Raw genomic sequence first — 57,671 nt, 5'->3', positions numbered from 1 at the left:
ATAACACTTTTTCAACATTATTTGTTGGTCAAAATCTTATCAAATTATTAGAGGTTGATTCTACCAATAACTTTATAAAGGACTTGGTGTCAAATTCCGAGCCATTAACCGAAGGAACTGTTATTATGACAGATCATCAATATGCCGGTAGAGGGCAACAAAGCAATGTTTGGCATACCGAGCCCGGATTGAACCTCACTTTTAGCATTTTTCTCAAACCTTCTTTTCTGGTAATTTCGAAACAATTTCTGCTCAATATGGCCCTAAGCATTGGTATTCGAAATGCACTGCAGGTTTTTGTAAAGGAAGGGATCAAAATCAAATGGCCGAATGATATCTACCATAATGACCGGAAATTGGGTGGTGTGCTTATAGAGAATATCCTTGCAGGAAGTACTTATAAAGCCAGTATTATCGGAATAGGAATCAATGTAAACCAGTTTATCTTCGCGCCGCAGCTTCAGGATCGCGCAACTTCTATGAAGCGAATTTTACAAGCGGATGTTAATTTATTAGCGGTATTAGCGGAAATTTGTAGTCAAATTGAAAAGCAGTATCTCCGTTTGAAGTCAGGAAATTACAATGAACTGATGAAGGATTATGTCAGCGGACTGTATAAATTCGATACGCTTTCAAGCTACCGACAAAATGGCGAGGTTATTGAAGGCAGAATCATTGAAGTGACCGAAACAGGTTTACTGGTATTACTGATCAATGGAGAAAAAAAAGAGTACAATTTTAAAGAAATAGAGTTTTTAAATCACACAACATGAAAAAAATTAGTCTGATCATTGCGTTCGTGCTATTTACGGTAATCGGAGCCTCTGCTCAAATAGAGCGACCGGTCACCTGGTCTTATGCCGCAAAGAAAATAAGTAAAACAGAAGCTGTAGTGTATATGAAAGCCACAATGGAAGAAGGCTGGCATATTTACTCTCAAAACCTGAAACCAGGCGGACCGAATCCTACAGTTTTCAAGTTTGCAGCCTCTAAAGATTATAGCCCAATAGGAAAAACAACCGAACCAAAACCCACCACGTATTTTGATCAGAACTTCAAAATGAATGTGAGTTACTTTGGAAATCAAGTGATATTTCAACAAAAAGTAAAACTAAATAAAGCAGCAGTTACCGTAAAAGGGACAGTCGAATTTATGGTGTGTAATGATGAAAAATGTTTGCCTCCTGAAGAAGTAAACTTCAGCATTCCGGTGAAATAAACAAGGTAAAACAAGACTAAAGATAGCGGTGAGATTTTTCTCATCGCTTTTTTTATGCCCATTCATTCAGAGAGTTATCCTCCCAACGTAAAATTATAGCCCATCCGGCCATATTGAAAGCCTTAAATAAAAAATAATAACTAATTTCACGCCCTTATCATAAAGAGAATTGCGGTTTAGATAGAATTTACCTATTTATAGTGAGCCTTTAAGTAAAAAACACAACGAATGAAGAGATTATTTTTGATGCTGAGCTTGATGCTGCTGTTTACAGTTGCCCTGAGTTCAGATGGCTTTGCCTCCCTACAAACACCTGATACTACTGCGACCGAAGAAGAACTTGTTTTTACAGAAGTTGGCTCTTCTCAAGATAGCATCGCAAATAACATCGTAAAAGATACGGTAAAGAAAGACACGGTCGCTGCGGCAACGGTAGTCGCCAAAGACAGCACAACCACAACAACAACCGCTCCTGTCATTCCTGCAGAAGCCAATAAGACCCTTTGGGAAACATTTATCGCCGGTCTGTTAGGAGGATTTATCGCTTTTCTAATGCCTTGTATTTTTCCAATGGTACCCCTTACGGTCAGCTACTTTATCAAAAGAGCAGGCAGTAAGCAGGCTGGAATTGGTCAGGCTTTGATCTATGGAATTTCTATTATTGTCATTTATGTAGCTTTAGGTTTGTTGATTACCCTGCTTTTTGGCTCGGCAAAACTTAATGAGCTGAGCTCCAGCGGTTATTTTAACTTCTTTTTCTTTATCTTATTAGTAGTTTTCGCTATCTCTTTCTTTGGAGCTTTTGAGATTACTTTACCAAGCTCTTTGGTGAATAAAATTGATGCGAAGGCCGACAATAGCAAAGGTTTAGGAGGAATATTCTTTATGGCAGCCTCTCTGGCGCTGGTATCTTTTTCTTGTACCGGACCAATTATAGGAACTATTTTGGTTCAGGCGAGCTCTAAAGGTGATATCCTTGCACCGGCAATCGGGATGTTTGGTTTCGCATTGGCGCTGGCATTACCTTTCACTTTATCAGCGATTTTCCCGGGATTTTTAAGCTCTATGCCTAAATCTGGTGGTTGGTTGAATAGTGTAAAAGTTTGTTTGGGCTTCCTGGAACTGGCACTGGCCTTGAAATTCCTTTCTGCTGCCGACCTGGTTTGGCATTGGGAATGGTTCGATCGCGAGTTGTTCCTGGCCTTATGGATCATCATCTTTATCCTGATGGGGATCTACCTGTTGGGTAAGATCAAGTTCTCCCATGATAGCGATGTGCCTTATGTTTCTGTGCCTAGATTGTTCTTTGCCATCCTCTCCCTTTCGTTTGCCGTTTATCTGGTTCCTGGACTATGGGGGGCACCTGTGAATATTCTAAGTGGTATTGCGCCACCAATGAATACTCAGGATTTTATTTTGAGTGGTAATGGCGCTGGATCAGCAACATCAGCTTCCAATAGTTTCCCTGCAACTGTAAAATACAATGAAACACTAAAACCTCCAGTAGGATTCAACGCATTCTTTGATCTTGACGAAGGTGTTGCTTATGCAAAAAGTGTAAATAAACCTGTCCTTCTTGATTTTACAGGTCACGCATGTGTAAATTGCCGTAAGATGGAAGATAAGATCTGGATTGATAAAGAAGTAGGAAGGATCATCAAAGACGAATATGTGTTGATCCAGTTATACGTGGATGAAAGAAACATTAAAATGCCAAAAGATAAAGTGCATTATTCGGAAATCTTAAGGACTACAACTGATGACCTGGGTAGATGGAATGGTGATTTTCAGGCCAGTAAATATGGTTCGAATTCACAGCCTTACTACGTATTGGCAGGTCATGACCTAAACCCTCTGGTAAAACCACAAGGGGCAATTTTTGACGCAAAGGAGTACGCTGCATATTTACAAAGTGGTTTAGATAAATTTAAAAACGCTGAAAAACCAAATGAATAAAATTAAAAATATAGGAGTATTAACTTCCGGTGGTGATGCCCCGGGAATGAATGCTGCCATTAGGGCAGTGGTGAGAGCGGCAATCTATTATGATTTGAAAGTTACCGGAATATTAAGGGGCTATGAGGGTCTGATTCATGGCGATTTCTTCGATATGGACCGTAAATCTGTTGCCAATATTATTCAACGCGGTGGCACAATTTTAAAAACAGCCAGAAGTGATGCCTTCCGTACCAAAGAAGGTAGAGATGAAGCTTTCCAGCAATTAAAAGCACATGAAATTGATGCCCTGATTGTCATCGGTGGTGATGGTACATTTACTGGTGCGAATCTACTGACTACAGAATACAATTTCCCGGTGGTTGGCTTACCAGGAACGATAGACAATGACCTGGAAGGAACAGATTTTACCATAGGATATGATACTGCCATCAATACAGTGATCAATGCAGTTGATAAGATCCGCGATACGGCAGAATCTCATGACCGTCTGTTTATCGTAGAAGTAATGGGACGTGACTCCGGACTGATTGCATTAAGAAGCGGAATTGGCGTTGGTGCTGAAGCCATCATGATCCCTGAAGCCAATATGGGTGTAGAGGGCTTGGTGACGAGACTAGCCTCCGGTAGAAAAGATAAATCTTCGAAAATCATTATCGTTGCTGAAGGAGATGAAGTAGGTGGTGCTTTCAATGTGGGAGAGGTTTTGAAAGAGAAATTCCCTCATTACGACATCAGAGTTTCTGTACTCGGACATATCCAGCGTGGGGGTAAACCAAGCTGTATGGATAGGGTATTGGCCAGCAGCCTGGGAGTAGCTGCTGTAGAAGGACTGATCGCTGGTCAGTCTGGCGTGATGGTTGGACAGGTGAACAGAGAGATTATTTTCACTCCATTCGACCATGCCATTAAACATATTGACGCAAAAGAGATCACACCTGCATGGTTAAAGCTGGTGGAAATCCTATCCTTATAAGATTTTGGCCTTATAGCGCAAAAATATCAAACGGCCCTCTAATTTGGAGGGCCGTTTTTATGGAAGGGAAATCTTTATTCTAACATGACCGCAGTTCCGGTAGCTGCAACCAGCAGCATACTGCCTCCGCTACCCACAGTTTCATAATCCAGATCTACCCCAATAATCGCGTTTGCTCCTAATGCTGCTGCATACTGTTGCATTTCATTAATAGCGGTGTCTTTTGCTTCTCTTAGCACCTGCTCGTAAGAGCCCGATCTTCCACCCACCACGTCGCGAATGCTGGCAAATAAATCTTTGAAAATGTTGGCGCCGATAATTGTTTCGCCACTCACCAGGCCGATGTATTTGATTACTTTTCTGCCTTCTATCGAATTTGTTGTCGTAACTAGCATAATTGGTTTTTTAGATTTGATAATTCTTGATGATGATTTGATGTGAATTTGAAAGAGTTGTTACATCTCCCAACTTAAAAGACAAAGCATAGTATTCCCTGCACAAGACTTTTATGGCCTCCTGAATTCAATTTTTTTTCTTTTTTTATCAGTCTGAACCTTGGTTTAAATCCGGGGTTGACCTTAACCAGGTTCTGCTTTATTCCGATTGAGCAATACGATATATTCCTGTTCTAAGTTTCGGAAGGCTTTTTTGCTGATTCTCTGCTCGGGTTCCAGCTTCATTTGTGCTTTATACTGTTCCCTGATTAACTCAAATCGCTCTTTTAGCTTCAGCTCATTGTCTTGTTTCTTTTCTTTGATTTCCCTGAGCATAGGGTCATCATAGCTGCCATTGAGGTTTCCCAGATAAAGGGTATCTGAAACAGAATCGTGGTTTGCAGCACTTAAAAACAGGTAAACTTCCATAGGTTGTGTGAGTTGTTCAGGCTCAAGTGCCAGGAAGGCAATCCCTGCTTCTCTTTTTGAAAAGTTCAGTTCGGTCTTTTTTCTTCCAGTCTTTGGGAAACAAACTGCTATTTGTAAACAATCGTCATATTGTGCGTTCTGTCCTTCATATTGTAATGGATTCCAGCTGATTTGAAGTCCTCCCTCCAGTTTTTCCATGCGGAGCTCTTTGGGCCTTGCTAAACTACCTTTGCTCAGCTGAACCTTAGCATAATCAATGCTGATATTAGGGTATTCGCCTTTCAAAGCGTTTTTCTTTATGTATGAAACTGCAAGGTTGTGCTGGTTTCTAATGGTTCCAGATGCCTCCAGTTTAAAACCATTGTTTAAATAGTCCCCTAAATTCCGCAGAAAACGGGTGGTCACGGCCATTGCCTGATGATTCGCTTGTTGCTTTAAACTAGGATTCCCTGGTTTGCCAATGCTACGTTGGACGTATTGCCCTTTTAACATATAAGATACCGTATTGCCGAGCTTTCCGGTCGGCCATCCATGAGGGCCATTTGATACTGCCATAATTTCTGTTTTTAAATGATTATCTGATCTAAGTTGCAGATTATAAAATTATTAAGCAACTGTTTGCCGGTCATGATCGGCCTGAAAAGGAAGGGTGAAATAGCGCAAAATATGAGGGTTCGGTTAGGGTTGGTATAATGGTATAGGTCTTAAAAACAGCACAATATTCAGGTATAAAAATATTTGAAATATGTAGGTTCTGACTCAAATGATCTGCTGTATTTCGAAAAACGTATACCGGAGTTTTCTGATTGAAGTTCAGTATAATAGAAGAAACAAGCGAGTTAGGTGCTGCCTTGGGAGGGCCTAAAGCTGGAAAAGGCCCCGGCAACCTAGCTCTAAGCCCCCCCTGAAACCCATATAATCCAAAACGCTGTGCGATAGCTATTCAGGTTTTCTAAATTTTTATGAGCCTTATCTCCTTGAACCACAATTTTAAACTGTTATACGGAAGATCCGCAAGGCGGCAATAATTAAAAATAATGCATCTTGCTTATCAATAGGATTTTACTTACTTTTGCACTCCCGCAAGCGCGTTGCTCCGGGAACTATGTTGAATACATAAACTATATAAGAAATGGCAACTAAAATCAGATTGCAAAGATTCGGTAAAAAAGGTAAACCTTTTTTCCACGTAGTGGTAGCGGATTCCCGTTCACCAAGAGATGGTAAATTCATTGAGCGTTTAGGTTCATACAACCCAAACACCAATCCTGCAACCATCGAAATCAATTTCGAAAAAACTTTAGACTGGGTTAACAAAGGTGCTGAGCCTACGGATACTTGTCGTGCTATCCTTTCTTACAAAGGTGTTTTATACAAAAAACATTTGCAAGGTGGTGTTAAAAAAGGTGCTTTAACTGAAGAACAAGCAGAAGCTAAATTTGCAGCTTGGTTAGTTGGTAAAGACGGTCAAATTGAAGGCAAAAAAGAAAACTTAACTAAATCTAAAGAAGAAGTTAAGAAAGCTGCATTAGCTGCTGAAGCTAAGAAAAATGCAGATCGTGCAGCTGCTTTAGCAATCAAAAATGCTCCTGTAGCAGAAGAAGTTGTTGAAGAAGAAGTAGCAACTGAAGAAGTAGCTGAGGAAACTCCTGCAACTGAAGAAGCTCCTGCAACTGAAGAAAACAAAGAAGAACAAGCATAATATTTTTGTTATTCTGAATGATAGCGAAGAATCTTCCTCGGGAATGTATTCTTCGCTATTTTCATTTAGTCCTAATTTTGGACACAAAGAAAATTGCAATTAAGGAAAGAGTGGAAACACTAAGGATACGATTATGAAAATTGAAGAAGCATTTTACATTGGTTACATCACCAAGACAAAAGGATTAAAAGGAGAGGTACAGGTATTTTTTGAATATGATGAACCCGAGTTGCTGGAACTGGATGTGATCTTTGCCGACTTTAATGGAAAATTAGTGCCTTATTTTGTTTCTTCTTATAAATTGCAAACCAATAATACGGCGAATATTTATTTCGATGATATCGACCATATCGATAAAGCTCAGCCTTTATTGAGGAAAAAGATCTATTTACCGCTGAATAAGATGCCAGACCGTTCTAATGATGAGTTTCATTATGACGACCTAAAGGGATACCTCGTTTTTGATGAAAATCATGGAGAACTTGGCGAAATTACCGAAGTGAATGAATACCCACAACAATTTGTGGCCACAGTAATCTACCAGGAAAAAGAGATCATGTTCCCGCTGAATGACGATATGATTTTAGAGATTGATGAAGAAGACAGTATCCTTCGTGTACACCTTCCTGATGGTTTGTTAGACATTTACCTGGAAAATTAAATTACCTTTGCCGCATGCGTTTTGACATCATATCTGTATTACCCGCTTTATTGGACAGTCCCTTTGCCCACTCTATTTTACAACGTGCGCAAACCAAAGGAATTGCCGAAATTGTAGTTCACAACCTCAGAGATTATTCTACCAATAAACAAAAAAGTGTAGATGATTATCCTTATGGGGGTGGGAGCGGAATGGTAATGTCTATTCCGCCTTTTGCACGCTGTATTGAAGCGTTAAAAGCGGAAAGAACTTATGATGAAATCATTTTTATGAGCCCGGATGGCGTTACTTTTAACCAAACCATCGCCAATGAGCTCTCAGGAAAAGAAAACATCATGATATTATGTGGTCATTATAAAGGTATCGATCAGCGCATAAGAGATTTATATGTGACCAGGGAGATTTCCATTGGTGATTATGTGTTGTCGGGAGGAGAGCTTCCTGCAGCTGTTCTTGTAGACGCGATTGTGAGGTTGATCCCGGGAGTCCTCAATGATGAAACTTCGGCTTTATCAGATAGTTTTCAGGGAGAATTATTGGATGCTCCGGTGTATACGCGCCCAGCGGATTGGAACGGACATAAGGTGCCGGATATCTTGTTGAGTGGCCATGAGCAAAAAATCAATGAATGGCGCCATGAGCAGGCGGTATTACGTACCCAACAGCGCAGACCTGACCTGTTGACCGACTAGTCTCCTCTTCAAGAGGTGCTTAGTCCTTATTCAATAAGGCAATAATTTGATCCTTATCTTTTATTTGATCTTTTAAAGCTGCATTCAATTCTTTGCAGCTCTTTAAAGCCTGCTTTAATGCGTTCTGCGGTTCCGCAATTGGCTCATTGCTGTTTTGCTCCGCTGAGTCCTGATGAGTGGCGCTGCCCTCATGAAAAAACATCCTTGCCGGGACTTCCAATAGCTCGGCCATCGCGTTGATATCTCTGTACTTAATCGATCCCGTAATCAGACTCAACTTTAGTCCATCGAAAGTCCAACCCATTTGTGCTGCGAGCCAGCTGAAGGGTCGTTTCTTTTCCTTTAAAATCGCATCAACCGTAAACTTTAAATCCATAAAAAAATAGGAATATTTGATGTTTTTACTAAAAATAATAAGTATTTTAGTCTTAGTAAATTATGTTTGTTAATGTCATAATTTTGACAAACATACACTTTAATTATTATTTTCACTAAAAAGATATGACTGAACCGACTAAAAAGTACAAAATCAACGATTATCTCTATCAACTCAATGTTAGAAACTACAGAAAGGCCATTCAAACCCTTCCTAAAATTTTGGGTATTTCATTAAATACTTTCCAAAATTATCGTAATATTTTAGGAAATGATACACAGGATATTCCTTATGAAAAAGTCGTGATGATGGAGCAACTTTTTGATATGGAGCCTGGTAGCTTACGTACCACACCCATTCGACAGCACAGCCTTAAAGAACTGTTCGAACCAAAGGAAAGCAATGAGGATTCGGTTTCATCCAGCTGAACTGTTCGACCCCAACTGAAGAAGCGCATGGTATTCCTTTTAAGAGATTAATCCTGCTAAATAGAAAAAAATTATGGATAGTCGACTCTTATTTATATTATTGCAACATGAGAATTATTTACGCTTAAGTAAATTTTACATTTAGTCAGGGAAAGTCGATTTAATAGTTAACCGAAAAACCAAAAATAATGGAAGAACCAAGGAAGTACAAAATTGAAGAAGAGATGAATAAGTTGAACCTTAAGAATTATAAAGCTGCAAGCAGATTGATTCCTAAACACTTAAACATCGCTTTTAATACCTTTCACAATTATAGAAAATTGCCCCTGAGCGGGAAAGCTGACATTCCCTATGGAACAGTCGTTTTGCTGGAGGGCGTATTTGGATTGGAGCGTGGAGAACTCGCGAACTATCCTTTAGAAATCAAAAGCCTCGCGACACTGGTTTCTGAAGAGTCCTATCCTGAGGAAGAAGTTTGAATTTAAAGATGTAAAATTACTGGTAGTCAAATCTCTAAAAAAAAAATTTTAGCCAAAAAACGGCTTTACAGTAGGTTTAATTGTGGAAATGCCTAAGAATGAAATGTGGAAATATCAAAGAATGTGGAAAAAAACAGAAATCGCTTTCATTTATAAAAAATAATTCCTAATATTGCAGTCCGATTTTAAACAACAAAAAGTCGGCTTAATAGCTTAAAATCATGGATTTAGTAAAATTTGTTGAAGAGCAGGTCATCGCAAAAAATGAGTTTCCTGCATTCAAATCAGGAGATACAGTGAGTGTTCACTATAAAATTCGCGAAGGTAATAAAGAACGTGTTCAAATTTACCAAGGTGTAGTATTACAACGTAATAGTGTAGGTGCTAATGAAACGTTTACTGTTCGTAAAATGTCTAATGGTGTTGGTGTGGAACGTATATTCCCTATCAACTCGCCTAATATCGCTAAAATAGAGGTTAACAGCCACGGTAAAGTTCGCAGAGCGAAATTATTCTATCTACGTGAATTAACTGGTAAAGCAGCTCGTATCAAATCTAGAAGAGTTTAATCTCTCTAGTCAAAAACATAATGGCCTTCCCGATCCCAATCGGGGAGGTTTTTTTGTTTTCCTCTTCAATGAGGATCTTTTCTGTGAATTTTGCAGCTATATGTACTTGTATTTAATCTCCTCCTGGAAATTAAATACAGCGCGTGAATAGGCATATTTGCAGACTAGGAATAAATCTGCTGACCTTAAGGACGGTGATCTATGGCTATGGAATGCCAGAGAAATGAGCAAATCGATCAGATTACTCAATCGCATCATAGCGCCTTAGATTTTTCAGAAATCTCCATTTTTCATGTGTATTTAAATGAAGGTCCTGCAGGCATTGATAGCCTCGACTTTGTCGTTTAAATGTGCTCTAGCTGCCCTCCACTGGCATCAATTAACTCAATTGATCTTTTCCCTATATTGAACTTTAAAGCCCTTTAAAGGCTGCTAATGACTTGTTTTTGTTCCGAAAGGAAATCGGAATAGGCTCAATGAAATTCTATTCCTGCTGTATTAAAATAAACTTGCTTTTAAGCTCATGGATATCAATCTGATGACTGGAAGCCTGATGATTGATTTTTAGAGTTTCTCTCCATTCATAAAACAAAAACGGCGTCCTGTATTACAGAACGCCGCTTATAATCATGTCAAAATTACTTAGCTCAATTCCGCTAATACAGTAATTCCGCCTTTTACCACCTGGTCAAGTTCAAGGTTAACTTTAGTCCCAACTGGTAAGAATATATCTACTCTGGAGCCGAATTTAATAAAACCGAACTCTTCTGTTTGTTTCACCTGATCTCCTTCTTTTACATACCATACGATACGTCTGGCAAGGGCCCCAGCAATTTGTCTGAACAATACCGGTGTACCATTTGCATGTTCCACCACCACTGTCGTACGTTCATTTTCAGTAGAAGACTTTGGGTTCCATGCCGCAAGATATTTACCTGGATGGTATTTAAAGAACTTCACTACACCAGAAATAGGATTTCTGTTGATGTGTACGTTGATTGGCGACATAAAAATAGACACCTGAAGTCTTTTATCTTTAAAGTATTCACCTTCTTCTGTTTCTTCAATCACCACAACTTTACCATCCGCCGGACAAATCACTTTATTGTCTGCAGTTACAAACTGTCTGCTTGGATTCCTAAAAAACTGTAATACGGTAACGAATAGGGCAAATGATAATATATATACGAACCAGGTTAACCAGGTAATGTCTGCGAATTTATAATCGATAAAAGCGTTCAATACAAAGATGAACAGCAATGATAGGGCAATGGTAGTGTAACCTTCTTTATGTATGGTCATTGTTGACTGGAGTATTAGTTTCTGCAAAAGTGATAAAAAAATATAACATTAAGGTAAAGGGAGCCTAAACAGTTTTAACCTTATAGATGTGGTTAAGGTTTCTTCCGAAGCCATTATAATCCAGGCCGTAGCCTACAACGAACTCATTGGCAATCTCGAAGCCTACATATTCAAGCTCTTCAATTTGTACTTTTAAAGCTTCTGGTTTCAGTAAAAGCGAGCATACACTCACAGATGCTGGTTCCTGCTTATAGAGTTCTTTCAGGATATAGCTTAGGGTTAAACCGGTATCTACTATGTCTTCTACCAGAACAATATCACGACCTTTCAGGTTTTCCGGTAAACCGAATACCTCTTTAATTTCACCAGTACTTTCGGTATCCTTATAGGAAGAAACGCGGATAAAGGACATTTCACATGGAACGGTAATCTCTTTTACCAGATCTGCCATGAATAAAAAGCTTCCATTCAAAACTCCAATAAAAAGCGGGCATCGGTTTTCATAATCTACATTCATTTGTATCCCAATGAGGCGGGTACGTTTCAGAATGTTATCATTTTCCAACAGGATCTCGAACTCCTTATCTAGCACTTTAATCGTATTCATATCTTTTTCTTTGGAGCTTTAGCCGTTTTCTTTGGATTGCTCCATTTGTTTTTCTAATTCCTTTTCTTTCTTCTTCTGCTCTCTTTTTTCCTGTCTCAGCTGTTTCTTAGTTTTCTGCAAGCTATCTGTTTTGATGGCAGGTTTGGAGGTGCTGTCTTTTTTGTTGCCACCAAAGAGCCGGTCGAATAAGCTTTTGGCTTCATCATGGGTCTCTATCGCAGGCAGAGGATCGTCATTATCGAAGGCCGATGTATCTACAGCAGTGGTATCAGGCAATAAATACTGTCTTAATGCTGGTCGCAGTTGCACATTATAAAAGCCATAAGCGCTGCTATCCCTTGGCGTCAGGCCACGATTGGCCATGATATTTCCAATGTATTTAAAGTAAGGATAAAGGTAATCTTTCAGTCCGCCATCTCCTTTAAACTTAAATAAAGCAATCTTCGGACGTGGAACAATATTGGCCAGGAAAATCCCTTCACCGATATTCAGATCTGAAGGTCTTTTTCCAAAATAATACCTGGTGGCTTCTCCGATTCCGTAAACATTTTGTCCCATTTCAATGATGTTGAAATAGACTTCCAGCATTCGGTTTTTACTGATCAGGCGGTTATTTTCGATCAGCCATACAATCAGAATTTCTTCTGCTTTTCTGGCCAGCGTTTTTTGTCTGCTGAGAAAGATGTTCTTCACCAGTTGCATAGAAATGGTACTGCCTCCTCTAACAAATTTCTTCTCCTTGAAATTCACGGCAAGCGACTTACGGAAGGATTCCTGTACGAAGCCCTTATGGGTAAAGAAAGAAGGGTCTTCGGAAGTAAGGATCGCATTTTTGAAATTACTGGATACTTGCGAAAGTGGCGTATAATTTGGGTTTGATGGACCAATCATGATGTCGCGCATAGGCTTACCACGCTCGTAAGGAGTGTAAATGAAGTCGCTATTGATTTTTTGAAGATTGGTTTTGCCCCATTTTAGAATTTTAAAATTGACAGGCGTTAATCCGGAATTAAATTTCACACTATCTGGCATGGAGCTGTCCAGGTAAAAATTCAAGTCATATTTGACTTTTCCACTCACCTTCAATCCGTCTAATGATTCGAATAATCCCTCTGGGAAGGCATTTAGCATTTCCTGGACATCCTGTTCCGGCGCCTGGATTTTCAGTTCATAAATTTTATTTGGCGACAGCGTATATTTCAGGTAAGGATGAATGGTTGCATTTTTTAGAAATACGGTAGAGGTACTGTCTAATGCGATGTAGTTTGGTCCAATGCGCATATCGGCATCAATCTTTGCATCTGCGATTACAATATCATTGGAGGCTACTTTTGGATGGTTCAACAGGAGATTTTTCACTGCCCATGAGCCTTTGATTTTGAAATCATCTCCACTGTAATCTGCACTTTTCATTTCTGTTTTCACAGTATCAAAGCTAAACCTGGTTTTGAATCTGTTCTCCAGGTAGGGAAGGTCTACCTTTTTCTGATCTGCAAAAAGCATCACATTCAACTGCTTCTTTCCAGGATATACGGAACCGTTGACATGCCAGGTGGCGTAATTATCGTTCACTTTTATCGTCGATTGTAAATCTCCGTCGTTAATCGTGGCTGTGGTGGTTAAAAAACTTAGCCTTGCCGTATCATTGTCGTTGATCCGGAGCATCAGGTCTTTCAATTCCATATGATCTGGAATTTTATATAAGACCTGGTTCAAAAGGTTATGTGCGAGATCAGCAAGGTCAGATTTTTTTGTACTTACAGTATCTTTCTTTTTGCGTTTCAATAAGAAATCCAGATTGCTTACTGAATCTTTAAAGACCACATTTAAATCTCCTTTATTCAGGATCATTTCCGATAACTTTACATTTCCAAAGATCAGTGGAAACAGCTTTACCCCAACGGTAAAATCATTGATGGTAGCCAGTGTGTCGCGGTCCTTTGGGACCACAGAGATATTGGTGAGGTGGACAGTACTCAGTCCGCTGAATCCGTAACTCCCAACTTTTAGGTCCAGACCATAGTCTTTATCGGCTTTAGCAATGGCTTTCGCCATCATTTTTTGTAACAGAGCTTCCCTTTTACTATAGGCAATACCGCCCAGAATAACAGAGATCAATACAAAAATTCCAAACACCCAGGCACCAATTTTTATATACTTTTTAGGGATGTTAATTTTAGGAAGTTGCATACAGTAAAATAGATATAATTGCTAAACGTTAAACGCAAATGTTTATTTCGTGTTAAAATTACACTTAAAAAGCCTAAAGTCAATTAATTGTGGCCGTCTTTTGTTAATTTTGGCTAATGATAATTAGTCCAGAACAAGTTCTAGCCGCTCTGAGAAATGTTGAAGACCCTGATCTTAAAAAAGATCTGGTGACTTTGAACATGATCAAGGATTTGAAAATAGAAGATAAGAAAGTGAGTTTCACATTGGAACTGACTACTCCTGCATGTCCGATGAAAGATATGCTTAAAAACGCATGTTTAAATGCAGTCAAACATTTTGTAAGTGCTGAAGCTGAAGTAGAGATCAACATCACTTCAAGAGTCACCAAACCAATGGATACGACGCAACTGAAAGCAATCCGTAATATTTTGCTGGTTTCCTCCGGAAAAGGTGGAGTTGGAAAATCAACGGTGGCGAGTAACCTTGCTGTGGCTCTGGCTGCTGGTGGTGCTAAAGTTGGATTGATTGATGCGGATATTTATGGGCCCTCAGTTCCTACGATGTTTGACCTGGTAGGTGCAAAGCCTAGTGCCAGAGAAACAGAAGATGGAAAAACACTGATTCTTCCTATCGAAAAATACGGCATCAAACTATTGTCTTTGGGATTTTTTGCAGATCCGGATCAGCCCGTACCATGGAGAGGACCAATGGCTTCCAATGCCATCAAACAATTGTTTAATGATGCGGATTGGGGTGAACTGGATTACCTCGTGGTAGACCTTCCTCCGGGAACAGGCGATATCCATATTACCATAACGCAGAGCTTCCCTATTGCAGGAGCAGTTATTGTAACGACTCCTCAACAAGTAGCACTTGCGGATACGAGAAAAGGACTGGCCATGTTTAAAATGCCAAGTATTAATATCCCAGTGTTAGGTGTAGTCGAAAATATGGCTTATTTTACACCGGAAGAATTACCAAAAAATAAATATTATATCTTCGGTAAAGATGGCGGTAAAGAACTGGCAAAATCATTTGATGTACCTTTCTTAGGAGAAATACCAATTGTTCAGGGCATTACAACTGCCGGCGATCAAGGGGCTCCGATAGCATTAGAGCAGTCCAGTAAGATGTCAGCGGTCTTTGCAGAAATTGCAGGAAGGGTAGCACAGCAAGTGGCTATTAACAATGCGCAGACTGTTAATTGCTAAAAAATTACTATTTTTATACTTTAAAAAATTAATAAAATGGATTTAACACAACAAGTAGAGCAGGCATTAGACACGATCAGACCATATTTAATTGCTGATGGTGGGGATGTGGCTATAGAAGAGATTACGGCGGATAATGTAGTTAAATTGAAATTATTAGGGAACTGTGGATCCTGCAAAATGAGCTTCATGACCATGAAAGCAGGCATCGAACAAGCCATTATGAAAGCAGTACCGCAAATTACTGCTGTAGTGGCAGTTAATCTTGCAGAGCCTGTTTAACCGTTTTAACACTATTTAACTAGCCGTTATAATTAATACAGCTATTTTTGTATATGAAGTATTCACTCACCTTATTATTGCTTCTTTTTATAGGTACGGCTTTCGCACAGGAAAGTCCGGGAAGTAAAAAGTTGATTCAGTTTAGCGGGATTATCACCGACGTAGACAGTAATACAGTGGTGCCTTATGTAACGGTGACCAATTTAACAAATAAAGGCCAGCGGTATGCTGCGAATTATAAAGGATATTTTTCCTTTATCGCGCATCCCGGTGATACCATTCTATATTCTGCGGTAGGTTATAGGGATTTGCTTCAGGCAATCCCTACACAAATCGACGATAGCAAGTATACCGCGATGGTGAAACTAAAAGCAGAGATTGTGAATCTGCCTACAGTCCGGGTTTATCCATGGGCTACTGTAGAAGATTTTACCAGAGATTTTATGGCCATGAAGATTGCTGATGATGATTTCGCTATCGCCATGAGGAATCTTTCTCAGGAAAGTATCAGTGAAAGGATACAAAGCCTGCCCAGAGATGCTTCAGAGATCTCAGGAATCAACTTCAGATTGAATCACGATAGGGCCTTAAACAAGAATATGGTGCAAACCAACCCGCTTTTAAACCCATTTGCATGGGGTAAGTTGATGCAATCCATATTCAAAGGTGATAAAAGCAGGAGCGAAGGAAATTAACGCCTTCTGCTCTGCTGTGGGAAACGCATTTTATAATCGACTCTTACATTCCCTTTAGAAATCGCATCCAGCTTGCTTTTCAGCATTCTCTTACGCAATAAGCTTAAAGTTTCTGTAAATAGTTTGCCTTCAATATGGTCGTACTCATGCTGAATTACGCGGGCAAGGATGCCATCAAATTCTCTTTCCTGTAAATCCCAGTTCTCATCATAGTACCTGATGCGGATGTTTGGTTTACGCCATACATCTTCTCTGATGTCAGGGATGCTCAGACAGCCTTCATTGAAAGCCCATGGCTCGCCTGTTTCTTCCAGGATTTCTGCATTGATAAAAGCACTTTTGAAGCCTTCTTTCTCCTCTTCATCCACTCCCGTATCTAAAATAAATAATCTGATCGGTAAGCCAATCTGAGGGGCTGCTAAACCAATTCCATGAGCATTATACATGGTTTCAAACATGTTGCTGATCAATTGTTTTAAATCCGGATAAGTCTCGTCTATAGGAGCGCCAACTTTCTTAAGTACCGGATCGCCGTATGCTACAATGGGTAATTTCATAATGCAAAAATACAAATATTACGCTAAAGGGTAAAAGGTTAAGGCGCTAAGATTACTTTCATCTAAGATTTCATGGGTAATATTGGCCATATCGCTGGTCGTTACAGCCTCAATTCTCTTAAATACGGTCTGTAAATCATCGATCTTGTTGTAGTCGATCAGGCTTTTTGCCATCGAAATGATCAGACCAATTCTGTTTTCTTCGCCTAAAGCAATCTGTCCGATGAACTTATGTTTTGCTTTTTGAAGTTGTACCTCTGTGAGCGGATGATCTTTCAGTTTCTTAAATTCTTTGAAGATCAGGGATAAGGCCTTATCTACTTTTTCTTTATCTGTACCGAAATATAAGGTAAAGATACCGGTGTCACTTAGCGGACTATAGCCCGTTTCAATGGTATAGGCAATGCCGTATTTCTCACGGATCTGCAGGTTTAAAATAGAACTCATACCTGTCCCACCAACCAGATTATTGAGTAGCAATAAGCCGGTTTTATAAGGATGATGCAGAGAATAGGCCTGGGAACCTAACATCACATGGGCCTGCATGATTGGTTTTTCAAGAACAACTTTTGATACGGGCGCTTTTTCTGGGGCCAGTCTGGTGTTTTTATGTAGGTTTTCCGGAATTTCCGAATAATACTTCGCACCGGTTTTGATGAGTTTGTTGAAACTGTAATTCCCTAAAACTGCGACTACGATCTTGTCGGTATGGTAGTTTTCCTTGATGAACTGATGGATGTCTGCCTGACTGATGTTATTGACCGTTTCCGGGCTTCCAAGGATATTTCTTCCCAGTGGGTGACCGGCAAAAACAAGGTCTTCGAAGTCATCGTAAATCGCCTCTTCCGGCTGATCCAGATAAGAGGTAATCTCATCCAGGATCACACTTTTTTCTTTTTCCATTTCATCTTCCGGAAATGTAGAATGGAAAACAATATCATGGAAAAGCTCTAAAGTTCTGTCCAGGTAAGGATTCAAAAAAGAAGCATGAATACAAGTGTATTCTTTGGTGGTGTATGCATTCAGATCAGCACCCACGCTTTCCAGTCGGTTTAAGATCTGGTTTGTCGTTCTTTTTTCTGTGCGCTTAAAAATTAAATGCTCAATAAAATGAGCTAAACCCGCTTTTTCGTCCTGTTCATCCCTTGAACCACTATTTACAATGATGCAGGCATGAGAAATGGCAGAAGCAGAAGGGACATGAAGTAAGCGGATGCCATTTGGCAAAGTGTGAACATTGTATTCCATCAGGGCACAAAGATACACAAGAAAAAACCGGTTACAGGATAATATTTATGTAGCATTCCGGTCATTTCTGCGTCTGAATAAGAGCTTTAGCCAAATTAGACTGCCGGTTTCAGGAATTTGAAAAGCACCTTAATTGGGTTGATGATGACCATGGGCTTTAAAAATAAGCAGCCCATACGATCAGGGTATGGGCTGTTGTTAAGATGATATGGTGCTTAATTATTTTAGTGCAGCATATTTGAAGGTGTAAAAACCAGTTTCATTGTAATCCTGCTCATCAAAATAATAACTTAACACCTGGATTTTATATTGTTTTCCGGCAGCATTTCGGATTAGGATGATCTTTCCTTCAATTGGAGTTAGGGCATGACTAGCCATATCGTAGTTGTACCAGCCTTTTCCCGATCCTGTTGGAATCACACTCGTGCTTTGACTATCTTCTTTATAACCACTTTCCGGAGCTTTTAGTACTTTATCAAAACTGGTATTGCTCAGTATCTGACCAGCAACTTTGTTTTTACTGTTCAATTTGATGGTGGTATTGTTGAAGGCAAGATCCCAGTTTTCAGTTTCTTTTACCGGCTTTCCTTCAGTCAGGCTGTAAAAAGTAGTTTTGGATTTGGCATCCAGATTTTTCTCGGTCTTTGGAGCCTGTGCCATTACAGCCTGGCCAATGAAAATAGAAAGAGATAAAATAGATAAGGTCTTGATGATGAATTTCATGGGTTTCTTTTTTACAAAGAAACAAACTATTTATAATTATTCTAAATAATATTGAAAAAAATTAATAATCATTACTGGCTCCTCCACCTCCGAAAGTTCCACCACCCATTCTGCTGCCTTCCGGGGCACTGTTTCCATCGCCCAAAGTTCCGCTCACAATCAGCGACTCTACTTTGAGCTGATCTAATAACTGGTCGTCATCCAGTTCTTCCGCTGTAAAACCATGCTTTGGTGTTTTCAGATAGCGCATCACTGCATAAGAAAGGCTTAGCAATATGGAGCCACAAACCAGCAGTGCCATTTCAGTCGACATGATATGATAGTAATTCTTTAAAGTAAAAGCTGCCGCCGCTACCAGAATCAAGCCCGAACGGAGTAGAATGATTTCTTTTTTTCTTAAGCCAATAGCAATATATACTATGGGAATTCCAAAAGTCCATATCCAGAAGAACCAGGCAAAAGGGATATCCTGATCTGGAGCAAGAGTTACATTGTTCATCGAACTTCCGAGTTCTCTGACGATAAAATAATTACCGGCAGCATAGGTCGTCAGCAGACTGGCGATTTGTAGCATACCTAGTGGATTTTTATAGATCCAATGTTGCTGATTTAGTTTTTTGACTAAGAAATAAATCAAAAGAGAAATAGCTATGATAAGGAAAGGCATTGTCGATAAAGGCTGAAATCCATATTTATACCAGGCAAAGAACACAAATGCAATCGAGCCTGAAAAAGAAAGTAAGGCCATCAGCATATCTGCAAAACGGAGGGTAAAATATCCAGCCAGTACCGCTATACAGCCTGAAACAATGAGTTCAATTACAAAGTCTTTAGGATCATGGTCATGCTTGTAAATGAAAATGACTAGCGCAGTAAGCAATAGTAAACCGGAAGTCCACATCAAAGCATCATCCACCCCGGATTTGTAATGGTGGTATACGCGAACGGCAATCTCCAATGCAACATAAGCACATAGGCCCAAAAAAACATAATAACCAGGAGATTCCAACAATTCAGTACTGCTCAGTATCAGGCTTAAAAAACCAAATGCGAAAGCGGTTAAGATCAGGGTCAACACAAATAAACCAATCCTCATAAACAGGTTGGAGCTACGAAAACCTATTGGATATTTTTCCAGGACGGCCTGTAGCTCTGCAGAGCTAAGCTGATGTGCCTGATGCGCTTTTTTCATTTGATCCTGTATGATCTGGTGCTTTAACCAGTTGATATTATAAATGATCATAAGCTTTTCATTTGTTTATTTAAACGGCCGATATGAAGAATTAATGCGATCGCGGAAATTATAAAATATAGGCAAAGCAGGTAGATCACATCTCCGTCTTTGAAGTTATCGAGTAGTCGGAAAACAAGGATGCTGAATGCTGCATAACTATACAGTATCACCAGGAGCATAAAATAGAAGAGTTTATGTGCTAGGGCGTCCCTATAGAGGTAGAAAGCCAGTACAAACAAAACCAGCATCCAAAGTAGACTGCCTGTTGAGTCGTAATGATTAAAATAAGCCATTAATAATGCAATGAAGCTGATGTGGATGCCAAAATGGAAGTAGCTGAAACGAAAATGTTTTTTGAAATTGAAACGTTCCGATAGGAAACCACCAATCAGCAGGATAGCTCCTAGTAATAAATAGGTATAGATTAGGGTATTGTTGTCGAAATTCCCGCTGGAAAGCAAGCGGCTGGGCGTTACGGATACTCCCATCCAGACAGCGAGATTGGTAATGGCCATACTGAGAATTCCTAAATGGTCAAACTCATAGGCCACATAGCCCAAAACCACCATTGGGATAAAAGTGGCCAGACCGTAATTCGTTCCAAATACTTCGTATTGATATTGCAAGTAACCTGTAAAGCTGAGAAAACTAAGACAGCCCAGTAATAAGAGATAGTCAAATACCGCATTTGGTGATTTTACCAATGCGCGGCTAAATGGCTTTTTATGTTTAAAGCAATAGTAAAAGCAGCCGGTACAAATGGCTGCGATGAATGCCAATATTGCCTGATGACCTATGCTGTCAATATTTTTATAAATCAGTATACCCAATCCAGTACTGAGCAGCATGACTCCAAGGTATAATAAGGTTTTTAATTCCCAGTGCAGCGAAAATAAAGGATTCCGTTGTTTTTCACATAGTTTCTGATAAGATTCAGGAGAAATCGTGCCTTCATCTTTTAATTTTTCATAGAGATCATCAGGTATCATGAATCGAAAGAAATTTGATAAGATATTCAAGTATACATAAAAATAAAAGAATGATCTGGCATTATAGTTTTCATTATACTGTCAATTTGACAAGTTTTTTGAATTGGAATAAGCATTGATAGGTTGGCTATGTACTTAAAAATGAGTTAACATATGAGCATAGAAGAAAAAGGAACCATTTCCATTCATACGGAGAATATTTTCCCGATCATCAAAAAATTCCTGTATTCAGACAATGAGATATTCTTGCGCGAGCTGGTATCCAATGCAGTAGATGCGGTACAAAAGATTAAACGTCTTGCGGCATTAGGACAATACAACGGAGAGCTGGGTAACCCATTGGTAGAAGTAGCAGTTGATGCGGATAAAAAGACCATTACCATTACCGATAATGGTTTAGGTATGACTGCCGAGGAGATCAAGAAATACATCAATCAGGTGGCTTTCTCCGGAGCAACAGAGTTTGTAGAGAAGTTTAAAGACGCAAAAGATGCGAACGAAATCATAGGGAAATTCGGGTTGGGCTTTTATTCGGCCTTCATGGTGGCGGATTTAGTAGAAATCCAAACGCTTTCTTACCAGGAAGGTGCAGAACCAGCACGTTGGGTATGTGATGGTAGTACTTCATTCGAAATTACTGCCGGTAACAGAACCACTCGTGGTACAGAGATTACCCTGCATATCAACGCGGAATCAGAAGAGTTTTTGAGCAAAAATAAACTGGAAGAGATTCTGGATAAATACGGTAAGTTCTTGCCGATACCAATTAAATTTGGAACAAGAACAGAGCATGTTGCTGATGGTGAAGATGAAGAAGGCAAGCCGAAAACAGTCGCTGTTGAGGTGGATAATATCATCAATACGACGAACCCGATCTGGACAAAAGCACCTGCAGATTTGTCAGACGAAGAGTACCTGGCCTTTTACAAGCAATTGTACCCTTATGCTGAAGATCCTTTGTTCTGGATTCACCTGAATGTAGATTATCCTTTTAATTTAACAGGTGTATTGTACTTCCCTAAAGTGAAGAACGATTTTGATATGCAACGCAACAAAATCAAATTGTTCTCGCGCCAGGTGTTCATTACCGATGAGGTGAAAGATATTGTTCCGGAATTCTTAATGTTATTGCATGGGGTGATTGATTCACCAGACATTCCATTGAACGTTTCCAGAAGTTTCCTTCAGGCCGATAGCAATGTGAAAAAGATCAATAGCTATATCACAAAGAAAGTAGCAGATAAACTTCAGGAACTTTTCAATAAAGACCGTAAAGGTTATGAAGAGAAATGGGGTGATATCGGTTTATTCGTGAAGTATGGCCTGGTAAGCGAAGAGAAATTCTACGATAAAGCGAAGGATTTTGCCTTGTTAACCAATACTAAAAACGAGAATTATACTTTGGGAGAATACCAGGAGAAGGTAAAAGATTTCCAGACCGATAAAAATGGTCAGGTAGTTTATATCTATGCAACGGATCCTGCCAAACAAGATACCTTTATCCAGTCGGCAAACAAAAAGGATTATGATGTATTGTTGATGAACTCAGCAATCGACAATCACTTTATCAGCTTCCTGGAGAATAAACTGGAGAAAACCTTGTTGAAACGTGTAGATTCAAGTGTTGCAGATAAACTGATCGAAAAGGATGAAGCCATCGAATCTGTATTGACAGAAGAGCAGGCAAAAAAAGTAAACGAAATCTTTACCAAAGCCATCACTAAACCTGGAATGCAGGTGGAAGTTGTTGGTCTTAATCCGGATGAGTTGCCTGTAACGGTAACGATGGATGAGTTTATGCGACGCATGAAAGAAATGGCACAAATGGGTGGCGGCATGGGTATGTATGGCAGTATGCCAGACAGCTATAAGGTAGCCATCAACGGAAATCATAAATTGATTGGAAAGATTCTGTTGACAGACAATGAAGAAGAACAAGGACTATTGGCTAAACAAGCTGTAGATCTTGCTTTATTGGCACAGGGAATGTTAACTGGTGCAGAGTTGACTGCTTTTGTGAGCAGAAGTGTGAATCTGATCTAATCTTATTTCTTTTTAATGAGAGCCCCGCTGCAGTTTTGTAGCGGGGTTTTTGTTTGCTGGCATTCTCGGAAGTTTAGGATTGTGAATTTTTTGTATAACTGTTTGTAGCGTTTTTAAAATGAGCTCCGTTTTATTAGGAAAAGGCTAACAGCCAACAAATAACCAATTAATACAAAAAAGATTATGAGAATTTCAAACCATTTAGGATCAATATCGAAGACTTTTGCTGCAGCACTTGCGGTTTCAGTAGTTTTTTCAGCCTGCTCGAAAAAATACGATAACATTGAGCCGGTACAATTGGCCGCGATTACTATTGTTCACGCTGGTCCGGACACAAAAGAGCTTGACTTTTACTTTGGTAACGACAGGGTAAATAAGGATCCATTTAAATATGGGGTTAGATATGGTTACCTGGGCGCATATCCTGGAACGAGTAAAATTTCTATCACAGAAAGAGGAAAAACATCTATTCTTTTAACAAAAAATGAAATGTACCAGGCAGGAAAGTTCTACAGTACTTTCTTAGTGGATACAGGTAGCAAGAGGGCATTCTTTACGGTAAATGATAAGTTAGATAGTATTGCCGTAAATGAAAAAGCAAAAGTTCGTTTCGTAAACTTAAGTCCTGATGCATTGGCATTAGATCTGGGGATTAATGGAACTACAACTGATATTGCCAGCAATAAAGCGTTTAAAGAATCGAGCATCTTTGCTGATGTAGAGCCAGGAGAGGCTGTTGCATTAGAAGTTAAAGACCATACTTCAAAAGCAGTGAAGGCAACACTTCCAGCTATGAAACTGGAAAAAGGTAAGTTCTATACCGTTTTGGCAAAAGGATTTAACGGTCCGGTACAAGTTGATTCTTTGAAATTCAAAGCATCAGTTTATAATGTTACTTTGAAACAATAACACCATAGTAGCTGGCTCATATAGAGCCAGCTACTAAAACAGTTTATTTTGAAATGCTTAAATTTGCTGTTTCATTGTTAATCCCTGTTTTAGAAGAGGTTCGGAGGGAGCGGAATTCAATCTCCTTTTATCCGGGCAATGATGAAGAATTTAAGAAATCCTTAATGGTGTTAGAAAAGAATGCTCAAGTTTGAGGACGTTTTAGCTGGATGTTTGAAAAATGACAATAAATGCAAGGAGGTGGTTTACAAATCATTTTATGGGTATTTAATGGGCGTTATTTTAAGATATGTGAATGATCGTAATGATGCTGAAGAGCTGATTAATGATTGTTTTATTAAGGTTTTTAAAGGATTAGGGCAGTTTGGGGCGCCCAAAGATCCGGAGCAATTACAAAAAGCATTTAAAGGTTGGATAGCAAGGATTTCTTCCCGCACAGCGATCGATTTTTTACGTAGTAAAAGGACATTCTTATATGTAGATGATATGGACGAGCCGCCACAACCCATCACAGAATTAAATGCCATCTCTCAACTTCATGTACAAGACATTATGAACCTGCTCAATCAATTACCAGAAATGCATAAGCTGATTTTCAATATGTACGAATTAGAGGGCTTCGCTCATGAAGAGATTTCAAAACTATTAAATATACCTGAAAGCTCAAGTCGGGTTTACCTGACCAGAGCAAAGAATAAATTAAGAATATTGTATTCAAAGTCGTTGATTACTGACTTTGAACCAAATTAGAGGGGCGCGCAAAAGAAGTAACCGGGGATGAATGGGGGAAATGATAAAAATAAAAATATAGGAATGAAACCAAATGAACATATGAAATTGCCTGATGATGAGCTAATCGCTCACATAAAGGAGCAATTGATGGCTCATGAGGAAGACTATGCTCCTGGAGCATGGGAAAATTTCAATTCTGAAAAACCGGCCAGAAAAAGGGGGATATTTTTTTGGCTGGGGAGTATGAGTAGTGCAGCCGCATTGATATTAATCGGCTTCGCGCTCTTCTTTGTAAATAAAAAAGAAAGAATTAAGGCGTTGGAATTGAGTGTTACCAAGCCAGCCGGACCGTATTCACTGCCTAAAAAAACGGATACGTCTGCTGATTCGATTTCGGAAATGGCGGAATCAGAAAGCGGAACACAGGCCAGGGGAAGCTCTAATTTAACACCATCAGTATTGAAGAAAAAGGAAATTCCAGCAGTCAGGATTTTGGCGTTGCGACAATTGTCCAGTCATCCAATAGCTAAAAACAATCGGGAATTTGCCGCTAATGCAGCTGTACCAGCTGTTGCTGAACAACAGCCCGAAACCAAGACAATTACGCAACAAAATACGATTGAAGTTCCTGGTACTACAGCGGTTAATCCTCCTTTACCACAAAAAGGACTGGAACGTGTGGTTGTGGAAGCGCCGGCAAGTGATAAACCACAAAGTTTCGAAGACTTTCTTGCACAGGAATCTAAGAACGGAAATGCAAGAGGAAGAAGACCTGATCCTAAACTGGCTTCCCTGTCTGCACAGGAAGACAAATGGGAAATGGGGGTAATGGTGGCTCCTTCTGTAGGTAACAGCAAGAAATTAAATATGGGTTATGGCCTGAGTATGGGTTATGCATTGAGCAAGAAAGTCTCGATTAACTCGGGAATCTCTTACAATGAAATGGCTGCGTCCAGAAGCGCCTACTCTCCATCAGGGGCACAGGATATGCCTGCCACAACAACTAAAGGACTAGCGGGGAATAGTAGGGAACTGAAAGCAGTGGATGCAAGTATTCGGGGGATAGATATTCCTTTGGAAATCCGGTATCGCTTCAATAAAAACCTCTATGCAAATGTTGGAATTTCAGCCTTTGCGGTTTTGAATCAAAGACAAAAAAACACCTTCCTGGAAAGTCAGGTGCAAAACAGCCCTGTGGATCCTCAAGGGATAGCATATAGTTTTAAAGCTGATGTATTGAGTACCACTGTAACCACCGAAGAACAGCATACTTCTGAGCTTAAAACAGACCCTTATCTTGGATTTTATAACTTTTCTTTGGGCTACAAACAGCGAATTTCCAGAGGGAAGTCGGTTTCTCTAGAGCCATTTGTCAAACTTCCGATTAAAGAGTTTACCCAGGAAAACCTTTACCTCATTGGCACAGGATTGCGCTTGAAATTTGATTTTTAATCCTTAAAAACAGCAAAAATTTCCGTCTAAGTCCTTGTATTTTTATTATTGTTGCAACAATGATACATTTTAGCAAGGCGTTCAAGCCTTTTAGAATTATCTTTGTGAGGACCTGTATACTCAGGTTTTTTGTGGTAGATTAATAATTTTATTCAAAAATGAACTTAAAAAAAGGAATCCCTTCTATGCTTTTAGTTTGCGGGATGCTTCTCGTAACCGATAAAACGGTAATGGGTCAAAGCACAAATCCATTTATGGAAACTTACAACACGCCATATGGGCTGCCTCCATTTAACAAGATTACAAATGCCGATTTTGTTCCAGCCTTTCAGGAAGGAATGAAACAGCAGCAGCAGGCAGTTGGCGCCATATACAAACAACGTTCGGTGCCGACTTTTGCAAATACCATTGTGGCTTTAGAAGAAAGTGGTAAACTTTTGTCGAAAGTAAGCACAGTATTCTTTAACCTGAGTTCTGCAAATACTTCTCCTGAACTGGAAAAGATTGCACAGCAAATGGCTCCCGAATTGTCTAAGCATAGCGACGATATCTACCTGAACGCTGAACTATTCAAAAGGGTAAAAACGGTATATGATAAACGTACTGCTGTAAAATTAAGTGCAGAACAACAACGCCTTCTGGAAAAAACCTATAAATCTTTTGTGAGAAGTGGGGCCAATTTAAATGCCGCACAGCAACAACAAATGAGAGCAATCAATAAAGAGTTTTCTTTACTGACTTTAAATTTTGGACAACATTTGCTGGCTGAAGTGAATGCTTATGAATTACTGATTGATCAGCAATCCGATCTTGCTGGCTTGCCGGAATCCGTAAAAGCAGCTGCTGCTGCTTCCGCGAAGCAGGCGGGAAAAGAAGGAAAATGGAGGTTTACACTTCATACACCAAGTGTAACGCCTTTTCTTCAATATTCGGAAAACCGTGCGCTTCGGGAAAAAATGTACAATGCCTATATCAACCGTGCCAATCATGATGATGAGAATGATAACAAAAAGATCATTTCCCGTATTGTCGCTTTACGTGCAGAAAAAGCCGCTTTATTAGGCTATAATAGCCATGCAGATTTTGTATTGGAAGAAAGTATGGCTAAGTCTCCAAAAGAAGCCTATGATTTATTAAACGGTCTTTGGGATGCAGCTTTGCCGGTTGCAAAACAGGAAGCTGCAGATATGCAGAAAGTGATGGACAAGGAAGGCCGGAACGAACAGCTGGAGGCTTGGGATTGGGCACATTATGCAGATAAAGTGCGTAAAGAAAGATACAACTATGATGCAGAAGCATTACGTCCATATTTCCAGATCGACAATGTAAGGGAAGGATTTTTTAAGGTGGTGAATAAATTGTATGGCATTACTTTTACCTTACTTCCAGAAGTTCCGGTGTACCATAAAGACGTTTCTGCCTACCAGGTAAAGGAAGCGGATGGAACGCATATCGGAGTGATTTACATGGATTTCTTTACCCGTAGTTCTAAACGTGGAGGCGCATGGATGACTTCTTATGCAACTCAGTCTTATGAAAATGGTAAACGTGTGGCTCCGGTAGTTTCTATTGTTTGTAATTTCACAGGTCCTAATGGGGACGAACCGGCTTTGTTTACTGCAGATGAAGTGACCACTTTTTATCATGAAATGGGGCATGCCCTTCATGGTTTATTGTCGAATGTAAAATACAGAAGTCTGGCAGGAACATCAGTTCCACGTGACTTTGTAGAACTACCATCCCAGGTAATGGAACATTTTGCTTTTGAACCGGAGGTACTTCAGTTTTATGCAAAACATTACAAAACCGGCGAAATTGTTCCTCAGGAACTGATCGACCGTATGAAAAATGCTTCGAAATTTAACCAGGGTTTTGAAACGGTAGAATATCTTGCAGCATCCTTACTGGACATGGGCTTCCATACTGTGCCAGCAGGAAAAGAGGTTAATGCAACAGAATTTGAAAGTTCAGAAATGAATAAATACGGATTGATCAAACAGATTGCCCCTCGTTACCGTAGTACTTATTTCCAACATATCTTCGCATCGGGATACTCTGCGGGATATTACAGCTATATCTGGTCGGCAGTATTGGATAGTGATGCTTTTGCGGCTTTTAAAGAAAGTGGAAACATTTTTAATCCTGAAGTAGCGAAATCCTTCCGTAAAAACGTATTGGAAAAAGGTGGAACTGTAGAGCCAATGGATTTGTATAAAGCCTTTAGAGGGAAAGAACCTAATATGAAATACCTGTTAAAAGACAGAGGCTTAGATAAGGCGCTTTAACCATAGCTTTATTTTTTTGTAAAATTTAGCGGGAGCATTCCCGCGTCAAAAATAGAAAATGACTGATATCTTCAAATATGATGATATCGGTCATTTTTTTTATGTCCTGTTTTTACCCTCCTAAAATCCATCTGTAAGCACATAATAAGGATTAAAAATTCAATTTCTAAACAGGTGGTTTCAGTTTGGCTAACTTATTCTAAATTATGGCTTTACGTATCCTGATTTTTACTGAAAATGGCGGTAATTTTATTGTGAAGCAAACTTTATTTTATAGCTTTGCCGCAAGGTTGATTTTGTTGTTTAAACTATCGATAATGCGTGTTTTTTATGGTCTTTTTTAGGAAGGTATTTCCTTAAAGGTCCATAAGTTGCGATTTTCTTTCTTTGGTGGAAACTGAAGAAAATCTTTAACCCTACATATACTGAATCTTAATTTTTTCAAGAAGAAATCCCGTTTATTAAATTATGCGTACCTCCCTTTTTAAGGCCATTGCTTTTTCTATTTTTTTCTTTTACGCTCTTCAAATTTCCGCTCAAACTAAAATTTATGTAAATACTGCTGCTAAGGGTGCAAATACCGGTGTGGATTGGGCAAATGCCTATACCGACCTGTTGAATGCGATTTCCAAATCAGTTGCCGGGAATGAAATCTGGGTAGCAAAAGGAACTTATAGTCCTGGGGCAGTTGCTGCTGCTACATTTACCCTAAAATCGGGTGTAAAAATGTATGGTGGTTTTGCCGGAACTGAAAGCCTGTTGACAGAGCGTATCGCCGATTCAAGGGGATTATTTACGGTTAATCAAAGTATTTTGACTGGTAGCAATATCAATAATCACGTTGTGACTAACCTTGCAAATGTTCCTAAAGAAACTGTTTTGGATGGATTTACGGTCAGTGGAGGAAGAACTGTCAACTCCAATAGTCAAAGTTCAATTGCAAACAGGGCTGCTGGGATTTATAACAATGCCGGATCTGCAACTTTTCAGAACTTATGGATTAAAGATAACATGGCGAGTCATTATGGTGCTGGATTTTTTAATGCAGGACCCGCTACATTGATCAATCTTGTTCTGGAAAACAATAGCCTGTACAATGCTGCATATAGCAATGCTGTTGGAGCAGGAATGTACAATTCAGGGGCGGTAACTTTAAGTCGTGTTTCTTTTATCAACAATACCGGGGCCAGCTCCGGAGGCGGATTGTATAACACCGCAACAATTACATTGGAGGATAATGTGTTCAATAACAATGCCTCAACTGTAAATGGGGGCGGAATAACCAGTACTGGTTTGTTGACGTTAGACCGTATTAGCTTTATCCAAAATACAACAGGTCAGCAAGGAGGAGCAATTTATTCAGGGGGCGGCATGACGGTCCGCAACTCTATTCTCAGTAGAAATAGGGTAAGCGGAACAGCAGTAAGTCATGTTGGGGGTGCTGTATATGGGGCTTCCACTGCGATGAACATCTTCAACTGTAGTTTCAGTAATAATGAAATTGCTTATGTGATTGCTGATAATAACAATAATACTTACGGAGCAGCTTTAAATGCTGCGGTAGCATCAAATGTATATAACAGTATTTTCTGGGGAAACAAGCGGGGAAACAATCTTCCAGATCAGATTGGTGGCGTTAAAATCACCATGGAAAGCAGCCTGGTTCAAAATAACTATAGCTATGGACTAAACAATATCATTGGAAATCCTGATTTTGTAGATGCCGCGCAAGACGACCTGAGGTTGAAAAATGGTTCGATCGCTATTGATGCTGGGGACAATTCCAAACAGAATGGTACGACTGATTTCGCTGGAAATTCAAGACTGGTGGCTGCGAACATAGACCTGGGGGCAATAGAAAGCCCTTCAGGTATGTCCGGAACATTAGACATTCTTCCTGGAAGCATCAGCGGCCAGCAACGCGGGTTAGCTTATAGCCAGTCGCTCAGCCTCAAAGCTGGGGCTTCAGCGAGTAAATGGGAGATTACTTTTGGACTTTTGCCTCCAGGAATTAGCTTAAATCCGCAAACAGGACAGCTAACTGGGATACCAATGATTGCAGGAAATTATTCGGTTGTCATTAAAGCGACTAGTGGAAGTCTGGTGGGAAGCAGACAATACAATTTTGTCATCAACCCTGGTGTAGCAAGACTACACGTAAATGCATCGGCACCAGGCTTAAACAATGGTATCGATTGGTCAAACGGATATTCGAGGTTGCAAACTGCACTGGCGCTTGCAAAAGTTGGAGATGAGATTTGGGTAGCAAAAGGGAAATATAGTCCGTATTTGCATGCTGATTCTGCATTTTCGATGGTTTCAGGTGTAAAAATGTATGGTGGGTTTGCAGGAACGGAAAGTAGCCTGACTCAACGATTGGCCGATGAATCGGGCAAATTCACAAGAAATGAGTCTGTGTTAAGTGGAAATGGGATCAATAAACATGTCATCTATAATTTGGTCGCTCTTTCTGCAAATACCCTAATGGATGGCTTTACCGTATCAGAAGGTTATGCAAATGGTACCTCAACAAATGGCCAGGGAGCCGGAATATACAATGGTAGTTCAGTAGGAAATGCCATATTTAATAACCTTGTCATTAAGAATAACAAGGCCAATACCCATGGTGGAGGTATGTTTAATATGGCTGTGGGCTTAAAATTGACGAATGTTCTTTTTGAGAATAACGAAGCAACGACTTCCACCAGATACGGTGGCGGATTGTATAATTCAGGAGCAAATGCCAGTTTGAATCAGGTAATGTTCAGGAATAATATCGCAGTTCAGGGAGGCGGAATATATAACGTAGCCGCTAAAGTAGCCTTAACTGAAAACAGTTTTGAAGGAAATAATACGACTGCTTTGGGTGCTGGTATAGCAAATACTGCAGAAATCAGTATCACAAATAGTGTATTTAAAAACAATACCACTAAGACTTATGGTGCTGGAATCTATAGTTCTGGAACAGCCACACTGGATCAGGTCTCATTTCTTGAAAATACAGCAGAACAAAAAGGTGGAGGTATCTATGCTTTAGGAACCATTACTTTACGTAATGTTATTCTCAGCAAGAATAGTGTTACAGGAACCGCTGCAACTTACTATGGTGGGGGTATGATGATGGAAAGCGGTACAGCAAACATTCTCAACAGTACTTTTAGTCAGAATACAGTAGCGCTTACTGCTGCTGAAGGAAGCTTTGTTGGTGCTGGTTTATGGGCTGCACCAACTACAGTGAATATCCACAATACTATTTTTTGGGGCAACAAAAGAGGGAATGATGTTGCGGACCAGATTGGTGGTGCAATACTTAGAGACATGGCCAATAATATTGTCCAGAATAACTATACTTCAGGAACAAATAACCTGATCGGTAATCCTGATTTTGAAAATGCGGATCAACATGATTTCCGATTAAAAAATGGTTCCATTGCAATTGATGCCGGAAATAACCTTAAGGTCAGTACAGAAGTAGATTTTGCTGGAAATACCAGGATCATCAATGGAACGGTTGATATCGGTGCATTGGAACATCCGATAGGAATGCCAGCTTCCTTAACCATTATGCCGGCTGAAATTCAAGCGCAGATCCGAGGCGCTAATTTCCAGCAGGAATTGACCCTTAGCGGTGGTGCTGGTGTGGCACAATGGTCGCTACATACGGGTGATTTACCTTTGGGTATTGTTTTGGATGCTAAAACAGGGAGGTTAAGTGGAATTCCAACAGTGGCCGGAACTTATGTTTTTGTGCTGCGCGTATTGCAGGGAGATAAGGTTGGAACCAAACAATATACGCTTGTTGTAAATGGCGGCGCTACCAGATTACATGTCAATGCTGCAGCTTTAGGAAGGAATAGCGGGAACGACTGGTCTAATGGTTTTACCAGGTTACAAACTGCATTGGCTCTTGCAAAAGATGGCGATGAGATCTGGGTAGCGAAAGGAACCTATAGCCCATTTTTACATGTAGACTCTGCATTTTCTATGGTTTCAGGGGTGAAAATGTATGGTGGTTTTGCAGGGACAGAGACGGAGATCAGTCAGCGGCAAGCAGACGCATCTGGTAAATTTACCGCCAATGAGACGATTTTAAGTGGAAACGGCACCAATAAACATGTGGTATTTAATGTTGGAATCCTCTCTCCAAATACCTTGATGGAAGGTTTTACCATTTCAGAAGGTTATGCAAATGGAACTTCAACAAATGGACATGGAGCAGGGATTTACAATGGTGCATCAGTAGGCAATGCAATTTTTAATCATCTGATTATTAAAAATAATAAAGCAAATATCTATGGTGGAGGGATGTTCAATGCCGCTGTTGGCTTAAAAATAAACAATGTTCTTTTTGAGAATAACGAAGTAACCACTACCACCAGGTATGGTGGTGGACTGTACAACTCTGGTGCTAATGCAGTAATGAATCAGGTTGTTTTCAGGAATAATACCGCATTACAAGGTGGAGGATTATACAATATCACTGCGGTTAAAGTAGTGTTGACCGAAAGTAGTTTTGAAGGGAACACGACCGCAGCATCCGGGGCTGGAATGGTGAATACCGGTGAGGTGAGTTTAAGTGATGTGGTCTTTAAAAATAACACAACTAAAGCCTATGGTGGAGGGATGTATAGTTCAGGGACGACAGTATTAGACCGGGTTTCATTCCTTGAAAATTCGGCAGAACAAAGAGGAGGAGGACTTTATGCCTCATCTCTGGTGACAGTGCGAAATTCGATCTTTAGCAAAAATACGGTAACAGGCACCGCAGCCTCTAATAATGGCGGTGGAATGATGGTGGAAAGCGGTACTGCGAATATTCAGAATTGTACTTTTAGTCAGAATGCGGTAGCACTTACTGCTACAGAGGGGACATTTCTTGGGGGCGGTTTATGGGCAGCCATAAATACTGTCAATATTTACAACAGTATTTTCTGGGGCAATAAGCGTGGCGCTAATGTAGAAGATCAGATTGGTGGAGTTGTCCTTAAAAACATGACAAATAATTTGGTTCAGAACAATTATACTTCCGGAACCAATAACCTGATTGCTAATCCTGATTTTGAAAATGCGGAACAACATGATCTTCGTTTAAAAAATGGTTCTATTGCCATTGATGCAGGGGACAATCAGCAGGTGTTTACCGCCACAGATTTTGCAGGAAAGACCAGGATTGTAAATGGAACAGTAGACCTTGGTGCATTTGAAAATCCACTGGGGATGTCTGCTTCTTTGACTATCCTACCGGAATCTTTAAACGTCCTGACGCGTGGTGCTGCGATTGAGTTAGCGCTTAGCCTAAACAACGGAGCTGTGCCAGCAAGCTGGTCGGTGGCGACTGGTGCATTGCCTTTAGGCTTAACTCTAAATCCTCAAAGCGGAATGATTAGCGGGATTCCTATGATTGCCGGAACTTACATTTTTGTAATTCGTGCGGTTAAGGGAAATCTGATTGGAACCAAACAATATACGATGGTTGTCAATCCAGGAGCTACCAGGTTACATGTGAAGCTGGATGCAACAGGAATCAATAATGGTGTAGATTGGAAAAACGGGTTTGTCAAGTTACAAACCGCATTAACTTTGGCAAAAGATGGTGATGAAATCTGGGTAGCCAAAGGGAAGTATACTCCTGTAGCGGTCCTGGATTCCGCTTTTTATATGGTTTCCGGCGTAAAAATGTATGGTGGATTTGCAGGTACAGAAACGAGCCTAAGTCAGCGTGTTGCTGACGCCAATGGGAAGTTTACCCAACAGGAAACGATCTTAAGTGGTAATGATTTTAACCGACATGTAATGACCAATGCTACAGCCTTAGGGCTAGAAACATTGCTTGACGGCTTTACCATTTCTGATGGAAACTCCAACCTTTCCGGTGGAGGGATCAATCATCTTGCAGCGGCAGCAAATGGTACCTTTAGAAACCTCATCATCAGAAATAATAAGGGGACCCAATACGGAGCAGGTTTTTATAATCTGGCGCCGGCATTAAAAATTGATAACGTACTTTTTGAAAATAATATCCTGATTACCGGGAATCGTTATGGAGCTGGATTATACAATTCTGGCGCCAATGCAGTAATCAACAATGTTGTCTTTAAAGGGAATCAGGGAACAATTGGTGGAGGTATTTACAACTCCGGAATTGGAGTTACCATCAATAAAGCCATATTTGAAAATAACCTGGGGCTTACCTATGGAGGGGCATTGGTGAATGCTGCAAATGTGACCAACCTAATCATTACCAACTCTGAGTTCAATAAGAACAGATCAGAGGGACATTCCGGAGCGATCTACAACGGGGGTACCATCACCATCACAGATGCGGTTTTCAAAGAAAATACAGCAGCCTTAATTGGCGGTGCGATGAATAACGTGGCAACAAGTACGCTGGATCGGGTAGCTTTTATCGCCAATACCGCGGTACAAAACGGAGGGGCTTATTACGGAACGGGCACCAATACGATGAATAACGTAGTGTTTAGTCGTAATAAGGTGACAGGATCATTTAATGGAGGTGGATTGTATTTGTACAGTGGGATTTTAACCCTGACCAATGCAACTTTCAGCAATAACAATGTTGCTTTTGTCCCAGTGAATGGCGGTGCCGGATTATTTAAAAACAGTGGTACCGCAAGAATTTACAACAGTATATTCTGGGGGAATACCCGTGCTGGTGGAGTTTCAGATCAGCTAAACACCGGGATCAATGCGATCATCAGTAGTACAGTGCAGGATGACTATCCCACAGGAACAGCCATCCTGGTCGGAGATCCATTATTTACCAATCCGGAAACTGATGACCTGAGTCTTAGAAGTGGATCTTTGGCTATCGATAAGGGAAATAACAGTTATACCAGTACTACAAATGATATTGAAGGAAATCCAAGGTTTTACAATACGATCGTTGATCAGGGAGCCTATGAAAATCAAGGTGGAGCTTCTTTAAAAATCACGCCGGCCACTCTTCCGGTGATGGTACGTGGTGAAGAGCAGAATATTCAATTACAGGTAACTGGTGGAAGTGCTGCCTATACCTGGGGCTTATTGTCGGGGGATCTTCCTCCGGGAATCTCCATCTCTCCGGAAGGGAAGATTTTTGGGCGTGCGATGATTCCGGTAATTGGCGGATATACTTTTGTAGTTGCGGTAACTGATGGTACGCTCATCGGGTCTAAACAATATACAATAGAAGTACAACAAGCTGCAACACGGATTTACGTACGTGAAGCTGCAACAGCTGCGAAAAACGGCTCCAACTGGAAGGATGCGATTACCGATCTTCAGGTGGCGCTGGCTCAGGCTGGTGCAGGAGATGAGATCTGGGTTGCAAAAGGAAATTACCTGCCAGGTTCAGATGTAGGCTCCACTTTTACATTGAAAGAAGGGGTTAAAATGTACGGTGGTTTTGAAGGTACTGAAGATCAGTTGGCACAACGTGTTGCGGATGGAAATACTTTATATGCTACCCATGAATCTATTCTGAACGGTAATGGAAAAAGTTATCACGTAGTCTCAAATACAGCGGCCCTAACTGCAGCAACGATTTTAGATGGATTTAGCATCAGTGGAGGAAGAACGGCAACGGGAAGTAGCTCAATTGGGTATAGTGCTGCCGGGATTTACAATAATGCAGGAACGGCCGTTTTCAGAAACCTTTGGGTGAAAAACAACAATGCCTATCAGGTTGGCGCCGGTATTTATAACAATAGTCCGGCGACTTTTGAAAACATCCGAATGGAGAAAAACATCGTTTCAGGTGGTGCTGGTTACGGAGCTGGATTATACAACCTGAATGCTCAGGCCAGTTTTAGAAAACTGACCTTCATTGAAAATGAGGGTGTATTAGGTGGAGGTATGTACAATTACCTTGGGGAAGTGAGACTGGAAGATGTTCAGTTTCTACGTAATAAAGCGAGTTCTGGTGGTGGTGCTGGTCTATACCATAGAACAGGTTTACTGACCATTAGAAAAGGAGTTTTTGATCATAATATTTCGGCGACTACTGGTGGCGGGATCCTAAATGCGGGGCTTATTGATGCAGAGGATTTAACCTTTAAAGGAAATACTTCCGCAACTCAAGGTGCGGGCGTTTATACCAGTGGAACATTTACCCTGAACCGTGGATCTTTTATTGCGAATATGGGAGTGCAACATGGAGCTGGTATTTACAACAGCGGAGTGATCCGGTTAGACAATGTCATCTTTAGCAGAAATGCGATCAGCGGAATAAATACCAGTGGATATGGAGCGGGGCTGTATCATGCTTCAGGAACTTCTACCCTTTCCAATACCACTTTTAGTAACAACAGCACGGCCTACGTTCATGCAACAACGGCTACAGGGGCAGGATTTTTCAAGGCAGCATCTGGAACAGCGGCCATTTACAATAGTATCTTCTGGGGTAACAGGCGTGGCGGAAACGTAGTAGATCAGGTATCTGGTGCAGGTTTGACCATTGCAAGTTCGATCGTTGAAGGTGGTTATGCTGCGGGAACAAATATCTCTATTGGGAATCCATCTTTTACAGATGCAGCTAATGACAACCTGCGTGTTAAACCAGGATCGGCAGCCATAGATGCGGGTGATAATTCAGCTACTGGAACTTCCAGAGATCTGGACATCAACGAAAGGGTCGTGAACGGCCAGGTTGATATGGGAGCTTATGAAAATCAGGGAGGTGCTAGCTTAAGCATTCTTCCGGCTACACTTCCTCAGGGAAGCAGGGGGGCTATCTTGAATCAACAATTTACGGCAAGTGGCGGAGAAGGGAAATTAACCTGGACCGTATCATCAGGTAGCTTGCCTCCTGGACTTTCTTTAAGCCCCGGAGGATGGCTGACAGGTAGAGCGATGACTGCAGGCAGTTATACATTTGTCATCGCTGTAACTGATGGACAGTTTATCGGAAGCAAGCAATACACTTACCTCATTAATGCAGCCAGTACACATTTATTTACCCATGAAAAGGCAACAGGAAAAAAGAATGGTAGTGATTGGGAAAATGCCTATACGGATTTACAATTGGCCATTACCGAATCCATTGCGGGAGATGAAATCTGGGTGGCAAAAGGGAGTTATAGTCCTGGTTTACTCGCCACTTCTACCTTCAATTTAAAAGAAGGTGTTAAAATATATGGAGGCTTCGCCGGAACAGAAGCAAGTTTAGAGACAAGAAAAATATCAGAAATCAATACCACAAATAAAAGTATCCTGGATGGTAGCCAGGGAGTAGCAAGCTACCATGTTGTTTCCAATACCATTGCAGTAAGTAATGCCACTTTATTGGATGGGTTTACGATTAGCGGAGGAAAAACACTGACTTCTAATAGTAGCAGTTTGGGCACAAACCATTATGGAGGGGGAATTTTTACCAGCCTTGGGAATCCGGTATTCAATAACTTGCTCATCACCGGGAATAATGCGGTTTATGGTGGAGGTATGATGATTTACGGAGGCACCGCCACGATCAGCAATACTCAGTTTGTTGGCAATACCACTACAGGAAGTTATGGAAGGGCTGCCGCTTTATATGTAAATAACGGGGCAACAGGAAATCTGGATAGCCTTACTTTTGAAAACAACGTGGTGACCGCTGGAAGCAGTAATTATGCTGGGGCAATGATGAATTATGGTGTTTCAAACATTAGCAATGCGACTTTCAAAAACAATAGAATAGATGGAACTGGCTATGCACAAGGTGGTGCTTATTACCATGCTGCAGGTGCTTCTTCAAAAATATCAACAACTACTTTTATTGAAAATACAGCCTTAACTGGTGCTGCCGCTTATCTGAGCACAGGAGTTCTGGAGCTGAGGGATCTCAGCTTTATTGGGAATAAAGCCACTGGGATGGGGGGTGCCATTTATAATATTGGCACACCGGTTTTAGACCGTGTTTCCTTTATTGCAAACGAGGCAGTACAACATGGCGGAGCTTTTTATTCTTCGGGTGTTGCCAAGCTTGACAATGTAATTTTCAGTAGAAATAAGGTCAGCTCAACCGGCAATTATTATGGTGGAGCAATGTATCAGGCTGCCAATGCAAATTTAATTAACGTTACATTTAGTAATAACAGCATTGCCAGAGCAGCGGCAGGCGGTGGTGCTTTATTCCGCAGTAGTGGAACAGTGAGTATTTACAATAGTATATTCTGGGGAAATACCTACGGTGCAAACCTTCCTGATCAGATTTCAGGAATAGTAACGATTGACCAGAGTATTGTGCAGGGGAATTATGCAGGAGGAACAAATATTGTGATTGGGAATCCATTATTTGTGAATGCAGAGCAGGACAACCTTCGTCTAAAAGGCGGTTCTCCGGCAATAGATATGGGGAACAATACGAAGATCTCTACTACTAAAGATCTGGATGGCAATCCTCGCTTAGTTAATGAAACCGTTGACATGGGTGCTTATGAAAACCAGGGCACAGCCAGTCTGATCATCGCACCATCAAGTTTGAAGGCTTACGATCGCGGTGAAAAACTGGAGGTTCCTTTAACGGTAAGCGGTTCAATAAATGCCTTAACCTGGAAAATTACTTCCGGAAATTTACCATCAGGAATTGTGCTTAAACCTAATGGCGAACTGTCGGGGAGAGCAATGATTGCGGGCTCTTATATTTTTGTACTGGGAGTAACTGACGGAGAATTAGTGGGTAGTAAGCAATTCACTTTACTGGTTAATCCTGCGACTGCGGTACTATTTACCAATGTGGCTGCAACCACCGGCAATAACGATGGTAGCAGTTGGGAACATGGTTTTACTGATTTGAAAAATGCCTGGAATAAATCCATTACAGGTGATCAGATCTGGGTCGCGAAAGGAAAGTATAGTCCAGGCTTACTGGCCACAGACTGGTTTACTATGAAGGAAGGTGTTAAGGTTTACGGTGGTTTTGCCGGAACTGAAAAAAACCTTGAAGAAAGACAGCACAATAACATCCATATCGATCATCAGACCATTCTGGACGGAAGTCAGGGATTAGCCAGCAGACACGTTGTGTTTAACAATCTGGCATTAACTACCGCGACGATACTAGATGGATTTACCATTAGCGGCGGACAAGCACTTGCCACGGGAGATACTGATAACCATAGAGGTGGAGGTATCTACAACTATGCAACGGTAAAAGCGATTTTTAATAACCTTCAAATACTAAATAATAAAGCCGATCGTGGCGCTGGTATTTACAACCAGGGACCAGCAGTATTTACACAAATCCTTTTCCAGGGCAATGAAGCCAGTGCTTATGGAGGAGGGATGTACAATTTAAATACCGCAATCACTCTGAACAATGCCACTTTTAAGCAAAATACCGCCAGACTTTATGCCGGTGGATTTGCACATAATGGTGGGGTTCTGAATATGCAGAACAGCTCATTTATCAATAATACGGCAGGCCAGCAGGCCGGGGGAATGTATCACCTTGGAGGAACAGCTAATCTGGACAATGTGGCATTCAGCAGAAACGCGGTAACTACAGTTGGTGCTTATTACGGTGGTGGCCTATACCTGGCTGCAGCAGCGACTTTAAACAACCTGAGCTTTAGTGAAAACCGTATTGCTTTTACACATGCCAGCACAATAGGTGGGGCTGCAATGTACCGCAGTGCGGGAGTGGTCAATGTGAACAATAGTATTTTCTGGGGTAACAAACGAGGAAATGATGTTGCTGATCAGCTGAATGCCGGGATAGGATTATATCACTCATTGGTACAAGGCGGATATGCGACTGGAACGAATGTGCTGATCGGAGATCCTTTATTTGAGCAGGCAGCTACTGATCGTCTGCAGCTAAAAGGAGGTTCTCCAGCGATAGATGCCGGCGACAATTCAAGAAACAATAGTACAACAGATGTATCAGGAAACCCAAGGGTGGTGAATGATCAGATCGATCTTGGGGCTTTCGAGAATCAAGGGGGATCAGGATTGAAAATTCTGCCTGGAACTTTTAGCCCATTCTTAAGGGGAGTAAATCCTGCAATTCAGTTGACCGCTACCGGAGGTTCCGGAAATTATACCTGGATCATTCAGTCGGGAAGCCTGCCAGTAGGTCTGACGCTAACACCTGAAGGTTTAATCACCGGAATGCCAACCTTAATGGGTAGCTATACTTTTGTAGCTGCAGCAACGGACGGTCAGTTGATCGGAAGTAAACAATATACCGTTACTGTAACTGCTGGTGCAGCGCGCTTATATGTAAGTCAGCATGCAAACGGAGGAAATAACGGGAGTAACTGGGCGAATGCATTCAGCGATTTACAACCTGCATTGGCGCAAACATCAGCAGGGGATGAAATCTGGGTAGCCAAAGGAAATTACAGTGCCGGAACAACGGCTAGCTCTTACTTTATCTTAAAAGAAGGAGTAAAGATGTATGGTGGTTTTGCAGGAACAGAGTCCCTATTGACAGAAAGAGATAGCACAGGTATCTCGGCTACAAATGAATCCATCCTTGATGGTAGTAAAGGAGTGGCAAGTTACCATGTGGTGTACAATACTGCGGCTTTAACAGAGGCCACTGTTCTGGATGGTTTCAGTATTCAGGGAGGAAAATCACTGACGACTTACAGCTCTGGTTCGAACGCCAATTACTATGGAGCAGGAATATACAATACTGCCGGATCTGCCATTTTCCGCAACCTTTGGATTAAAAATAACATTGCTACCTATGGAGCAGGACTATTCCACCAGGGCACGGCGAGTTATACCAACATCACATTTAGTAACAATGAATCGAAAGGTTATGCTGCAAGGGGATCTGCAGTTTACAATGGAGGCAGCTTTAAACTTCAAAAAGGACTTTTTGAAAACAATAAAATCACAGAATCGACCAGTTATACCGGATATGGAGCAGGTATTTTTAATGCCGGTGCTTTGGAGCTGAATGAGGTTAGATTTATCAATAACACCATTAACAGCGGACAAGGAGGGGCGATTTATTCCAGCTCAGGAGCAGTAGTAAAGATTAAGGAAGCGACATTTACAGGAAATAAGGCAAGTACAGGTGGAGCTTTATTCTTTGCAAATGGTAGCCTGGACTTATACTCGGCAAGCTTTAAAGACAATACCGCAACCGGAACAGGAGGAGCAATTTATACTGCCGGAACGATGACCTTAAACCGCATCAGCTTTATAGGGAATACTTCGGTACAGCATGGAGCGGCGATCTGGTCGGGCGGGACATTGAAAATAGACAATAGCATTTTTAGTAGAAACAAAGTAAGTTCTACTTCAGGATATTTTGGAGGAGCAATTTATATCGGTTCAGGAACTACGAATATCAGTAACGTGAGTTTCAGTGGCAACAGCATTAATTATGTTAATGCGAGTGCAACCTTAAGTTATGGAGCCGCATTATACCGCAGCTCAGGAACGGTTAACGTTCACAACAGTATCTTCTGGAACAATAAGCGTGGCAATAATGTGGCCGATCAATTGAATGCCGGGATCATCATTGGCAATTCCATTGTTCAAAATAATTATGCTACAGGAACCGACATTAAGATCGGAGATCCAATGTTTGAAGACGCATTGGCAGATAACCTTAAACTCAAAGGAGGATCTTTAGCGATCAATGTGGGAGATAACAATTGGCAGACTTTTGATCAGGATCTGGCAGGAAATCCAAGATTGGTCAATGATGTGGTAGATTTGGGCGCCTACGAACATGATGGTGCCGGACAATTGATGATCAGTCCGACTGTAATTCCAGACCTCAGTAGAGGAGCTTATCTGGATCTTCAACTGACTTATTCCGGAACTACCTCACCGGTAAGCTGGAGCTTCCAGGGAGGTAAACTACCCACCGGACTGGTGTTCCTGCCAGATGGTAAATTAAGAGGAACGCCAACCTTAGTAGGCAGTTATACCTTTGTCATCGGAGCTACAGATGGAACAATAGCAGGAAATAAACAATATACAGTAAACGTAAAAGAAGGATCAGTCAGGTTATTTGTCCATCAAACGGCAACTGGCGACAATAACGGAAGCAACTGGCAACATGCCTTCACCGATTTACAAGCCGCAATGGTACAAGTCAAAGCTGGGGATGAAATCTGGGTAGCGAAAGGAACTTATTCTCCGGGAGCATTGGCAACTAGCTATTTCACTTTAAAGGAAGGTGTGAAAATGTATGGTGGTTTTGCAGGAACGGAATCACTACTCACAGAAAGAGATAGTATAGCCATTTCAGGGACGAATGAATCGATGCTGGATGGGAGTACTGGAGTTGCCAGTTACCATGTAGTCTACAATACCGCAGCCTTAACTTCGGCAACGGTTTTAGATGGTTTTAGTATCCAGGGAGGAAAATCGCTGACTACTTATAGTTCTGGTTCAAATGCCAATTATTATGGTGCAGGTATTTACAATACTGCCGGAGCTGCGATCTTCCGAAACCTATGGATTAAAAACAATGTGGCCACTTATGGTGCAGGTCTTTTCCATACCGGGGATGCAGAATACAGCAATATCAGATTTACGAATAACATTGCTAAAGGATCATATGCCCGTGGTGCTGCGGTTTATAATAGCAAAGGTTTTACCTTAACCAAAGGTGTTTTCGAAGATAACAAAATCACGGAATCGGCCAGTTATACCGGCTACGGAGCCGCGATTTTTAATAGCGGATTATTAGATTTAGATGGGGTTAAATTTGTAAATAATACGATTGCCAACGGACAGGGAGGAGCAATTTACAACAACTCTGGAGCAGGTTTAAAAATCAGCAAAGCGGAGTTTAGTGGAAACAAGGCGACTACTGGTGGAGCCTTATTCATTGCAAATGGCTTCCCGGAAATCACAGATGTGATCTTTAGGGCTAATGCTGCGACAGGCATGGGGGGTGCAATTTATGCTGCTGGAACACCAGTGTTAAACCGGGTTTCCTTTATTGAAAATACTTCCGTACAGCATGGTGGGGCCATCTGGACCAATGGCAGTATCAGAATTGACAATAGTATTTTTAGTCGCAATAAAGTAAGTTCAACTGCAGGTCATTATGGAGCTGCAATTTATGTGAGTTCTGGAGAAGCGTTGATCAATAACACCACTTTTAGTAACAATAGTATCAACTACATCAATGCTAGTGCGACTCTAAATTATGGAGGAGCATTATATCGCAACTCGGGTGTAGTTACCCTTCATAATAGTATCCTATGGGGAAATAAGCGCGGTAATAACGTAATGGATCAGCTCAATGCAGGTATTGTTGCAGGCAGCACTTTAATTCAGAACAACTATGCTACGGGAGAAGACATCAAGTTTGGAGATCCGATGTTTGAAAACGCAGCGGCGGATAATCTGAAATTAAAAGGAGGCTCTCTGGCTATTGATGCAGGGAAAAACAGCTGGCAAGGATTTGACAAGGATCTTGACGGAAATCCACGTATCATCAACGACCTGATTGATCTTGGTGCTTATGAGAACGAAGGCGGAGAAAGTCTGATTCTAAATCCGGCGACAATCGCGCCTTTGAAAAGAGGGGCTTATGCTGAAATTCAATTAACAGCAACAGGAAGCAGTTTACCGCTAACCTGGAGTTTCCAGGGAGGGAAATTACCAACCGGATTGGTCTTCCTGCCAGATGGTAAATTAAGAGGTACACCAACAGTGGTGGGTAGTTACACTTTTGTAATTGGTGCAACAGATGGTATCATGGGTGGAAACAGACAGTATACGGTCAACATCTTAAATGGTTCAGGAAGGTTGTTTGTACACCAGTCGGCAACTGGAGATAACAATGGAAGTAACTGGCCAAATGCCTTTACTGATTTACAGGTTGCATTAGGACAAACCTCTGCTGGGGATGAAATATGGGTGGCCAAAGGAATTTATAGTCCCGGTTTACTGATCAATTCCTACTTCAGCCTAAAAGAAGGGGTGAAAATCTATGGTGGTTTTGCAGGAACGGAGACTTTGCTTTCAGAAAGAGACAGTACAGCTATTCGTACTGCCAATGAAACTATTCTTGATGGTAGTCAGGGCAAGCCAAGTTACCATGTGGTTTACAATGCCACAGCGTTAACGAATGCAACAGTGCTGGATGGTTTCTCTATCCAGGGGGGAAATGCAGGGACCAGCTACAACAGCTATTATTACAATGGCAACTATTATGGTGCCGGAATTTACAATTCAGCAGGTGCAGCAGTATTCAATCACCTTTGGATTAAGAACAATGTGGCCAGTTATGGTGCTGGAATTTACCACAGTGGAAATGCAACATATAGCAATATTATTTTTAGCAATAACCGCACAACAGGTAATTATGCAAGAGGTTCGGCTGTATACAATGTAGGTGGATTTAAACTTAAGGGAGGTGTTTTTGAAAACAACAAGATCATTGAATCGGCCAGCTATCCGGGTTATGGATCTGCATTGTTCAATGCAGGGCTGGCAGAATTGACGGATGTCAGGTTCGACAATAATACGATCACCAATGGCCAGGGAGGTGCAATTTACAACAACTCCGGAGCCGCTTTAACCATTACCAATGCCAGTTTTACCGCCAATAAATCCACTACCGGAGGGGCGGTGTTTATCGCCAATGGAACACCGGTATTTACAAATGTTATTTTTAAAGACAATATAGCAACTGGAAGTGGGGGCGCAATTTATGCAAGTGGAACATTGACTTTAAACAGGGCCTCTTTTACCAATAATACTGCTGCATTGCATGGTGGAGCTATTTGGTCTAATAGTGTGTTTAAGCTTGACAACAGTACTTTTAGCAGAAACAGGGTAACATCAACTGCTGCAAATTACGGAGGAGCAATTTATATTTACTCTGGAACGGCAGTGTTGACCAACAACAGTTTCAGCAACAATAGCATCAATTATTTTAAGGCCGGGACTCTAAATTATGGGGGAGCGATCTACAGAAATGCAGGAACGGTCACCTTAAATAACAGTGTGCTTTGGGGCAATACGAGAGGCTCGGCGACAGCAGATCAGCTTAATCTGAATATCAAAGCAAACAATTCCCTGATTCAGGGAGGATATGCAACAGGTGCAAATATCATTGATGCCGAACCAATGTTTGCAAACGCGGCGACGGACAATCTGGCGCTTAGCGGGTGTTCTCCAGCGGTAAATACAGGAGATAATCAACTCGTTGTAGCAGGAAGTAAAGATCTTGCCGGTTTAGAAAGGATCAAATCGGAATGGGTAGATATGGGTGCTTTAGAATACCAGCAAGAGGTAATCGAGCTGAAACCTGCGGCAATGCCACAAGGAAATCGTGGGGAGAGTATCAGCCTGCAATTACGAGGAGTCGCAGGATCGGGAAACATAGGTATTTACAATTATCAGGTCATTTCAGGTAAACTACCTGACGGGTTATCGATGACTCCATCCGGATTGATTAGTGGGAATCCAATTGTGATTGGTAAATACACTTTCGTAGTTAAAGCAACCGATGGGAACTTATGCGGTCATCGCATGTACAACATGGAAATTGTGGCTGGAACAGGGGTGGTGCGTATTCTGGTAAATCAGGCCGCAGTTGCTGGTCAGAACAATGGAAGTACCTGGGATAATGCATACCTCGACTTACAAAACGCCTTGAAAGTATCCTTACCAGGGGATCAGATCTGGGTGGCGAAAGGGACTTATAGTCCGGGGCCACTGATCACCTCAACCTTCCAAATGAAAGAAGGGGTGAAAATATACGGTGGCTTCGCTACTACAGAAAGTCTGCTTTCAGAAAGAGATACCCTAAACACAAGAACTGTAAATCAAACCATATTAGCAGGTAATAACATCAACAGACACGTGGTTTTCAATAATGCAATTTTAACAAAAGCAACGGTTCTGGATGGTTTTACCATTTCTGGCGGACGTACAGCAATAGGTGGTAGTGGAAGTGAACCTTATATCGGAGCAGGTATTTATAACAGTCGCGGGGCGATGATCTTTAACGACCTCTGGATTAAAAACAACAATGGAAGTAGTTATGGTGGTGGAATGTACAATGCCGCCGCATCAGTACTAACAAAGATCACTTTTGAAAACAATACGATCAGTACTGGTTCTTATCCTTATGGTGGTGGATTGTACAACTCTGGTGCTGCAACTATGAGCAATCTGGAGTTCCTGAATAATACCGCAAACTATGGTGGAGGACTATACCATGTGACGGCAGCATTGAGCCTGAACAATGTAGTTTTTAAAGAGAATAAAGCAAATCTGATGGGTGCTGGGTTTTATGCCTATAACGGTAAGATTACGGTGGATGGCGCTACGTTTATTGCAAATACTTCGGTACAGTATGGAGCTGGTTTGTACCAGTATGCCTCTACTTTGAGCTTAAATAATGCGGTGTTCAGCAGGAATAAAGTGAGCAGTACTGCGGGATATTTTGGAGCTGGTTTTTATCAATATACAGCAACTTCTACCCTGAACAATGTTACATTCAGTAATAATAGTATAGGTTATGTGAACACCTCTGTCAACAAGTATGGCGGCGGTATTTACCGTAATGCGGGCACTTTAACCTTGCAGAACAGCATCCTTTGGGGGAATAAACGTGGGAATAATGTTGCTGATGAATTGAACCTGAATGTGAAGGTGAGCAATGCCTTGATTCAGGGCGGTTATGCTGCAGGAAAAACAGTAGTAGATGCAAACCCAATGTTTAACCTGACCAATCCTGATGACCTTTCTCTATCCGCATGTTCCCCAGCCATCAATATGGGTGATAATGTGTTTGCTGCGGGATTAACTAAAGATATCACTGGTAAAAACAGGATCATGGCAGATGCGGTAGATCTGGGTGCTTATGAAAATCAGCAGGCTAGAATTATGGTAGGACCTGCAGCATTGCCTGAAGGAATCCGTGGACAAAAATACTTGCAGCAGATGACAGCTACAGGGGGGAATGGTACTTATACCTATGCCATCAGTTACGGTAAATTACCAGATGGATTGTTGATGAGTACTTCCGGAAGCATCACTGGCAGGCCGATTAATAATGGAATTTATACCTTCAATGTAACGGCCAATGATGGCAACCTTTGTGGAAACAGACTATACACCGTAGAAGTAAAACCTGGTGTAGGTGGCGTTCGTATTTATGTGAATCAGGGGGCTACAGGAATGAACAATGGTGCCGACTGGACCAATGGTTTCCTTGACCTTCAGAAGGGTTTAAGTTCTGCCCTTGCCGGTGATACGATTTGGGTAGCAAAAGGAAAATATAACCCAGGTCCTAAAGTCACGGACTACTTTACCCTCAAGGAAAATGTGAAGTTATTTGGTGGTTTTGAAGGAACGGAGAATGAGCTTTCAGATCGGGTTCCTGAAAACATTTTCAGTACGAATGAAACGATTTTAAGTGGGGAAAACAGAAATTACCATGTCCTTTATAACCGTGCTGCCCTAACAAATGCAAGCATTGTAGATGGATTTAGTATTGTAGGAGGAAAGACTGCAACAGGTTCAAATTCCAGCAATGAAGCCTATTACGGTGCGGGTATTTATAATGCTTTAGGAAAGGTCATTTTTAGAAACCTTTGGATTAAAGACAACACGGCCTATAATTATGGAGGAGGTATTTTCAATAGTGGTGCTGCTGAATTTAGCAATATCATTTTGGAGAATAATACGGTGCTTACAGGTGGCTATGCCTATGGTGGGGGGATTTACAACTCCGCTGCTGCAAGTTTTAAAGACGTAAAATTCATCAACAACAAAGCCAGACATGGAGCCGGACTATTCAATATCAGTTCGGCCATCACGATGGACAAAGTGGATTTCAAAGACAATGCGGCGACCATTAGCGGAGGGGCCATTTACAACTCTACTAATGGGAAACCAGTCATCACGAATGCTAAATTTATAGGGAATACTGCGGTGCAACATGGTGGTGGAATCTACCAGTACTCCGGGACTTTAAACATCAGTAATGCGGTCTTTAGCAGGAATCGAGTAACGAGCACAGGTGGTTATTATGGAGCTGCATTGTACCATTATAACGGGGTAACCAATTTGGTAAATACTTCAATGGCCAACAATAGTATCGCCTATGCGAACACTTCTGCAACCAATCAATATGGTGGAGCCGTATATCGTTATACGGGTACGTTGAATATCTACAACAGTATTTTATGGAATAACAAGCGAGGCAACAAAGTTGCCGATCAGCTCACAACAGGTATTATTGTAGCCAACAGTACAATTGAAAATGGTTATAAAACCGGAACCTTAATCTTAAGCAGGGATCCTCAGTTTAACAATCCTGATGGGGATGAATTGTCACTTTCGGCATGCTCTCCTGCCATCAATATGGGAGATAACAGTAAGGTTGCCGGATTGGCTCTTGACCTGGCTGGTGCCACAAGAATTCAGCACAATACCGTAGATATCGGAGCTTATGAATTCCAGGGCTTGTACCTTGAAAATGCAGAACAGCAATTGCCAGAAGCGGATCAATGGAGCCCTTATAATCACCAGCTGACTTTGGCTACTGCAGGGACTTATACCTTTAGTCTTTCTCAGGGATTATTACCTGATGGAATGACTCTAAGTCCGGCGGGAGTAATTTCAGGAGAAGCAAGTGAAGCTGGCGAATATGAGTTTATCCTTGCGGTTGCCGGTGATAATGTGTGTGGGTCATTGAAAATAAAATTGAAAGTGAATCCAAGGGAACCTTATATCATAGAGGTCTTAAAACCTTATCCGCTGCCCGTTAAAATAGACACAGGAACACCATTCGATCAGCTCACACTGGTTCCTCAGGTAGAGGTGATCATGAGTGATCAGAGCCATGCGAAGTTTCCTGTAGCCTGGTTACCGGGGGATTATAATGGGGATGCAGAAGGACTATACACGGTGATTGGAAATATCATAGTACCTAAGCCAGAGATGAACAGGAACAACCTGACTGCCACGGCAAAAGTTGCAGTGATTGATCCGGTATACCCGTATATCATTGCGCTGGAAGAATTGCCTCCGGTATATGTATGGTCTGGAATACCTTTCTCAGAAGTATTACCACAACTGCCAAAGCAAGTTCGCGTCACTTATGACGACCGTGTCACGACAGACATGTTGAGCCTGGTCTGGAAACAGGGGACGTACGACTTAAAGTCAGGTGTATATCGCCTATATGCAGATTTGGTATTGAAAGAGGAGCATGCGAATCCTGCGGGCTTTGAGGCCAGTGTTGATGTGTATGCACAACATGATATTATTTCAGTTGAACCTTTGGCAGACATTACAGTGCCTATAAACACGCCACTAGCTAACCTGCCATTACAATCTTCAATCAGGGTGACTTATCATGATCAGACCACAGGATTTTTGAATGTGATTTGGGATACCTCTATTTATAAGCCAAACAAAGGTGATGAGTATGATTTAAAAGGTAGTCTGCAGTTGAAACCATTAACATCAAACAGTAAACGTTTGTCTGGAGAACAGAAAGTGATCATTCGTAAAAACATCATTTCGGTACTGCCGGTTCCTCCAGCCAGCACAGCTTATGATACTGAGTTTGATGATGTAGCGCTACCGCAGTCGGTTATGGCAAGGTTTGATGATGGCACAACAGATACCGTAGGAGTAGAATGGAAGCCTGGAAAATACAATCCTTTGGTTTCCGCTGATTATAATCTAACAGGTAAATTACTCCATAATTCCAGCATCGATAACACCAGTAATCTGGAAGCAAAAATGGTGTTAACAGTACTTCCAAAGCCAAAAAATATTGTGTCTATTGCAAAAACAGACACTGTTAAGGTCGCTTTTGGAACAAAATTAAATGACATTGAGGCCTTGAAATTGGCCATTCCTGTGACTTACGATGATGGCAGTACTGGTAGTCTAAATATGACCTGGGATACGGAAGATTATGATCCATTGACACCAGGGGTCTATACTTTTGATGGGGATCCGATCCTGATTCCTGGAGTAGCGAATAAAGCTATGCATCGCAGTTCAATCACTATTGTCCTGGGTAAAAAAGAGATCATAGCAGTAACAAATCCCGCTGTAATCAATGTAAAATATGGAACTGAGACGGATCAGATTGGTTTACCAGATGAGGTTGCGGTGAGGTATAATGATCAGTCGACTGGCACAGAAGGGGTACTTTGGAGTTCAGCTACCTATAACCGTTTACAGGAAGGAAGCTATACCTTTAAAGGGGAAATTGTGATCCACGACCAGATTGAAAACCCGGGCATGAAGTATGCAGAGGTGACCGTAAAAGTTGGGCCGAAACCATTAAAAGTAGTGTCCTCGATTCCGGATTCGGTAAATATTCCTTATGGTACGGATTTCAATGCAGCTCTGCTGTTATTCCCGAAAAAGGCTGGGGTAGCTTATGATAACCTGAATTCAGGGAGCTTAAATGTAACCTGGTTAGCCGGCGATTATCTGGCGGAGGAACCTGGCGCTTACCAATTGGTTGGTGAACTGGAAACTCCGGATGGATTCATTAACCCAGATAGTGTGAAGGCAAGTTTAAAAGTTAATGTTGGTAAACGTATCATCAATTCTTACCTGAGTCCGGATGCTTTAACGGTCTTTTTTGGAACGGATGCAGCTGCATTGATTTTACCAGATGCATTGATCGCAGAATTTGTTGATGGAGGAATGCAGGACCTTGGTGTAAACTGGGATCTGAGTAGTTATAATGGAAACCTGGAAGGAAAATACAACATCACTGGTACGTTTATTCTACCGGATGATATTGAAAACTCTAAAGGAATCATTCCTAAAATAGAGATCAATGTATTGCCAAGAGCCAAAGAAATCATCTCTTTAAAAGCGGATACGATAAAGGTGGTTTACGGTACAAAGTTAGCAGATCTTGTTTTCCCTGTTCTTCGCAATGCGAAACTGGATGATGGAACATATCTGGATATTCCGGTGATGAACCCTTCATTTGAAAGTCTGGATTACGACGAAACGCAGGCAGGAGCCTATCTTTTCGAAGGGGAGCTGGCCTTGCCTCAAGGGGTACAAAATCCAGGCAATTTACCAGCTCAGGTATGGGTTAAAGTGGGTAGAAAAGAGATCGTATCGATCGCGCCAACTGCAGCGCTAACTGTGCCTTACAATACTGGTTTCGATGCATTAACCTTACCGGAATCAGTAAAAGTAATTTATAATGATCAGTCGGAAGACCTGTTGCCGGTAGATTGGACAAAAGGAAATTATAATGAAAAATTAGCAGGTACCTATATCCTTCCGGGAAACATGGTAGTCCCTACAGAAATAGACAATCCTAAATCCCTTCAACCAGAGATCAGTGTAACTGTGGCAGAGCAGATCAGAACTTTAATCGCTATTGCTTCGGATTCTCTTTCAGTGTTGAACGGCACCGCTTTAAATGCCCTCGGCCTGCCTGTAAAGGTATCTGGTGTGTTTGATGATGGCACAACGGAAATGATCACGCTGAAGGCCTGGGAAAATACAGATTATAATCCTTTGGAAAAAGGAACCTATGCATTCGTCGGAACGGTTGCACTTCCGGTAAACAGCGAAAATCCGAATGATTTAACGGCATTGTTAAAGGTAAAAGTGGAGGCCAGATTTGTGGTATCAGTAGCTGCTATTCCAGATATGACCGTTCCTCATGGAACTGTGTTCAACAATCTGGCATTGCCATCAATGGTGGATGTGACTTACAATAACCAGCAAACAGAGCCAATATCCGTGTTATGGGAAGAGGGTACTTTCGATGGAAATACTGCCGGAGATTACCTGTTAAATGGTGTATTACTACCAGATAGTCCGGAAGAAAACAAGGACAATAAATCAGCGAAAATTAAAGTAAGCGTACAAGTGCCCCTATTAATGATTAATGCCGTTACGGTAAACTCGCCAATACATTTTCCTTTAGGAACAAGTAAAACTGAGGTAATTGCACAATTAGGCAGTTCAGTACCGGTAAGCTATACTGTTGGCAGTACAGGTATTGCCGGAGTTGATTGGGAATCGGCTGATTTTATAGAAAATGAAGTGGGTAGCTTTAACTTTACCGGGATCCTGGATCCTGCGGTTGGTGCTTCAAATCCTAATGATATTACGGCTAAAGTGCAGGTGATTATTGATCAGAAAAACATCATTGCTGTAGAAGAATCCAAAGCTTTAGTAGATGTCTACGGTAAGTTGTTTAGTGCATTGGAACTGCCATTAACTGTAAAGGTGACCTATGACGATCAGAGTACAGAGGAGCTACCGGTACTATGGGAAGAAACTGGTTATCAAAGTAATCTCTTGCTGGAACAGACGATCAGCGGGGAAGTTCAATTGACCAGCGACATTAGAAACACTTCGGATTTGAAGGGGAAAATTAAGATTACCCTTCAGAAGGATATCGATTCAGTAGCATTGATTACACCAATAACAGTAGCTTATGGGACACCATTCTCAGGATTAGGATTACCTGCTGCCATTGCTGTGACTTATAATGATGGTTCTACAGAGAACCTGGCGGTGACTTGGGATCCTGCAGTCTATACCGCAGCTCCAATTGGTGATCTGCTGATGGTTGGCGAGTTAACCCTGGCACCAAATACCTTCAATACCAGTTTGAAAACAGCCCTGGCGGAGATTCGGATTCAAAAAGCAAGTCAGGTGATTAATTTTACCGCAATTGCCAATAAACAATATGGCGATGATACTTTCCAGTTGCTGGCTACGGCTTCTTCAGGTTTACCGGTTACTTTTGAATTGTTAGACGGATATTTGAACCTCAACGGAGATATGGCTACTATTGAGGGAGTCGGACAAGTCGTAATTAAAGCGGTTCAGGCAGGAAATGACTTTTACGACAAAGCAGAGGCAGAACAAAGATTCTTCATCAGTAAAGCTGTACTAACTGTTCATGGGGATAGCCTGAAACGCTACTTTGCGCATGATAACCCATCATTTACCTATCAAATAGAAGGGTTTAAATATGGAGAAACAGAGATGGGGATCAGGGCAGCAACAAAACTAGAGGGAGAACCAGCGTTCAGCACTACAGCTACTGCAGCGAGCTTACCTGGTGTTTATCCGGTAGCATTGAGTATAGGTTCCTTACAGGCAGATAATTATGATTTTGCATTTGTAAACGGATCTTTGGAAATATCCAGATTGTACCATACGATTACCTGGGAAAGTAACGGTGGAACCGCTGTGGCTCCACTGGTCGTAGAAGATCAGTCGATGATCAGTCCTGCACTGAGTACAAAAGATGGGGCGGTTTTTTATGCCTGGTATGCTGACCAAAATATGGAAACTGTTTTTAATTTTGGCCTCCCAATTACAGAGAGCGTAACGCTATATGCAGATTGGAAGCTGAATCCAATGCCGGGTTCCGGAGCGATCAGTATGAAGATGGTGGCAGATTACATGCTGGCCATCGGAGAATTAAATGAAGCAGAAAGAAAAGCACCATTCTCCCTGTCGGCGTTAAATGCGAAGAGCCATTTGGATGATCAGCTCGCTCCATTTAAATTGAGCGATTGGTATGGTTATGCACCCGTTAAAAAACCACTTTTAAAGACGGTTGCGGTAAGTTCGAAGAGTACGACGGCGGTTCTGACGGGGATGGCATTAACCAGCGACGGAGGTTCAGCAATTACGGAGTCCGGTATCTGTTGGAGTACAGTGCCGAATCCAACATTGGCAGATGCTAAAGTAATGGCAGCTGCGGATGCTATGGTGATCAGTATGGAAGGCCTGAGTACGGGAATTCCTTATTATGTGAAAGCTTATGCAATCAACAAAATGGGGCTGGCCTATGGAAATGAACTGGCTTTCCTCATCAATGAAAATGGTTTAATAGAAATTATAAAGAAATAAAGGATATGCAAATCAAACAAAAACGAAGCGGTTACTGGGGCAGATGTGCGATGGTTGCGCTAAGCTTTGTACTTTTTAGTCCGATGCTGGCGACAGCACAATTTGTGGGCAACCCACTGGTTCCCGTACCGGGATCCGTGATCGTTTATACCAATGATGCAAAGGGTGGACATCACCAGGTGTCTACGCTTGCCGACAGGGATAAAATCAGTTCCTTGAGACGCCAGCCAGGGATGCTGTGTACCGTGATGGACGATGGAAATGGTAAAGTGAAAACGTATCAATTGATCTGTGCGGATGTTCCTGTGGAATTAGACAACAATGCCAATTGGGTTTTGTTCTCTTCCGGCGCATCTGCAGGAGGAAATAACCTGATTTATGGCGCGGGAGCTCCCCTTGCAGCGACAGGGAAGACGGGTGATTTCTACATTAACACGACCGACCAAACACTTTTTGGGCCAAAGAAAGAGGATGCAACATGGCCTCCATTGTTGTTACAGGGCGCAATAAACGGTGCTGCCGGAGGCGCGCTAACGGGAACCTATCCCAATCCTTCGATAGCAGAAAAAGTCATTACCGCAGCGAATATCAAATCAGATGCTGCAGATCAGGTGATGGTCAGTAATGCAGATGGCTCAGTATCCTGGGTTGACAAATCGAGCCTGGGTGGCGGTGGTGGTAGCGTTGGAGCCTTTAACGGAAACAGACCAATTACCGGGGATTATTATAAAAATGTAAATCCTGGGACCAACGACCTGGCCAAATGGATTGAAGCGGTATTTTATCCTTCTTTAGGTCCTTCCGCAAGTCTGACCAGTAACCCTTCCGGAACGAAAGAAATGGGGCCTGCAGGAAATACTTCTGTTTCCTTGAACTGGACTGCAGGTAGGGCAATGGAAACCGGAGAGCTGACCAGTATCAATGTAGCAGGTCAGGAAGTTTTCAGTTCTTCTCCTGCTCCCGGTGCTTCAGTGACCGGTACAGTTACCGTATCGGCGGTCAGCAATCAGGCCAATACTTTTAAGCTTATCGTAAAAACAGCCGACAATAAAACGGCAGAAGCCAGCGCTTCACTGAACTTCCAATGGAAACGCTATTATGGATTTGCAAACGGAGGTGAGGATGGTGAAAACTTTGCTCCTTCAGATGCCCAGATTCTGGCTCTGGCCAGTAGTGAGTTTGGTAGCGGAGCAGCCGTTTCTAATAAAGCGGCAAGTCCCTCAGGACGTCAAAAGTTGGTGATCGCTTACCCGGCAATCTGGGGTGGCTCTAAAATCATTGTCGGCATTCTGGATTCTACAGGTGCTTTTGAAAAGACAACCAGGTCTTTCAGAAATAGTATTGGTGGGGTCAGCGATTATGTGATTTATGTACAAAGAGACAATACTGCTGCGGCTTTAACTTTCAGCATTCAATAAGCCGGCAACATCCCAAATTTAGAAAGCAATGAAGAATATTGAAAATATAACCCAGACCTTTAAAAAAAGGAATGCTAAAAAAGCAACGGTTGAAAACTATTTCCCAATGAAAGCGATTTATACATTTTTTGTACTGCTGTGTTTGACCTCTTTTTCGGCTCTTGGACAAGTGAAAGTGATTGGGGCTTTAGAGCCCAATGACCTCAGTGATAAATACTCCACCCATAGTGATATTTATGGTAAAGGTGGATTCAGATCTGTGGCCAGTAACGCAGAAAGAGACCTGATTACCCCTGCCAGGAGATCAGTAGGTATGTTGGTTTATTCCATCCAGGAAGAAAAGTTTTACCAGTTGAAAGGTGGCATTGCCAATAGTAATTGGGTAGAAAGCCAGATGGGCGGAGGTACTGGCGGAGGAGGTACAGAAACGCTCCCGATAGAAAAAGGGGGGACAGGTGCAATCACAGCTGGGGATGCAAGAACTAACCTCGGTTTGGGTACACTCGCCATTCAAAATAAAGATGCCGTAGAAATTACAAACGGTGCAATTGATGGAACCCTGATTGGGAGTTCTACACCAGCACAAGGTAAATTTACAACCCTGGATGTGAACTCCGAGTTAACAGTGACCGGACAGGTTATTGTGAATGGAGACATCAAAGCCTCGGGGGATGTAACCGCAAATTCTGATATCCGCCTGAAGAAAAATATTGAAACACTACCTCCGGTCTCTGATCAATTGAGAAGACTTCATGCGGTATCTTATGATCGTAGGGATGTAGATTTACACCAGATCGGTTTTATCGCTCAAAACGTGCAGGAGTTTTTCCCTTCATTGGTAAAAGCGGATACAGATCCAAAGAAAACACTTTCCCTGAATTATCAGTCGATGACGGTGCCTTTATTAAAAGGCTGGCAGGAACATGATGAACTGATTGCGGTTCAGCAAAGGGAGTTGAAAAGCCTGAAATCAGAAGTAGAAGAATTGAAAAAGGCTGTTGAGGAGCTAAAAGCTTTATTGAAAGCAAAGAAATAACAAAAATCCTGAGCGGCTTATTAAGAAGCTACGATGGTTAAATAAATAGGCCCTTCCCTGTTCATTCTGGGGAAGGGCCTATTTTGTTATTTGTTGATCCCTTCCAGGGCAAAGAGGAAGGCATAATTTAGGGCAATATCTTTCAGGTAGTCAAATCTGCCAGATGCTCCGCCATGGCCAAAGTCCATATCTGTTTTTAGCAATAAAACATTTTTGTCTGTTTTGGTTGCTCTAAGTTTTGCTACCCATTTAGCAGGTTCAAAGTATTGCACCTGACTATCATGCAGTCCGGTGGTGACCAACATATTCGGGTAGGCTTTTTTCTCTATGTTTTCATAAGGAGAGTAGCTTTTCATATAATCATAGGCAGCTTTTTGTTTTGGATTCCCCCATTCATCAAATTCATTCGTTGTGAGCGGTATACTCTCATCGAGCATGGTATTGATCACATCCACAAAAGGAACCTGAGCAATAATCCCATTCCACATGTCAGGCGCCATATTGATGACTGCACCCATTAATAATCCGCCAGCACTACCACCCTGTGCATATAAATGGCCTTTGCCTGTATATTGCTGATCGATCAGGTATTGTCCACAGTCAATAAAATCGGTAAATGTATTTTTCTTTTTCATCAGTTTCCCATCTTCATACCATTGACGGCCCATCTCCTGCCCTCCGCGAATGTGTGCAATGGCAAAGATAAAACCCCGATCCAGTAAACTTAATCTTCCACTGCTGAAAGTAGCGTCATAACTTGAACCATAAGAGCCGTAGGCATATAGTAATAATGGTGCCTTCCCGTCTTTTTTCAACCCCTTTTTATAGACCAGGGAGATCGGAACTTTGGTGCCGTCTTTGGCTTTCGCATATAGACGTTCCGAAGTGTAATCTTTCTTATCATATCCACCTACTACTTCCTGCTGCTTCATCAGCTGTTGCTTTTTGGTGTCCATGTTATAGTCAAAGGTAGAAGTCGGCGTGGTTAGAGAGGAATAGACATAACGGAGCGTCTGACTTTGGTAATCCGGATTGGAACCCACCTGAGCCATATA

33 protein-coding genes (2 of these 33 cut by a window edge) are annotated in these 57,671 nt (G+C 41.4%); 21 read left to right on the top strand and 12 right to left on the bottom strand.

The window, feature by feature from the left end; genetic code table 11:
- From R2Q94_RS00640 to pfkA, 4 genes are all read left to right on the top strand, one after another.
- Nucleotides 1-773, top strand: partial view of a biotin--[acetyl-CoA-carboxylase] ligase gene (locus R2Q94_RS00640; RefSeq protein WP_316819499.1) — the 3' portion only. 7 nt of this gene lie to the left of the window's left edge; 773 of the gene's 780 nt are visible here — the last part of the coding sequence; its start codon lies off the left edge, out of view; its stop codon occupies nt 771-773.
- Nucleotides 770-1,219 (top strand): protein-disulfide reductase DsbD domain-containing protein, encoded by a 450-nt coding sequence (locus tag R2Q94_RS00635; protein ID WP_316819498.1) that lies wholly within the window; start codon nt 770-772, stop codon nt 1,217-1,219. Before R2Q94_RS00640 ends, R2Q94_RS00635 begins: the two co-directional genes overlap by 4 nt.
- A 228-nt stretch (nt 1,220-1,447) precedes the next feature.
- Nucleotides 1,448-3,175: a protein-disulfide reductase DsbD family protein gene (locus R2Q94_RS00630; protein ID WP_316819497.1), complete on the top strand. Its 1,728-nt coding sequence runs from the start codon at nt 1,448-1,450 to the stop codon at nt 3,173-3,175.
- A complete protein-coding gene (gene pfkA, locus R2Q94_RS00625) occupies nt 3,168-4,151 on the top strand; it encodes a 6-phosphofructokinase (RefSeq protein WP_316819496.1) in 984 nt (327 codons plus the stop codon). The genes R2Q94_RS00630 and pfkA overlap by 8 nt, the downstream gene beginning before the upstream one ends.
- 74 nt (nt 4,152-4,225) lie before the next feature.
- On the opposite strand, the gene R2Q94_RS00620 is transcribed toward pfkA, so the two are convergent.
- Nucleotides 4,226-4,546: a heavy metal-binding domain-containing protein gene (locus R2Q94_RS00620; RefSeq protein ID WP_316819495.1), complete on the bottom strand. Its 321-nt coding sequence runs from the start codon at nt 4,544-4,546 to the stop codon at nt 4,226-4,228.
- Nucleotides 4,547-4,729: 183 nt separating this feature from the next.
- Nucleotides 4,730-5,569, bottom strand: coding sequence for a DUF6266 family protein (locus R2Q94_RS00615; protein WP_316819494.1), 840 nt, complete (start codon nt 5,567-5,569; stop codon nt 4,730-4,732).
- A 577-nt stretch (nt 5,570-6,146) separates the two neighbouring features.
- On the opposite strand from R2Q94_RS00615, the gene R2Q94_RS00610 reads away from it, so the two are divergent.
- The 3 genes from R2Q94_RS00610 to trmD all read left to right on the top strand — a co-directional run bounded on the left by R2Q94_RS00610 (nt 6,147) and on the right by trmD (nt 8,069).
- Nucleotides 6,147-6,716, top strand: coding sequence for a 30S ribosomal protein S16 (locus R2Q94_RS00610; protein WP_316819493.1), 570 nt, complete (start codon nt 6,147-6,149; stop codon nt 6,714-6,716).
- 133 nt (nt 6,717-6,849) lie between these two features.
- Nucleotides 6,850-7,377, top strand: coding sequence for a ribosome maturation factor RimM (gene rimM / locus R2Q94_RS00605; protein ID WP_316819492.1), 528 nt, complete (start codon nt 6,850-6,852; stop codon nt 7,375-7,377).
- A gap of 14 nt (nt 7,378-7,391) precedes the next feature.
- A complete protein-coding gene (gene trmD, locus R2Q94_RS00600) occupies nt 7,392-8,069 on the top strand; it encodes a tRNA (guanosine(37)-N1)-methyltransferase TrmD (protein ID WP_316819491.1) in 678 nt (225 codons plus the stop codon).
- A 19-nt stretch (nt 8,070-8,088) separates the two neighbouring features.
- Here trmD and R2Q94_RS00595 read toward each other — a convergent pair whose 3' ends face one another.
- Nucleotides 8,089-8,445 carry a hypothetical protein gene (locus tag R2Q94_RS00595; protein WP_316819490.1) on the bottom strand — a complete coding sequence of 119 codons (357 nt, stop codon included), beginning with the start codon at nt 8,443-8,445 and terminating at the stop codon, nt 8,089-8,091.
- 125 nt (nt 8,446-8,570) lie between these two features.
- Between R2Q94_RS00595 and R2Q94_RS00590 the strand changes: the two genes are divergently transcribed.
- The 3 genes from R2Q94_RS00590 (at nt 8,571) to rplS (ending at nt 9,921) form a co-directional block, all read left to right on the top strand.
- Entirely contained in the window at nt 8,571-8,873 is a 303-nt protein-coding gene (locus R2Q94_RS00590; RefSeq protein ID WP_316819489.1) for a hypothetical protein, read from the top strand.
- A gap of 188 nt (nt 8,874-9,061) precedes the next feature.
- On the top strand, nt 9,062-9,352 hold the full coding sequence (locus tag R2Q94_RS00585) for a hypothetical protein (protein WP_316819488.1): 291 nt from the start codon (nt 9,062-9,064) through the stop codon (nt 9,350-9,352).
- Between the two features lie 221 nt (nt 9,353-9,573).
- A complete protein-coding gene (gene rplS / locus R2Q94_RS00580) occupies nt 9,574-9,921 on the top strand; it encodes a 50S ribosomal protein L19 (RefSeq protein WP_316819487.1) in 348 nt (115 codons plus the stop codon).
- 642 nt (nt 9,922-10,563) lie between these two features.
- Here the strand turns inward: rplS and R2Q94_RS00575 are convergent.
- The 3 genes from R2Q94_RS00575 to R2Q94_RS00565 form a co-directional block, all read right to left on the bottom strand.
- Nucleotides 10,564-11,223 carry a phosphatidylserine decarboxylase family protein gene (locus R2Q94_RS00575; protein WP_316819486.1) on the bottom strand — a complete coding sequence of 220 codons (660 nt, stop codon included), beginning with the start codon at nt 11,221-11,223 and terminating at the stop codon, nt 10,564-10,566.
- 64 nt (nt 11,224-11,287) lie between these two features.
- Entirely contained in the window at nt 11,288-11,830 is a 543-nt protein-coding gene (gene hpt, locus R2Q94_RS00570; RefSeq protein ID WP_316819485.1) for a hypoxanthine phosphoribosyltransferase, read from the bottom strand.
- A gap of 18 nt (nt 11,831-11,848) precedes the next feature.
- Nucleotides 11,849-14,020: a biosynthetic peptidoglycan transglycosylase gene (locus tag R2Q94_RS00565; RefSeq protein WP_316819484.1), complete on the bottom strand. Its 2,172-nt coding sequence runs from the start codon at nt 14,018-14,020 to the stop codon at nt 11,849-11,851.
- Nucleotides 14,021-14,136: 116 nt separating this feature from the next.
- Between R2Q94_RS00565 and R2Q94_RS00560 the strand changes: the two genes are divergently transcribed.
- From R2Q94_RS00560 to R2Q94_RS00550, 3 genes are read left to right on the top strand one after another with little or no spacing between them, the layout of a single operon-like run.
- Nucleotides 14,137-15,213 (top strand): Mrp/NBP35 family ATP-binding protein, encoded by a 1,077-nt coding sequence (locus R2Q94_RS00560; RefSeq protein WP_316819483.1) that lies wholly within the window; start codon nt 14,137-14,139, stop codon nt 15,211-15,213.
- A gap of 36 nt (nt 15,214-15,249) precedes the next feature.
- Nucleotides 15,250-15,495, top strand: coding sequence for a NifU family protein (locus tag R2Q94_RS00555; RefSeq protein ID WP_182958709.1), 246 nt, complete (start codon nt 15,250-15,252; stop codon nt 15,493-15,495).
- A 53-nt stretch (nt 15,496-15,548) separates the two neighbouring features.
- A complete protein-coding gene (locus tag R2Q94_RS00550; RefSeq protein ID WP_316819482.1) occupies nt 15,549-16,190 on the top strand; it encodes a hypothetical protein in 642 nt (213 codons plus the stop codon).
- Here R2Q94_RS00550 and def read toward each other — a convergent pair.
- From def to R2Q94_RS00525, 5 genes are all read right to left on the bottom strand, one after another.
- Nucleotides 16,187-16,747 carry a peptide deformylase gene (def, locus tag R2Q94_RS00545; RefSeq protein ID WP_316819481.1) on the bottom strand — a complete coding sequence of 187 codons (561 nt, stop codon included), beginning with the start codon at nt 16,745-16,747 and terminating at the stop codon, nt 16,187-16,189. The two genes, R2Q94_RS00550 and def, sit on opposite strands and share 4 nt — an antisense overlap.
- An 18-nt stretch (nt 16,748-16,765) precedes the next feature.
- Nucleotides 16,766-17,995, bottom strand: coding sequence for a pitrilysin family protein (locus tag R2Q94_RS00540; protein WP_316819480.1), 1,230 nt, complete (start codon nt 17,993-17,995; stop codon nt 16,766-16,768).
- A 219-nt stretch (nt 17,996-18,214) separates the two neighbouring features.
- Nucleotides 18,215-18,718: an HmuY family protein gene (locus R2Q94_RS00535; RefSeq protein WP_316819479.1), complete on the bottom strand. Its 504-nt coding sequence runs from the start codon at nt 18,716-18,718 to the stop codon at nt 18,215-18,217.
- A 61-nt stretch (nt 18,719-18,779) separates the two neighbouring features.
- Nucleotides 18,780-19,961 carry a hypothetical protein gene (locus R2Q94_RS00530; protein ID WP_316819478.1) on the bottom strand — a complete coding sequence of 394 codons (1,182 nt, stop codon included), beginning with the start codon at nt 19,959-19,961 and terminating at the stop codon, nt 18,780-18,782.
- Nucleotides 19,958-20,941, bottom strand: a complete 984-nt coding sequence (locus tag R2Q94_RS00525; protein WP_316819477.1) for a DUF2157 domain-containing protein — start codon at nt 20,939-20,941, stop codon at nt 19,958-19,960. The genes R2Q94_RS00530 and R2Q94_RS00525 overlap by 4 nt, the downstream gene beginning before the upstream one ends.
- A 153-nt stretch (nt 20,942-21,094) precedes the next feature.
- On the opposite strand from R2Q94_RS00525, the gene htpG reads away from it, so the two are divergent.
- The 8 genes from htpG to R2Q94_RS00485 all read left to right on the top strand — a co-directional run bounded on the left by htpG (nt 21,095) and on the right by R2Q94_RS00485 (nt 56,616).
- The gene (htpG, locus tag R2Q94_RS00520; RefSeq protein WP_410478515.1) at nt 21,095-22,984 is read left to right on the top strand and encodes a molecular chaperone HtpG; all 1,890 of its coding nucleotides are present in this window, start codon (nt 21,095-21,097) and stop codon (nt 22,982-22,984) included.
- Between the two features lie 183 nt (nt 22,985-23,167).
- The gene (locus R2Q94_RS00515; RefSeq protein WP_316819476.1) at nt 23,168-23,893 is read left to right on the top strand and encodes a DUF4397 domain-containing protein; all 726 of its coding nucleotides are present in this window, start codon (nt 23,168-23,170) and stop codon (nt 23,891-23,893) included.
- Between the two features lie 180 nt (nt 23,894-24,073).
- Nucleotides 24,074-24,643 carry an RNA polymerase sigma factor gene (locus R2Q94_RS00510; RefSeq protein ID WP_316819475.1) on the top strand — a complete coding sequence of 190 codons (570 nt, stop codon included), beginning with the start codon at nt 24,074-24,076 and terminating at the stop codon, nt 24,641-24,643.
- A gap of 63 nt (nt 24,644-24,706) precedes the next feature.
- On the top strand, nt 24,707-26,077 hold the full coding sequence (locus R2Q94_RS00505; RefSeq protein WP_316819474.1) for a hypothetical protein: 1,371 nt from the start codon (nt 24,707-24,709) through the stop codon (nt 26,075-26,077).
- Between the two features lie 158 nt (nt 26,078-26,235).
- On the top strand, nt 26,236-28,362 hold the full coding sequence (locus tag R2Q94_RS00500) for a M3 family metallopeptidase (protein ID WP_316819473.1): 2,127 nt from the start codon (nt 26,236-26,238) through the stop codon (nt 28,360-28,362).
- A 468-nt stretch (nt 28,363-28,830) separates the two neighbouring features.
- Nucleotides 28,831-54,162 carry a choice-of-anchor Q domain-containing protein gene (locus R2Q94_RS00495; RefSeq protein WP_316819472.1) on the top strand — a complete coding sequence of 8,444 codons (25,332 nt, stop codon included), beginning with the start codon at nt 28,831-28,833 and terminating at the stop codon, nt 54,160-54,162.
- Nucleotides 54,163-54,167: 5 nt separating this feature from the next.
- Nucleotides 54,168-55,580: a hypothetical protein gene (locus R2Q94_RS00490; protein WP_316819471.1), complete on the top strand. Its 1,413-nt coding sequence runs from the start codon at nt 54,168-54,170 to the stop codon at nt 55,578-55,580.
- A 28-nt stretch (nt 55,581-55,608) separates the two neighbouring features.
- Nucleotides 55,609-56,616, top strand: coding sequence for a tail fiber domain-containing protein (locus R2Q94_RS00485; RefSeq protein ID WP_316819470.1), 1,008 nt, complete (start codon nt 55,609-55,611; stop codon nt 56,614-56,616).
- A gap of 86 nt (nt 56,617-56,702) precedes the next feature.
- Here R2Q94_RS00485 and R2Q94_RS00480 read toward each other — a convergent pair whose 3' ends face one another.
- A protein-coding gene (locus tag R2Q94_RS00480) for a S9 family peptidase (protein ID WP_316819469.1) crosses the window boundary here: on the bottom strand, nt 56,703-57,671 show its 3' end. It continues 1,110 nt past the right edge of the window; the window shows 969 of its 2,079 coding nt (coding positions 1,111-2,079); its start codon lies beyond the right edge, outside the window — the gene reads right to left on this strand; the stop codon is at nt 56,703-56,705.

The sequence above is a fragment of the Pedobacter gandavensis genome (genome assembly GCF_032678465.1).
Taxonomy (GTDB): domain Bacteria; phylum Bacteroidota; class Bacteroidia; order Sphingobacteriales; family Sphingobacteriaceae; genus Pedobacter; species Pedobacter gandavensis_B.
This window is presented reverse-complemented; position numbering and strand designations above follow the sequence as displayed.

Coding starts and splice junctions, on each gene's coding strand:
- R2Q94_RS00635 (WP_316819498.1), top strand. CDS start 770: ATGAAAAAAATTAGTCTGATCATTGCGTTCGTGCTATTTACGGTAATC.
- R2Q94_RS00630 (WP_316819497.1), top strand. CDS start 1,448: ATGAAGAGATTATTTTTGATGCTGAGCTTGATGCTGCTGTTTACAGTT.
- pfkA (WP_316819496.1), top strand. CDS start 3,168: ATGAATAAAATTAAAAATATAGGAGTATTAACTTCCGGTGGTGATGCC.
- R2Q94_RS00620 (WP_316819495.1), bottom strand. CDS start 4,546: ATGCTAGTTACGACAACAAATTCGATAGAAGGCAGAAAAGTAATCAAA.
- R2Q94_RS00615 (WP_316819494.1), bottom strand. CDS start 5,569: ATGGCAGTATCAAATGGCCCTCATGGATGGCCGACCGGAAAGCTCGGC.
- R2Q94_RS00610 (WP_316819493.1), top strand. CDS start 6,147: ATGGCAACTAAAATCAGATTGCAAAGATTCGGTAAAAAAGGTAAACCT.
- rimM (WP_316819492.1), top strand. CDS start 6,850: ATGAAAATTGAAGAAGCATTTTACATTGGTTACATCACCAAGACAAAA.
- trmD (WP_316819491.1), top strand. CDS start 7,392: ATGCGTTTTGACATCATATCTGTATTACCCGCTTTATTGGACAGTCCC.
- R2Q94_RS00595 (WP_316819490.1), bottom strand. CDS start 8,445: ATGGATTTAAAGTTTACGGTTGATGCGATTTTAAAGGAAAAGAAACGA.
- R2Q94_RS00590 (WP_316819489.1), top strand. CDS start 8,571: ATGACTGAACCGACTAAAAAGTACAAAATCAACGATTATCTCTATCAA.
- R2Q94_RS00585 (WP_316819488.1), top strand. CDS start 9,062: ATGGAAGAACCAAGGAAGTACAAAATTGAAGAAGAGATGAATAAGTTG.
- rplS (WP_316819487.1), top strand. CDS start 9,574: ATGGATTTAGTAAAATTTGTTGAAGAGCAGGTCATCGCAAAAAATGAG.
- R2Q94_RS00575 (WP_316819486.1), bottom strand. CDS start 11,223: ATGACCATACATAAAGAAGGTTACACTACCATTGCCCTATCATTGCTG.
- hpt (WP_316819485.1), bottom strand. CDS start 11,830: ATGAATACGATTAAAGTGCTAGATAAGGAGTTCGAGATCCTGTTGGAA.
- R2Q94_RS00565 (WP_316819484.1), bottom strand. CDS start 14,020: ATGCAACTTCCTAAAATTAACATCCCTAAAAAGTATATAAAAATTGGT.
- R2Q94_RS00560 (WP_316819483.1), top strand. CDS start 14,137: ATGATAATTAGTCCAGAACAAGTTCTAGCCGCTCTGAGAAATGTTGAA.
- R2Q94_RS00555 (WP_182958709.1), top strand. CDS start 15,250: ATGGATTTAACACAACAAGTAGAGCAGGCATTAGACACGATCAGACCA.
- R2Q94_RS00550 (WP_316819482.1), top strand. CDS start 15,549: ATGAAGTATTCACTCACCTTATTATTGCTTCTTTTTATAGGTACGGCT.
- def (WP_316819481.1), bottom strand. CDS start 16,747: ATGAAATTACCCATTGTAGCATACGGCGATCCGGTACTTAAGAAAGTT.
- R2Q94_RS00540 (WP_316819480.1), bottom strand. CDS start 17,995: ATGGAATACAATGTTCACACTTTGCCAAATGGCATCCGCTTACTTCAT.
- R2Q94_RS00535 (WP_316819479.1), bottom strand. CDS start 18,718: ATGAAATTCATCATCAAGACCTTATCTATTTTATCTCTTTCTATTTTC.
- R2Q94_RS00530 (WP_316819478.1), bottom strand. CDS start 19,961: ATGATCATTTATAATATCAACTGGTTAAAGCACCAGATCATACAGGAT.
- R2Q94_RS00525 (WP_316819477.1), bottom strand. CDS start 20,941: ATGATACCTGATGATCTCTATGAAAAATTAAAAGATGAAGGCACGATT.
- htpG (WP_410478515.1), top strand. CDS start 21,095: ATGAGCATAGAAGAAAAAGGAACCATTTCCATTCATACGGAGAATATT.
- R2Q94_RS00515 (WP_316819476.1), top strand. CDS start 23,168: ATGAGAATTTCAAACCATTTAGGATCAATATCGAAGACTTTTGCTGCA.
- R2Q94_RS00510 (WP_316819475.1), top strand. CDS start 24,074: ATGCTCAAGTTTGAGGACGTTTTAGCTGGATGTTTGAAAAATGACAAT.
- R2Q94_RS00505 (WP_316819474.1), top strand. CDS start 24,707: ATGAAACCAAATGAACATATGAAATTGCCTGATGATGAGCTAATCGCT.
- R2Q94_RS00500 (WP_316819473.1), top strand. CDS start 26,236: ATGAACTTAAAAAAAGGAATCCCTTCTATGCTTTTAGTTTGCGGGATG.
- R2Q94_RS00495 (WP_316819472.1), top strand. CDS start 28,831: ATGCGTACCTCCCTTTTTAAGGCCATTGCTTTTTCTATTTTTTTCTTT.
- R2Q94_RS00490 (WP_316819471.1), top strand. CDS start 54,168: ATGCAAATCAAACAAAAACGAAGCGGTTACTGGGGCAGATGTGCGATG.
- R2Q94_RS00485 (WP_316819470.1), top strand. CDS start 55,609: ATGAAGAATATTGAAAATATAACCCAGACCTTTAAAAAAAGGAATGCT.